This window comes from Salinivibrio sp. SS2 (assembly GCF_001722075.1).
In the GTDB taxonomy this organism is placed as follows: Bacteria; Pseudomonadota; Gammaproteobacteria; order Enterobacterales; family Vibrionaceae; genus Salinivibrio; species Salinivibrio proteolyticus.
The window spans coordinates 1-44,072 of record NZ_MEBP01000128.1 but is presented as its reverse complement, the minus strand read 5'-3'; the positions used below and the strand labels follow the sequence as shown (position 1 = coordinate 44,072).

At 51.4% G+C, this 44,072-nt stretch carries 48 protein-coding genes; 22 read left to right on the top strand and 26 right to left on the bottom strand.

What is annotated here, in order from left to right:
• Nucleotides 1–188 precede the first annotated feature (188 nt).
• Nucleotides 189–830: an orotate phosphoribosyltransferase gene (pyrE, locus tag BGK46_RS15840; RefSeq protein ID WP_069590903.1), complete on the top strand. Its 642-nt coding sequence runs from the start codon at nt 189–191 to the stop codon at nt 828–830.
• Nucleotides 831–873: 43 nt separating this feature from the next.
• Here pyrE and slmA read toward each other — a convergent pair whose 3' ends face one another.
• Nucleotides 874–1,464 carry a nucleoid occlusion factor SlmA gene (gene slmA, locus BGK46_RS15835; RefSeq protein WP_069590901.1) on the bottom strand — a complete coding sequence of 197 codons (591 nt, stop codon included), beginning with the start codon at nt 1,462–1,464 and terminating at the stop codon, nt 874–876.
• Between the two features lie 180 nt (nt 1,465–1,644).
• Complete coding sequence (gene coaBC, locus BGK46_RS15830; protein WP_069590911.1) at nt 1,645–2,889, bottom strand: bifunctional phosphopantothenoylcysteine decarboxylase/phosphopantothenate--cysteine ligase CoaBC; 1,245 nt, start codon at nt 2,887–2,889, stop codon at nt 1,645–1,647.
• Between the two features lie 267 nt (nt 2,890–3,156).
• Here coaBC and radC point away from each other — a divergent pair, with 267 nt between their 5' ends.
• From radC to mutM, 5 genes are all read left to right on the top strand, one after another.
• Nucleotides 3,157–3,840 carry a RadC family protein gene (gene radC / locus BGK46_RS15825; RefSeq protein WP_069590899.1) on the top strand — a complete coding sequence of 228 codons (684 nt, stop codon included), beginning with the start codon at nt 3,157–3,159 and terminating at the stop codon, nt 3,838–3,840.
• Between the two features lie 186 nt (nt 3,841–4,026).
• Nucleotides 4,027–4,263 carry a 50S ribosomal protein L28 gene (rpmB, locus tag BGK46_RS15820; RefSeq protein ID WP_069590897.1) on the top strand — a complete coding sequence of 79 codons (237 nt, stop codon included), beginning with the start codon at nt 4,027–4,029 and terminating at the stop codon, nt 4,261–4,263.
• A gap of 13 nt (nt 4,264–4,276) precedes the next feature.
• Entirely contained in the window at nt 4,277–4,444 is a 168-nt protein-coding gene (gene rpmG / locus BGK46_RS15815) for a 50S ribosomal protein L33 (protein WP_069590895.1), read from the top strand.
• Nucleotides 4,445–4,598: 154 nt separating this feature from the next.
• A complete protein-coding gene (locus BGK46_RS15810; RefSeq protein WP_069590893.1) occupies nt 4,599–5,078 on the top strand; it encodes a hypothetical protein in 480 nt (159 codons plus the stop codon).
• Between the two features lie 15 nt (nt 5,079–5,093).
• Nucleotides 5,094–5,906 (top strand): bifunctional DNA-formamidopyrimidine glycosylase/DNA-(apurinic or apyrimidinic site) lyase, encoded by an 813-nt coding sequence (gene mutM, locus BGK46_RS15805; protein WP_069590891.1) that lies wholly within the window; start codon nt 5,094–5,096, stop codon nt 5,904–5,906.
• Here the strand turns inward: mutM and coaD are convergent.
• Complete coding sequence (coaD, locus tag BGK46_RS15800) at nt 5,901–6,407, bottom strand: pantetheine-phosphate adenylyltransferase (RefSeq protein ID WP_069590889.1); 507 nt, start codon at nt 6,405–6,407, stop codon at nt 5,901–5,903. The genes mutM and coaD overlap by 6 nt on opposite strands.
• Nucleotides 6,408–6,560: 153 nt before the next feature.
• Between coaD and BGK46_RS15795 the strand changes: the two genes are divergently transcribed.
• Nucleotides 6,561–7,271, top strand: coding sequence for a 3-deoxy-D-manno-octulosonic acid kinase (locus tag BGK46_RS15795; protein WP_069590907.1), 711 nt, complete (start codon nt 6,561–6,563; stop codon nt 7,269–7,271).
• A 3-nt stretch (nt 7,272–7,274) separates the two neighbouring features.
• Here BGK46_RS15795 and waaA read toward each other — a convergent pair whose 3' ends face one another.
• Complete coding sequence (gene waaA / locus BGK46_RS15790; RefSeq protein WP_069590888.1) at nt 7,275–8,528, bottom strand: lipid IV(A) 3-deoxy-D-manno-octulosonic acid transferase; 1,254 nt, start codon at nt 8,526–8,528, stop codon at nt 7,275–7,277.
• A 76-nt stretch (nt 8,529–8,604) separates the two neighbouring features.
• Between waaA and BGK46_RS15785 the strand changes: the two genes are divergently transcribed.
• Entirely contained in the window at nt 8,605–9,450 is an 846-nt protein-coding gene (locus BGK46_RS15785; RefSeq protein ID WP_069590886.1) for a glycosyltransferase, read from the top strand.
• On the opposite strand, the gene BGK46_RS15780 is transcribed toward BGK46_RS15785, so the two are convergent.
• From BGK46_RS15780 to rfaD, 5 genes are read right to left on the bottom strand one after another with little or no spacing between them, the layout of a single operon-like run.
• Nucleotides 9,445–10,488 carry a glycosyltransferase family 4 protein gene (locus BGK46_RS15780; protein ID WP_069590885.1) on the bottom strand — a complete coding sequence of 348 codons (1,044 nt, stop codon included), beginning with the start codon at nt 10,486–10,488 and terminating at the stop codon, nt 9,445–9,447. The two genes, BGK46_RS15785 and BGK46_RS15780, sit on opposite strands and share 6 nt — an antisense overlap.
• A gap of 2 nt (nt 10,489–10,490) precedes the next feature.
• On the bottom strand, nt 10,491–11,270 hold the full coding sequence (locus BGK46_RS15775) for a glycosyltransferase family 2 protein (RefSeq protein WP_069590883.1): 780 nt from the start codon (nt 11,268–11,270) through the stop codon (nt 10,491–10,493).
• Nucleotides 11,267–12,304 carry a lipopolysaccharide heptosyltransferase II gene (gene waaF / locus BGK46_RS15770; RefSeq protein ID WP_139130802.1) on the bottom strand — a complete coding sequence of 346 codons (1,038 nt, stop codon included), beginning with the start codon at nt 12,302–12,304 and terminating at the stop codon, nt 11,267–11,269. Before waaF ends, BGK46_RS15775 begins: the two co-directional genes overlap by 4 nt.
• Nucleotides 12,304–13,284 (bottom strand): lipid A biosynthesis (KDO)2-(lauroyl)-lipid IVA acyltransferase, encoded by a 981-nt coding sequence (locus BGK46_RS15765; protein WP_069590880.1) that lies wholly within the window; start codon nt 13,282–13,284, stop codon nt 12,304–12,306. Before BGK46_RS15765 ends, waaF begins: the two co-directional genes overlap by 1 nt.
• 44 nt (nt 13,285–13,328) lie before the next feature.
• On the bottom strand, nt 13,329–14,273 hold the full coding sequence (gene rfaD, locus BGK46_RS15760; protein WP_069590878.1) for an ADP-glyceromanno-heptose 6-epimerase: 945 nt from the start codon (nt 14,271–14,273) through the stop codon (nt 13,329–13,331).
• A gap of 100 nt (nt 14,274–14,373) precedes the next feature.
• Between rfaD and BGK46_RS15755 the strand changes: the two genes are divergently transcribed.
• From BGK46_RS15755 to tdh, 3 genes are all read left to right on the top strand, one after another.
• Complete coding sequence (locus BGK46_RS15755) at nt 14,374–15,042, top strand: TetR/AcrR family transcriptional regulator (protein ID WP_069590877.1); 669 nt, start codon at nt 14,374–14,376, stop codon at nt 15,040–15,042.
• 190 nt (nt 15,043–15,232) lie between these two features.
• A complete protein-coding gene (locus BGK46_RS15750) occupies nt 15,233–16,429 on the top strand; it encodes a glycine C-acetyltransferase (protein ID WP_069590876.1) in 1,197 nt (398 codons plus the stop codon).
• Nucleotides 16,430–16,448: 19 nt separating this feature from the next.
• Nucleotides 16,449–17,477, top strand: coding sequence for an L-threonine 3-dehydrogenase (gene tdh / locus BGK46_RS15745; protein WP_101494759.1), 1,029 nt, complete (start codon nt 16,449–16,451; stop codon nt 17,475–17,477).
• A gap of 66 nt (nt 17,478–17,543) precedes the next feature.
• On the opposite strand, the gene BGK46_RS15740 is transcribed toward tdh, so the two are convergent.
• Entirely contained in the window at nt 17,544–18,653 is a 1,110-nt protein-coding gene (locus tag BGK46_RS15740; protein ID WP_254659701.1) for a peptidoglycan DD-metalloendopeptidase family protein, read from the bottom strand.
• Between the two features lie 31 nt (nt 18,654–18,684).
• Complete coding sequence (gene gpmM / locus BGK46_RS15735; protein WP_069590871.1) at nt 18,685–20,223, bottom strand: 2,3-bisphosphoglycerate-independent phosphoglycerate mutase; 1,539 nt, start codon at nt 20,221–20,223, stop codon at nt 18,685–18,687.
• A gap of 462 nt (nt 20,224–20,685) precedes the next feature.
• Between gpmM and BGK46_RS15730 the strand changes: the two genes are divergently transcribed.
• The 4 genes from BGK46_RS15730 (at nt 20,686) to cysE (ending at nt 23,706) form a co-directional block, all read left to right on the top strand.
• Nucleotides 20,686–21,147 carry a rhodanese-like domain-containing protein gene (locus BGK46_RS15730; protein WP_069590870.1) on the top strand — a complete coding sequence of 154 codons (462 nt, stop codon included), beginning with the start codon at nt 20,686–20,688 and terminating at the stop codon, nt 21,145–21,147.
• A gap of 97 nt (nt 21,148–21,244) precedes the next feature.
• Entirely contained in the window at nt 21,245–21,721 is a 477-nt protein-coding gene (secB, locus tag BGK46_RS15725; protein WP_069590868.1) for a protein-export chaperone SecB, read from the top strand.
• A gap of 9 nt (nt 21,722–21,730) precedes the next feature.
• Nucleotides 21,731–22,750 carry an NAD(P)H-dependent glycerol-3-phosphate dehydrogenase gene (gpsA, locus tag BGK46_RS15720; RefSeq protein ID WP_069590866.1) on the top strand — a complete coding sequence of 340 codons (1,020 nt, stop codon included), beginning with the start codon at nt 21,731–21,733 and terminating at the stop codon, nt 22,748–22,750.
• Between the two features lie 122 nt (nt 22,751–22,872).
• Entirely contained in the window at nt 22,873–23,706 is an 834-nt protein-coding gene (cysE, locus tag BGK46_RS15715) for a serine O-acetyltransferase (RefSeq protein ID WP_069590864.1), read from the top strand.
• Nucleotides 23,707–23,764: 58 nt separating this feature from the next.
• Here cysE and pfkA read toward each other — a convergent pair whose 3' ends face one another.
• From pfkA to BGK46_RS15700, 3 genes are all read right to left on the bottom strand, one after another.
• Nucleotides 23,765–24,727 (bottom strand): 6-phosphofructokinase, encoded by a 963-nt coding sequence (gene pfkA, locus BGK46_RS15710; protein WP_069590862.1) that lies wholly within the window; start codon nt 24,725–24,727, stop codon nt 23,765–23,767.
• A 154-nt stretch (nt 24,728–24,881) separates the two neighbouring features.
• On the bottom strand, nt 24,882–25,808 hold the full coding sequence (gene fieF, locus BGK46_RS15705; RefSeq protein WP_069590861.1) for a CDF family cation-efflux transporter FieF: 927 nt from the start codon (nt 25,806–25,808) through the stop codon (nt 24,882–24,884).
• A gap of 76 nt (nt 25,809–25,884) precedes the next feature.
• Nucleotides 25,885–26,322 (bottom strand): Spy/CpxP family protein refolding chaperone, encoded by a 438-nt coding sequence (locus BGK46_RS15700; protein WP_069590859.1) that lies wholly within the window; start codon nt 26,320–26,322, stop codon nt 25,885–25,887.
• A 155-nt stretch (nt 26,323–26,477) separates the two neighbouring features.
• Here BGK46_RS15700 and BGK46_RS15695 point away from each other — a divergent pair, with 155 nt between their 5' ends.
• From BGK46_RS15695 to BGK46_RS15685, 3 genes are all read left to right on the top strand, one after another.
• Nucleotides 26,478–27,173 carry a response regulator gene (locus tag BGK46_RS15695; RefSeq protein WP_069590857.1) on the top strand — a complete coding sequence of 232 codons (696 nt, stop codon included), beginning with the start codon at nt 26,478–26,480 and terminating at the stop codon, nt 27,171–27,173.
• A complete protein-coding gene (gene cpxA, locus BGK46_RS15690; RefSeq protein WP_069590855.1) occupies nt 27,161–28,561 on the top strand; it encodes an envelope stress sensor histidine kinase CpxA in 1,401 nt (466 codons plus the stop codon). The genes BGK46_RS15695 and cpxA overlap by 13 nt, the downstream gene beginning before the upstream one ends.
• 63 nt (nt 28,562–28,624) lie before the next feature.
• Nucleotides 28,625–29,089 (top strand): tRNA (cytidine(34)-2'-O)-methyltransferase, encoded by a 465-nt coding sequence (locus BGK46_RS15685; protein WP_069590854.1) that lies wholly within the window; start codon nt 28,625–28,627, stop codon nt 29,087–29,089.
• A 50-nt stretch (nt 29,090–29,139) separates the two neighbouring features.
• Here the strand turns inward: BGK46_RS15685 and tpiA are convergent, their stop codons facing one another.
• Entirely contained in the window at nt 29,140–29,907 is a 768-nt protein-coding gene (gene tpiA / locus BGK46_RS15680) for a triose-phosphate isomerase (protein ID WP_069590852.1), read from the bottom strand.
• A 260-nt stretch (nt 29,908–30,167) separates the two neighbouring features.
• Here tpiA and BGK46_RS15675 point away from each other — a divergent pair, with 260 nt between their 5' ends.
• The gene (locus BGK46_RS15675; RefSeq protein WP_069590851.1) at nt 30,168–30,527 is read left to right on the top strand and encodes a 5-carboxymethyl-2-hydroxymuconate Delta-isomerase; all 360 of its coding nucleotides are present in this window, start codon (nt 30,168–30,170) and stop codon (nt 30,525–30,527) included.
• 51 nt (nt 30,528–30,578) lie between these two features.
• Here the strand turns inward: BGK46_RS15675 and BGK46_RS15670 are convergent, their stop codons facing one another.
• The 4 genes from BGK46_RS15670 to glpX all read right to left on the bottom strand — a co-directional run bounded on the left by BGK46_RS15670 (nt 30,579) and on the right by glpX (nt 33,669).
• The gene (locus tag BGK46_RS15670) at nt 30,579–30,920 is read right to left on the bottom strand and encodes a DUF3135 domain-containing protein (RefSeq protein ID WP_069590849.1); all 342 of its coding nucleotides are present in this window, start codon (nt 30,918–30,920) and stop codon (nt 30,579–30,581) included.
• A 238-nt stretch (nt 30,921–31,158) separates the two neighbouring features.
• Nucleotides 31,159–31,902, bottom strand: coding sequence for a ferredoxin--NADP reductase (locus BGK46_RS15665; RefSeq protein ID WP_069590846.1), 744 nt, complete (start codon nt 31,900–31,902; stop codon nt 31,159–31,161).
• Between the two features lie 9 nt (nt 31,903–31,911).
• On the bottom strand, nt 31,912–32,532 hold the full coding sequence (locus tag BGK46_RS15660) for a helix-turn-helix transcriptional regulator (protein WP_069590905.1): 621 nt from the start codon (nt 32,530–32,532) through the stop codon (nt 31,912–31,914).
• Between the two features lie 129 nt (nt 32,533–32,661).
• Complete coding sequence (glpX, locus tag BGK46_RS15655) at nt 32,662–33,669, bottom strand: class II fructose-bisphosphatase (RefSeq protein WP_069590843.1); 1,008 nt, start codon at nt 33,667–33,669, stop codon at nt 32,662–32,664.
• Nucleotides 33,670–33,971: 302 nt separating this feature from the next.
• Between glpX and zapB the strand changes: the two genes are divergently transcribed.
• Nucleotides 33,972–34,214 carry a cell division protein ZapB gene (gene zapB / locus BGK46_RS15650; RefSeq protein ID WP_069590841.1) on the top strand — a complete coding sequence of 81 codons (243 nt, stop codon included), beginning with the start codon at nt 33,972–33,974 and terminating at the stop codon, nt 34,212–34,214.
• Nucleotides 34,215–34,265: 51 nt separating this feature from the next.
• Here zapB and rraA read toward each other — a convergent pair whose 3' ends face one another.
• The 7 genes from rraA to priA all read right to left on the bottom strand — a co-directional run bounded on the left by rraA (nt 34,266) and on the right by priA (nt 42,006).
• Nucleotides 34,266–34,784 (bottom strand): ribonuclease E activity regulator RraA, encoded by a 519-nt coding sequence (gene rraA, locus BGK46_RS15645; protein WP_069590839.1) that lies wholly within the window; start codon nt 34,782–34,784, stop codon nt 34,266–34,268.
• A gap of 119 nt (nt 34,785–34,903) precedes the next feature.
• Entirely contained in the window at nt 34,904–35,809 is a 906-nt protein-coding gene (locus tag BGK46_RS15640; RefSeq protein WP_069590837.1) for a 1,4-dihydroxy-2-naphthoate polyprenyltransferase, read from the bottom strand.
• Between the two features lie 153 nt (nt 35,810–35,962).
• A complete protein-coding gene (gene hslU, locus BGK46_RS15635; RefSeq protein ID WP_069590835.1) occupies nt 35,963–37,294 on the bottom strand; it encodes an HslU--HslV peptidase ATPase subunit in 1,332 nt (443 codons plus the stop codon).
• Between the two features lie 11 nt (nt 37,295–37,305).
• The gene (gene hslV / locus BGK46_RS15630; protein ID WP_069590834.1) at nt 37,306–37,833 is read right to left on the bottom strand and encodes an ATP-dependent protease subunit HslV; all 528 of its coding nucleotides are present in this window, start codon (nt 37,831–37,833) and stop codon (nt 37,306–37,308) included.
• A 167-nt stretch (nt 37,834–38,000) separates the two neighbouring features.
• Entirely contained in the window at nt 38,001–38,552 is a 552-nt protein-coding gene (locus BGK46_RS15625) for an SPOR domain-containing protein (protein WP_069590832.1), read from the bottom strand.
• A 71-nt stretch (nt 38,553–38,623) separates the two neighbouring features.
• Nucleotides 38,624–39,661: a DNA-binding transcriptional regulator CytR gene (cytR, locus tag BGK46_RS15620; RefSeq protein WP_256388328.1), complete on the bottom strand. Its 1,038-nt coding sequence runs from the start codon at nt 39,659–39,661 to the stop codon at nt 38,624–38,626.
• A 146-nt stretch (nt 39,662–39,807) separates the two neighbouring features.
• Entirely contained in the window at nt 39,808–42,006 is a 2,199-nt protein-coding gene (gene priA / locus BGK46_RS15615; protein WP_069590828.1) for a primosomal protein N', read from the bottom strand.
• A gap of 218 nt (nt 42,007–42,224) precedes the next feature.
• On the opposite strand from priA, the gene rpmE reads away from it, so the two are divergent.
• On the top strand, nt 42,225–42,440 hold the full coding sequence (gene rpmE, locus BGK46_RS15610) for a 50S ribosomal protein L31 (RefSeq protein WP_069590826.1): 216 nt from the start codon (nt 42,225–42,227) through the stop codon (nt 42,438–42,440).
• A 252-nt stretch (nt 42,441–42,692) separates the two neighbouring features.
• The gene (locus BGK46_RS15605) at nt 42,693–43,946 is read left to right on the top strand and encodes a malic enzyme-like NAD(P)-binding protein (protein ID WP_069590824.1); all 1,254 of its coding nucleotides are present in this window, start codon (nt 42,693–42,695) and stop codon (nt 43,944–43,946) included.
• Nucleotides 43,947–44,072 lie beyond the last annotated feature (126 nt).

Genomic DNA, 44,072 nt, shown 5'->3' with positions numbered 1-44,072 from the left:
TAAGGACAGGGCATGTGTTTAGTATTTATGCTGTATAGTGGAATAAGTGTCATGGCCGTATACGAGGTCCGTATGTACGGTTCTGTGAGAGGGATGAGGCGGCAACGCCTCACCCTACTCGATGCCCTGAGAACAGGATGGAGCCCGTGACATAACCGTCACAACCGTTTTAATAGTGAGAGGATGGAATGAAAGCCTACCAGCGCCAGTTTATTGAGTTTGCCCTTGAAAAGCAGGTTTTAAAGTTTGGTGAATTCACCCTGAAATCCGGCCGTAAGAGCCCGTATTTCTTTAATGCAGGTTTGTTTAATACCGGACGTGATTTAGCAAAATTGGGTCGTTTTTATGCCGCTGCATTAATGGATGCTGGGATTGATTACGATGTGCTATTTGGCCCTGCGTACAAGGGGATCCCGATTGCAACCACCACCGCGGTCGCGCTTGCCGATCATCATGATGTGGATACGCCTTACTGTTTTAACCGCAAAGAGGCAAAAGATCATGGCGAGGGCGGCCAGTTAGTGGGCAGTGCGCTCGAAGGTCGCGTGATGTTGGTGGATGATGTGATCACCGCTGGTACTGCTATTCGTGAATCTATGGCGCTGATCCAGGCGCAAGGTGCGCAACTTGCCGGTGTTTTGGTGGCGATTGACCGCCAAGAACGGGGCCAAGGAGAGCTGTCTGCGATTCAAGAAGTGGAGCGTGATTTTGCCTGCCGCGTTGTCTCTATCATTAGTTTAAGCGACTTAGTGACCTATCTAGAGCAAAGCGAGGCTGATCCGGCACAGCTGGCAGCGGTCAAAACCTATCAAGCAGAGTATGGTATTTAACCTTGACTGGGCGCGCCACGGCGCGCCTGATTGCTTGCATGGCTTATTGCAGCTGACTGGTGAGCAATTGCCAGTACTGTTCAAAGTTGGCGGTAGGCAGTTGTTTGAAAGATGAGCGCACATAACGGCACAAACTGCCTTCAACTTGGCCAATTAGTTGGCTCGCAAGCACCGCTTCATCGAGCGGAAAGCCTTTCCCTTCTCGTAAACGTCTTTCCCGAAGTACTTGCTTGAGCTGTGCTTCAACACGCTCAAACAATTGGTTGATGCGACCTTGTAAGCGGTCTTGCTCGAACATCAACGCATGGCCTGTCATGATACGCGTCAGCCCTGGGTTGCGCTCACCAAATCCAAGCAGCAACTGCAGAATGAGCTTAAGACGCACTAAGGTGTCTTTCTCTTCATCAATAATCAGGTTGATGCGGGACAGTAATGAGTCCTCAATAAACTCAATTAAGCCCTCAAACATGCGTGCTTTGCTGGGAAAGTGGCGATAGAGTGCGGCCTCGGAGACGCCAACTTGGGCGGCCAATTTGGCGGTCGTGATGCGCTGGCTGCCTTGCGTGGATTCCAGCATTTGCGCGAGCGCTTGGAGGATCTCTTCGCGGCGATTATTTTTTTTCGGGGCTGCCATTCATGCGATTCCTTTGTCTTTTATTCTCACGTTGGCGGGCGGTAAAGGAAGCATCAGGACGAGGTGCCACCAAGCGTGTTAGTCATGCTCTTTATCTTAGCGGTGAGGTGCCTGTATTAAAAGCAAAAAGCGTGGCCTTGGCGCACGCTTTTACACTTGATGTAACGGCGTTTTTTTACGTTACGCTTTGGTATCCGCCGCGTGATAACGGCTGGCGATATGTGTCATCACAGTGCGTGCCAAGGATGCTTTCTCTGTTAACGGTAGTGCGAGATCACCGTTCGGCCAGAAAAGGTGTAAGGCGTTGTGATCGCTATTAAATCCTTGGTCTGAAAGCGAGACATCGTTAGCACAAATCATGTCGAGCCCTTTACGTGCAAGCTTATCGCGTGCATAGGTCTCGATATCCTGTGTTTCTGCCGCAAAGCCAACGGTAAAAGGCCTTGTATCCGACAGCGCAGCTACCGAGGCGATAATGTCAGGGTTTTTCACCATGGTGACTGTCATGGCATCTTTATCGGCTTGTTTTTTCAGCTTTTGCTCGGCAACGGTTTGGGGACGATAATCCGCTACGGCCGCACAGCCGATAAAAATGTCTTGTGAGGCAATGCTGGCATGGACGGCTTCATACATTTGTTGTGCACTGGTCACATCAACACGGTGCACGCCGGTGGGCGTTGGCAGTGCGACTGGCCCACTGACTAGGGTGACCGTGGCACCCAGTGCTCGGGCGGCTTCTGCGAGCGCATAGCCCATTTTTCCCGAACTATGGTTGGAAAGATAGCGCACCGGGTCGAGTGCTTCTCGGGTTGGCCCGGCGGTGATCATGATGTGCTTGCCAACTAGAGGTGTAGGGCCGGCCCAGTGCTCACATTCTGCCACTAACGCCATCGGCTCTAGCATGCGCCCCGGGCCGACATCGCCACAGGCTTGTGCACCACTGTCGGGCCCCCAAATCAGGCAACCGCGCGCGCCCAAGGCGGCGATATTGGCTTGCGTGACAGCTGCACGATACATCTGTTGATTCATTGCAGGTGCAATCGCAATCGGCGCATCGGTGGCGAGACACACCGTGGTGAGCAGATCATTGCCCATGCCAGCATGGACGCGTGCAATTAAGTCGGCGGTCGCGGGGGCGAGCAAGACTAAATCTGCCCACTTGGCTAATTCAATGTGGCCCATCGACGCTTCAGCGGCGGGGTCAAGTAAGCTATCTGATACCGGATGACCGGAAACGGCTTGCATGGTCAGCGGGGTGATGAATTCTTTTGCTGCGCGAGTCATCACCACCTTGACCGTCGCCCCACGTTCAATAAGACGTCGAGTGAGGTCGGCACATTTATACGCGGCAATGCCGCCGCCCATACCGAGCAGTATACGTTTTCCTGCCAGCGTCTGGGCTGGCTGTTGTGAAGAACTGGCCATAATGCGTGATATCGTTGTCAGTGAATGGCGCAACCATACCATAATCCTTAGCGTAAAAAGCTTGTTCAAGCGCATGAATCCTCGCACGGTGTGAGCCAGGTGGGCTGTGATATGGGCTGATGTCTGCTGAAAAGCACACGCAACGGGGAATAAAAATAGGCTACTGAAACGCAACCTTGCCATGATGCGCTTGTATCAAGGCGGCGTCCTCTCCCTACTATCGGCTTTGTCGTAGCCGACGACTGGCTCAGCAAAGGGAGAACGATCATGAGCTTAAAAACCATGCCGCAAGATTGCCGCCCACGAGAGCGTTTGCTGAGTAGAGGGGCACAGAGCTTGTCTGATGCCGAGTTACTGGCGATTTTTTTGCGAACTGGGGTGACGGGGATGAGTGCGGTCGAGCTGGCCGACTACCTGTTAAATGACTTTGGCTCGTTGCGTGCGCTGATGGGTGCTGACCAAGCTGCGTTTTGTCAGCATAAAGGGCTAGGAAGCGCGAAATATGCCCAGCTTCAGGCGGTATTGGAGCTTAGCCGCCGTTATTTAAAAGAAACGTTAAGTAAAACCGATGCTCTGACTAGCCCTGATCATACCCGCCGTTATTTGTCGACGTTGCTTCGAGACCGGCCCCGCGAAGCGTTTTATGTGTTATTTCTCGACAATCAACACCGTGTCATTACCGATGAGCAACTTTTTGAGGGCACTCACAATGCGGCGAGTGTATATCCGCGTGAAATTGTGCGCCGTGCACTCGAATTACATGCGTCGGCGCTCATATTGGCCCACAATCACCCTTCGGGTGTGGCAGAGCCGAGTCAGGCCGACCGCCAAATCACCGAAAGAATTGTTCAAGCGTTGGGATTAGTCGACATTCGTGTGCTTGATCATCTGGTGGTTGGGGACGGAGAAGTGGTATCCTTCGCCGAACGAGGTTGGTTGTTATCCCTTTGAGGATCGCCTTTGGCGAAAAAAAACGATCAAAAAGAGCGCAAAAGGATCTGCTCGGGACTTGAGCAATGTGAATTCAGTTAGTATAATGCGCCACCTTTGATAGCCTTGACCTTGAGCCTGACCTTGAATTTGCAGGACTGGCGGACAAGGTTGATATCGAGCTGAAACGATTTTGGAGAGACTTTCATGTCACGAGTATGCCAAGTAACTGGCAAGCGTCCTGTAGTTGGTAACAACCGCTCTCACGCTAATAACGCCACCAAGCGTCGTTTTCTGCCGAACCTGCAAACTCATCGTTTCTGGGTAGAAAGCGAAAAACGCTTCGTTAAACTGCGTCTATCTACTAAAGGTATGCGCATCATCGACAAAAAAGGTATCGATTCTGTACTAGCAGAAATGCGTGCCCGCGGTGAGAAAGTATAAGAGGACTTAGAGAATGGCTAAAGGCATTCGCGAGAAGATTCGTCTAGTATCCTCTGCTGGTACTGGTCACTTCTACACCACAGATAAGAACAAACGTAACATGCCAAGCAAGTTCGAGATCAAAAAATTTGATCCCGTAGTTCGCAAGCACGTTATGTATAAAGAAGCCAAAATCAAGTAATTGGTTGAAAGTTTCGAGAAAGACCCAGCCTAGGCTGGGTTTTTTTATATCTATTTTCCCTCGCTGGACCATCCGGTCGCTTAGCTATCAACGCCAGCCTCATTTGTGTATATACTGCTGATTAACAAAGTCGGGTATCCAGTGGCGGTGTCTCATGAAGCTAAAACGAAAAACGTGGAACAACATCCTCATTTTTTCCGTGGTGATTTTTTTCGGTTTGATGCTATTACCTGACTACCTGCGCCACCAACGTCACGCTCGAGAGATGCCTGACGGTGTGATTGCCTTGGTGACGTCACGCAGTGAGGTGCTCGCGCTGCGCTTCTCTCACTTAACCTTGACGCGTACGCTTGATGGTTGGCAAACCGATAAGCCGTTATTGATTAGCCCCACGGAGCTCGCTCAACGTTGGCTGGGACTGAAAGGAACACAAGTGAATGACGCCACTTTACAATCTCTGCGGCCGCAACTGACCGCGCCGCGGACGCTTGAGCTACTGCGTAGTCCTGATCAAGAACCTATCCGTATTACCTATTATCAGCAGCCGCAATTTTGGTTAATGCAAAATGAGCAAGGCCAATGGCTGGCGGTGTCTGTTGATAGCCGTTACCTTTTTCCGTTGACTAAGTCGTAAGTAAAAGTCCTTATCATGCCTGAATTACCTGAAGTTGAAGTCAGTCGCATGGGGATCACTCCCTATGTTGAAGGTCAGACCGTCACCCAAATTATTGTTCGTCAACCACAGCTGCGCTGGCTGGTGCCTGATGAATTGCAATTGCTCCAAGGCCAAGTGATTCGCCGGATAACACGTCGTGCCAAATATTTGTTGCTCGAGTGCGATCTGGGGACGGCGCTTGTGCATCTTGGGATGTCGGGCAGTTTACGGGTATTACCCGCCAGCTTAGCCCCAGAAAAGCATGACCATGTGGATGTCATCCTCAGCAACAATATGATGATCCGTTATCACGACCCAAGACGATTTGGCGCTTGGCTGTGGCAAGCGCAGGATACAATGCATCAAGTGCTGAGCAAGCTTGGCCCCGAGCCATTAAGTGACGCTTTTAACGCTGATTATTTACTGGCGCGTGCGAAGGGTAAAAAACTGGTGATGAAATCCTTCATTATGGATAACGCGGTGGTCGTTGGCGTGGGGAACATCTATGCCAATGAATCTCTTTTTTGTGCGGGGATCCACCCCAAACGCCCAGCAGGGAGCCTGACGCACTCAGAAGCAGCATGCCTTGTCGATGAGATAAAAACCGTACTTGCGGCGGCGATTGCCCAAGGGGGCACAACCTTAAAAGACTTTACCAATGCAGATGGCAAAGCAGGCTATTTTGCTCAGGAGCTTCGGGTTTACGGCAAAGCCGGCGAACCTTGTCCGCAATGCGAGACGGTATTAGAGCGTGTGGTGATTGGGCAGCGGGCAACGGTATTCTGCCCGCATTGCCAGCCACTATGATGGCGTGTTGACGTGAAGCTTATTGCAAAGCGCGGTTAAGACATCAGGGTGCACAAACTCACTGGTGTCGCCGCCGTGCAGTGCCACTTCTTTGACCAAGGTTGATGAGATAAATGAGTGCTCTTCGGATGGAGTGAGAAATACGCTTTCAAGCTCAGGCATCAAACGACGATTCATGTTGGCCAGTTGGAACTCGTACTCGAAATCAGAGACAGCACGTAGACCACGTACCAAAATATTGGCTTGGTATTGCTTGGCAAAATTCACCAGTAGCCCAGAAAAACCGACCACAGAGACATTGGGCAAATGACTGGTCACCGCTTGAGTTAAGGCGACGCGTTCGTCCAGATCAAACAGGGGCTTTTTACTGGGGCTTGCGGCAATGCCTACGATGACCTCATCGAACATGCTTGCAGCGCGTTCAACCAAATCAAGATGGCCATTGGTGATGGGGTCAAACGTGCCCGGGTAAATCACACGGGTCAGTTGTTTCTTGGTCACAGGGTTGTCCTTTTGATGTGTTATCTGGGCAGAGGTTATCAAATCATGCGTCGAGACGCATTGTTCTTCATTGTGGCGCGTCTGTGAATCTGAAAATAGGCGCGTTACACTGATAGGCGCTGCAGCGACCGCAAGATAGGAAAAACAGTGAGTATAGAAGTAGAACAGAGCGACAACGAATGTATTTGGTTTGACCCTGAATTAGTGGAAGGGGATCCACGCCACTATTTCGATATTCACTATTGGCATCAGCAAGCAGCGGTGACGGGTTCAGCAAAAGGACGCGGCACGACCTTTTTTGTGCGTGGCCCTAAGATGGAGATGGCATTGCGCCATTATTATCGGGGCGGTTTGTTCGGTAAGTTGGTAAAAGATCAATACTGGTTCACCGGTTGGGAGACAACCCGTTGCGGGGCGGAGCTGACGTTACTTGCCTACTTGCGGGCGAAAAAGTTGCCAGTGCCTCGACCGGTTGCGGCGCGCGCGGTCAAATCTGGGCGCACGTATCGGGCAGATATTCTGGTTGAAAAAGTGCCAGGCGCGCGTGATCTTGTAGCTATCCTCTGTGAGCATGCACTATTGGCTCATGACTATCGAGCTATCGGACGACTCGTGCGACGGCTTCACGATGCCGGAGTTTGTCACACTGACCTCAATATTCACAACATTCTTCGCGATAAGAAAGGCAAGTTGTGGTTAATTGATTTCGACAAATGTCAGCAGCGTGACGGTGAACAGTGGAAAGAAGACAACTTAGCGCGTTTGCATCGATCGTTTAAAAAAGAGAAGGAAAAGCGTCAAATCCACTGGCAGCCCGAAGATTGGGCCGCCGTGCTAAAAGGCTATAACAAGATTCGCAAATAGGGGTTAGCGATTTAACCAAGGCGCCAGTGCTTGCAAGGTACGTTCGACTGCCCCTCGGTTTTGCTCAACAACCTGCAATCCCGCTTGTCCTGCTTGCGCGCCCAAGGGTGGGGACGAGAAAAAGGCACCGATCTTCGCGGCAATATCTCGGCTATCGTTACACACTTGCAAGGCGCCCGCTTCAATCAAGGTGTCACCAATCACTTGGAAATTGTAGTAGCTGGGTCCCGTTAACTGCGGCTTTGCGAGCGCGGCAGGCTCGAGCAAGTTATGCCCACCGACTTTAGGGCCGAGAAAGCTACCCGCCATGACAACCACGTTCGCAGCAGCCAGATATGTCATCATTTCTCCCATGGTATCCCCTAAATAGACTTGCGAGGAAAGGGCGATTGGCGCGTCACTTGTACGGCGCTGGACACTGAGTCCGTGGGTGTGGATCTGCGCCTCTACGCCATCAAACCGCTCCGGATGACGGGGAACCAAGATTAACAAGGCATCGGGATAATCACGGAGCAAAGCGGCATGGGCGTCGAGCATGATGGCATCTTCTCCCTCATGCGTACTGGCGGCAACCCAGCATGGACGAGCACCAATGTTATCAATCAGTGATTGGCCCAGATGAGGATCCGTAGCTTTAATATCAAATTTGACGGAGCCGACCGTCGCGAGCTTATTGTCGGCAACACCCAATTCGGCAAAACGGGCCTTATCGCTGTCGTGCTGACATAAAATCACATCGATATTTTGGCTCATGGTACGAAATAGCGGTGCGATCCGTTTATAGCCGCGGCACGCTTTCTCGGACAAGCGCGCATTGATGACCACGATAGGCACACCGGCTTGATGGACATTAGCGAGAGTGTTTGGCCACAGCTCGGTTTCCATAATCACACACAGGCGGGGATTGACTGCGCGCAAAAAACCACGGACAGCGACGTTAAAATCGACTGGCATATAGCGATGGATAATGCCTTCTATCTTTTCTGCCTGTTCGGCGCCGGTTGGGGTCGTGGTGGTGACGAGCAGAGGAATGGATGGATAGGCCTTCTGCAACGCGGCAATCACGGGTTTCGCGGCGAGCACTTCGCCCACAGAAACCGCGTGCAGCCAAATCGGCTGCCCCTCAACAGCCGGCGTACGACCAAAGTGCTCACGCCATCGCGCACCGACGGCCGGTTTCCCAGGACGCTTTCGGTACAGGCCCACTAATAACAACGGGGCAACAAGAGTCAGGATAAAGGTGTATAGCCAGCGCACGAATCAGTCCCAAACTTTATACATAATTGTTATACTACTAAACAAATTATGACTTTCCAAACGATTGCAAAATATTATGGATTATAAAAAAGCAACAATCATTATTTCTTTTTACAATAATAAAAAGGCATTAAGTATGATTTTTCAATCACTCAAAGAAGAATCAAACTATAATTTTGATGTGATTGTTGCCGATGATGGATCATCCGATGATATCACTTCATGGTTAAAAGACTATATTAAATTGCTTCCTTTTCGCGTGTTTCATGTTTGGCATGAAGATAAAGGATTTAGAAAAAATCGAATTTTGAATAAATCGATTGCTGCGTCTAAAACTGATTATTTAATCTTTATCGATGGCGATTGTGTACCTCAATATGGTTTTGTACAAGATCATCTGTATGCTGCAGAAAAAGGGAAGGTTGTCTGTGGACGTCGTGTCGAACTATCTGAAAAATATACCAAAAAGTTATATTCTTCGCCAAAGAAATCAACGTTTAGTCATGTTCACTTTATTCCAATGATGTTCCGTTATTTGTGGTTTAATCTGTTAGGTTATGATACAGACGTTACCGGTAAACACATTGAAAACGGTATTCATATAAAATTTCTCAGAAATCTAATGTTAAAAAGGCGTTTAGAAAAGTCGATTATCGGTTGTAATTTTTCTTTGTTTAAAAACGATTTCAAAAAAATCAACGGATTTGATATGAATTATGAAGCGCCTGCAGTGGGTGAAGACACAGATATTGAGTTTCGTTTGAATGGCGTTGGTATAAAAACAAAAGCATTAAAATTTGGTGCAGCATTACTGCACCTTTATCATCAAGAGCTTAAAAGACCGTCTATAAACAAGGATATCTTTCAAGAAACCGTGAGAAATAAAGCATTCTGGGCAAACAACGGTTTAGATAAGCTATAGTTTTTCATGGATGACGTGCTGGTAAATATCTTGATACTTTTTTGCACATATTGAGATATCAAATTTTTTGGCTGTATTTAATGCTTCTCGGGCCATACATTCTAACACCTCAGGTGTTTGAGATAGTGTTTCAATATAGTGAGCAAGTGATGCAGCATCACCAGACGGGATCAGATAGCCATTAGTCTCGTGATTAATAATATCAGGGATCCCGCCTGCCTTCGTACCAATTGCCGGCAAGCCTGTGGCCATCGCTTCGAGAATCACAGAGCCTAGCCCTTCACTATACGACGGATGGACCAGCAAATCGGCGGCCGCGAACCAGTTCCCCATTGCGCTTTGTTTACCCATAAAGCTAATGTTGTCAAGGCCTTGTGCTTGTTTTTCGAGCTCAGCGCGCGCTTTACCGTCGCCTAGTAAGCAGATGTGAACCTGAGGAGCATGCTTCTCGAGCACCTTGGCGGCGCCAATTGTGACATCAAAGCCTTTATGGGCGTACATATTCGCGGCTTGAATGACCAAAAACTTATTAGCAAACTGCGCCTTAATCGCGTCGACGTCCGCGTCTGAAACCGGATAATGAACCGGAGAGCTAGGAATGGTTGCTACATTCGCTTGAGGGTGGCGCCGAGTTATCTGGCGGACAATCTCCGAACTGAGCCCGACCAACGTGCTTGCACGTGTATAGGCAAGTTGAGATAGCCATTTACGCTTTAGGGGGTTATCAATGCGTCGCGTGACGATATAGGGTACGCCATGTATCAAGCGCTGGAGCAGCGCCCAATAAATGGCTCGGCCTTCATGAACATGTACCACATCGCAGTCAGCGGTGATTGAGCGCTGATGCGAGCGAGTATAATGCTTACAAAGCACTAATTGGCACTGTTCAAGCGCGCGAATTTCATCAGCAAACGGGCTTTTGGGGTTAGCGACCACAGTGAGTCGATAACCCATTGCGAGCTGTTGTTTGATCAGTGTGAGTGTTTGTCGCTCACCGCCGCTAAACCCAGATGCAAGATTGACATGGCAAATGTGCATGATCAAGATTGCCTCTTAACATAGTCTCTCAACCACAAGTCGGCATAGCGTGTGAAGACGACATTAGCACTGAGAAGTGCGAGGACAAGCCCATGTCGACCATCTAAAAAGCCTTTTTTTAATATATACATTTTTATGAATCGAAATAGTGCATGGCTAATAGCTTTTAATACACTCGACGACTTTTTACCTTCCCTCTGATCACTCCAAAGCTTTATGTACTGGTTAGTCTTCGCGGTGTACTCATGAAGATAATGAAATGTATTATGCTTTAATACACCACCTAAATAGACTTTTTGATGTGTACTGGGTACTAAAACATGTTCATGGACTAGCGAATCAGAATACTGAGCCTCAGATGTTTTATAGAGACGACAGATCCAATCAGGGTGCCAACCAGAGTGTTTTATTTCCTTACCAAATGCACGGGATAGTCGGTTCACATAATAAACTGTGTTCGTCTGTTGGCTATTAATGGCACTTAAGATGCTTTCTTTTAATTCAGGTGTGACTTGTTCATCAGCATCTAGCCACAAGACAAAATCACTTTCCACATATGCTTGTGCGCGCTGTCGCTGCTTACCAAAACCTTGCCAATCTGATTCAATATAGACTTTGTCCGTATATTGTTTGGCAATATCGAGCGTCTGATCGGTGCTACCAGAATCAAGAATGATGATCTCATCGACCCAGCCATCTACGGACTGTAGACACGGCTCGAGATTGTGTGCCTCGTTTTTTACAATCAGTGCGACGGCAAGAGTATTAGTTGTTTTGGTCATGATGGCTTCCCTGTCCTTGCCACTAGATCAATTACCTGACGTGGGTCCAAATCGTTTAAACATTTTAAATGCCCTAACGGACATTCGCGTTTAAAGCATGGGCGACAGTCGATATCGGTGTGAATAATATCGACTTTATGGGTTAATGGGGGCGTATATTCCGGGGATGTGGAGCCATATACCGCAATGACATGACAATTTACCGCGGCAGCGATATGCATCAGACCCGAGTCGTTGCTGACCACGGTTTGGCAGGCGCCGAGTAAGTCAACGGCTTCAATCAGGCTGGTTTTCCCCGCTAATACATACATGTCATCTTGCTGGCCAGACAGTGCGGCAATGTTTTCACAGGTTTCAACGTCTTTTGCCGAGCCGAACAGCCATACTTGGTAGCCTTGTGCAATCAGCGCTTGTGCGACCGCGGCATAGTGGCGTTCGGGCCACTTTTTCGCTGGGCCAAATTCGGCCCCTGGGCATAAACCAAGCACGGGCTTATCTTGATTCAGCCCCAGTTTTTTGACCACGGCCGCTTGTGCGTCAGGGTCAATGGATAACTCAGGCTTTGGCAGGCCTTCAAGACCGCCGAGTGAGGCTGAGCTTTGCATCTCAGCACGAGGGTGAGCCAATGCGACATAGCGCTCAACCATGTACTGAAAGGCTTTCTTGTTGGGGCGTAAGTCATTCAGCAAGCCATACCGCATTTCACCTTTCCAGCCTGTGCGCACTGGAATATTGGCAAACCAAGGGATCAGTGCCGATTTGGCCGAATTAGGCAACACATAGGCGTGATCATAGTGGTGCTTTGCGAGTGCTTTACCTAATTGGCGACGTTTACCGAGCGCAAATTCGCCATGGCCGAGCGGCATCTCAATGCTGCGATTGATCTCTGGCATGCGTGCCAAAATTGGGGCACACCACGCTGGTGCCATCACATCAATCTTGGCGTTAGGGTGCTGTTGCTTAATAGTTTTATACAGTGATTGTGACATCACCATATCGCCTACCCAAGAGGGACCAATGACCAGTATGTTCATCATGCTGCCGCCTTCTTTTTTGCTTCTTGATAAATGTTGCGGCCATCTTCTCGGGTCCGGAGAAGCTGAAGAATCCACATATATTGGTCTAGCTGTCCTTCTAGCATTGTCTCGATTTGCGCATTCATAGCGCGTGCATCTGTCTGACTTTCGCCGGTCGGAAAGTCGTTGAATGCGGGATAAACGGTGATGTTAAATCGCCCTGTTTGGGCATTAAAGCCGGACAATACCGGGACAATATGGGAACGGGTCACTTTGCTTAGCTTGCCCAAACTTGGCAAGGTGGCTTTGGTGGTGGCAAAAAACGGCACGAATTCGCTGCTTTCATCACGCATATCTTCATCGGGCAAGTAGTAACCTAGAAATCCGCGTTTAACGGCGCGAATAAAGGGTTTAATTCCGGCCTCACGTTCGTAGCAGTTCCCGCCGTATTGCACGCGTTGGCGATGCATCAGCCAATCCAGCAGGCGATTCTTTTGTCGTTTAGAAAAGGCCGCCACTGGTAGCCCTTGAGAAGCAAACAGAATGGCTGCGGCATCAATGGCCCATGTGTGGGGGACAAATAGGATCACCGCTTCGCCATTATCCGTGTGGCGAGTGATATGCTCTATGCCCGCGACGTCACAGTGGTGTTGAAACCAATGGCGGCTTCGCAAGGTGATCAGCGGAAAGCTAAGCAAAAAGGCCCCAGCCGTGGTCAAGGTTTCTACCAAAATCGCCTGACGAGCCTCGGCGGATTTGTCAGGAAAGCAGGCTTCGAGGTTAAGCCATGCATTCAAAATGGTACCTTTTTTCTTTGCTACCAGTTTGTTGGCGACCCAGCGAGAAAAGCGATACTTCGCCTTAGCCGGAGTGAGTAAACAAACGGGAAGGGCAACCAAAAGCATCAGCCATGTGCCCCAGTATTTGGGCGCCAGATAGGCACGCGAAAATTCTGGGTTGTAGGCATGCGCGTCGTAATCGTGTCGCTGTTTTGTCATTGCTCTTTCTCACGCCCCAGCCTCACTGGGGCGAACTATTGTTATTAGCGATTAATTTCGGCCAAGTACGTGGCAACACCTTCAGCAACGGTTTTAAATGTTGCGGTGTAGCCTGCCTCTCGAACCTTGGTGAGATCGGCTTGCGTGTAGGCTTGGTAACGGCCTTTCAGGTGGGCAGGAAATGGAATTTCTTCGATTTCGCCTTTGCCGTGAAATGCGATCACTGCATTGGCAACGGCGCTGAATGGCTCAGCACGGCCGGTACCACAGTTAAAAATCCCAGAGATTTGCTGCTGCCAGAACCAGATATTCATTGCGCAAACATCGCCGACATAGACAAAATCACGCTTGAAGGTATCACTGCCTTCAAAAAGCTTGGGATTTTCACCGTTTAAAATTTGTTGGTTAAGGTGGTAGGCCACTGAGGCCATACTGCCTTTATGCTGCTCGCGCGGGCCATACACATTAAAGTAGCGAAAGCCGGTGATGGGTGGCAGTGTTTCACCATGAGCTGCCGCATCGTCCCATACGCGACGGACATAGTTATCGAATTGCTGCTTCGAATAGCCATAGACATTGAGTGCCCCTTCATAGTCGGGCGCTTCAATAAAATCGCTATCACGGCCGCCGTAAGTGGCTGCTGATGAGGCGTATAAGAACGGAATATCACGCTCAATACAATAATGGAGTAGCTCTTTGGAGTACTCATAGTTATTGAGCATCATGTACTTACCATCCCACTCTGTGGTGGAAGAGCAGGCGCCTTGGTGAAAAACCGCCTCAATAGGACCAAAGTCATCACCCGCCATAATTTGGGTGAGGAAATCGTCTTTATCCATGTAGTCGGCGATATCGAGATCAACGAGGTTAGCGAACTTGGTGCCGTCTTTTAGGTTATCGACCACCACAATATCGCGATAGCCTTGCTGGTTGAGTGCTTTTACTAAGTTGCTGCCGATCATGCCGGCGCCACCTGTCACAATTATCATATCATTACCTAAATTTTTGCCTGACGACAGACGCCGTCGCCTTCGCTGTTGTCTGTGATAGTATGGTTTAGCATCAACCGGGCAGAGGACAGAACCATACATGAAAACCCGCGATCGAATTATCCATGCTGCACTGGCTTTGTTCAATCAACACGGCGAGCCAAATATTACCACAAACCATATTGCGGCTGACCTCGGTATCAGTCCGGGCAACCTTTACTATCACTTTCGCAATAAAGAGGCGATTATACACAGTATATTCGACCAATACGCGCAAGATCTCGCCTTGGCGTTTGATCCTCATCAGCCACGCGACGATACCCAAGCCCTGTTGCAGCATTATTTAGATGCGACGTTTAGCCTGATGTGGCGGTATCGGTTTTTTTACGCCAACCTGCCCGACATTCTGCGCCGAGATGAAGCTTTGCAACAAAAGTACTTGGCCGCCCAGCAACAGCTGCAAGTCAATTTAATGACCATACTTCAACACTATAGCCAAGCAGGCTGGCTTGCGTTGGATGAAAGTGCCCTTAGTGCCGTTGGCGAAACCCTGAAGTTGGTGGCGTCGAGCTGGATTTTTTACCAAAGCGCCCAGGCTCCCCAAACGCAAATTCACGCGGGGGTGATTTATAAAGGGGTTCTGCAAATGCTAGAGCTTCTCAGGCCCTTAACCACCGCACAAGGACAAGCCGCCATTGGTGTATTAATAGACCACTATCGCAAGCAATTAGTTCGCCAAGATAAGCATGCTTTAGACACGCTGAACTGAGTAGTTCGACGGTTTGCCTGCTTAGCTGCGCGATATTCAAACAAGATGACAGCGATTACACGATATGAATCACTGTCTGACATCCCTTATTGGCACCTGGGTATTTAACGTGCCATGATAGCCGCCATCATTCGCTGCCACTGTTAGGCAGCGACCTTCCTAAAGTAATCATCACAGCATGGAGATTGCGATGACGGCTGCCTTCTATCAGCAAATTCGTCACCAGCTTGAGCAAGTAAAAGCTGATGGCTTGTACAAAAGTGAACGTCTTATTACCTCGCCACAAGCGGCCAGTGTTGCCGTCAATCATGAGCAGCAGGTACTGAACTTTTGCGCCAATAACTACTTAGGACTGGCGAACCATCCTGAGTTGGTCAAGGCCGCCAAGGCAGGGATGGATGAGCACGGTTTTGGTATGGCGTCGGTACGGTTTATTTGTGGGACGCAAGATGCACACAAAACCTTGGAAGCCAAGTTATCTGACTTTCTCGGGATGGAAGATACCATCCTGTATTCCTCATGCTTTGATGCTAACGCGGGCTTGTTCGAAACCATTCTCGGCCCTGACGATGCCATTATTTCTGATGCGCTAAACCATGCGTCAATTATCGATGGCGTACGCTTGTGTAAAGCGAAGCGATTCCGTTATGCCAACAACGATATGGACGAGCTGGAAGCCCAGCTTAAAGCCGCGAAAGCCGCCGGTGTGGCGAATATCTTGATTGTGACTGATGGTGTCTTCTCGATGGACGGCGTGGTGGCGAACTTACCAGCTGTGTGCGATCTGGCAGAGCAATATGGCGCGCTAGTCATGGTGGATGATTCCCATGCGGTTGGCTTTATGGGCGAGCATGGCCGAGGGACGCACGAATACCATCAAGTGATGGATCGTGTCGACATCATCACCGGCACCTTGGGTAAAGCGATGGGCGGCGCGTCAGGGGGCTATACGTCAGGCAAAAAAGAGGTGATTGATTGGCTACGTCAGCGTTCGCGCCCTTACCTCTTCTCCAACTCGCTGGCCCCCGCGATTGTGTCTGCCTCTATCCGTGTACTGGATATGCTGGCCGAAAGTGACCACTTGCGTGAGCAGCTTTGGGACAACAGCAAGCACTTCCGTGCACGCATGACGGAAGCTGGCTTTACGCTAGCTGGGGCCGATCACGCCATTATTCCTGTGATGCTTGGCGATGCCAAAGTGGCCAGTGAGTTTGCTGAGCGCATGATGGAAGAGGGCGTCTATGTGGTGGGCTTCTCCTACCCTGTGGTACCGAAAGGTCAAGCTCGTATCCGCACCCAGATGTCAGCCGCGCATACACGTGAGCAATTGGACCGAGCTATTGATGCCTTCATTAAAGTAGGCAAAGAGATGCAACTGATTGGGTAATGTCATGACACAAACAACCATGAAAGCTTTGGCGAAACTCAAAGCGGAGCCCGGCATTTGGATGACGGAGACCGAGCTTCCCGAGCTGGGTCACAACGATCTACTAATCAAGATTCGAAAAACGGCTATCTGTGGCACCGACGTGCACATTTACAAATGGGATGAGTGGTCGCAAAAGACCATTCCGGTACCTATGGTGGTTGGCCACGAATATGTCGGTGAAGTGGTCGGCATTGGTCAGGAGGTACGCGGCTTCTCATTGGGTGACCGCGTATCGGGTGAAGGGCATATCACTTGTGGACACTGCCGAAACTGTCGCGGCGGTCGTACTCACCTATGTCGCAACACTGTTGGTGTAGGCGTTAACCGCGAAGGTGCCTTCGCGGAGTATCTGGTGATCCCCGCGTTTAACGCGTTCAAAATCCCAGATGAGATCTCCGATGACCTAGCCTCGATTTTCGACCCATTCGGTAATGCCGTGCATACGGCGCTGTCCTTTGATTTGGTGGGCGAAGACGTGTTGATCACCGGCGCGGGGCCGATTGGCATCATGGCCGCTGCGGTGGCGCGTCATGTTGGGGCACGTCATGTGGTGATCACCGATGTGAATGAATATCGCCTTGAGCTTGCCCGCAAAATGGGTGTCACGCGCGCGGTCAATGTGGCTGAGTCCTCTCTGGAGTCGGTAATGGCAGAGCTTGGCATGACGGAAGGCTTTGATGTTGGCCTCGAAATGTCTGGGGTGCCGGCGGCGTTTAATAGCATGCTGGCGGCCATGAACCACGGTGGCAAGATTGCGCTCCTTGGCATCCCACCGAGTGATATGGGCATTGACTGGAATCAGGTGATCTTTAAAGGGCTCGTGATCAAAGGTATCTACGGCCGCGAGATGTTCGAAACCTGGTACAAGATGGCATCGTTAATTCAATCTGGCTTGGATTTAACCCCGATCATCACCCATCACTACAGCGTGGATGACTTCCAACAAGGCTTTGATGTGATGTGTTCAGGACAATCTGGCAAGGTGATCCTCGATTGGCAGCGCTAACGCCTCTGGTTTAGCGGCGCTGAAGCGCGCAAAACATCCGCACGCCCACCTATTTGGTGGGCGTTTTTAATCCAGCCAAGGGAGTGGATTGGTGGTGTTGCCTTTGCGGCGAATTTCGAAATACAGGGAAGGGGTGGATTGGCCACCGCTGTCGCCGACCAAGGCGATAGGCTCACCGGCGGTCACGGTATCGCCCACATCTTTTAGCAGGGCTTGGTTATAACCATACAAGGTCATGTCACCTTTACCGTGGTCTACGGCAATCAATAGGCCATAGCCACGCAACCAGCTCGATAGCACCACTTTACCCGCATGCGCCGCTTTCACTTCGGTGCCGCGCTTGGCGCCAATCACCACACCGTTCCAACTGACTTGGCCGGACTGACGTTCGCCAAAACGGTGTAACAACGTGCCTTTGACGGGCCAAGTGAGCTTGCCTTTGGCATTCGCAATCCCTGCCATCTTCACGGTGGCGCGTCGTGCCGCCGCGGCGATTTCTTCTTGTAAACGTTGTTTGTTCGCGTTGAGTTCCGCAAGGTAGGCACTGTCACTGGCAATTTGTGCGCGAATTTTTTTCGCCGTTTGACTTTGTGCGGCTTGCTCGCTTTCCAAATCCCGCTTTTTCTCTTGCAGTTCGGCGACCAAAGCAGACTGCTTATCGCGTTGTTGTTTCAGCTGGTGCGCGGTTAACTGATATTCGGTACGTGTGGCGGCGAGGGATTCAATCGCAGCTTGACGAGATTGTGCCAAGGTTTCGGCATAGCGTGTGAGTCGGTCTAATTGTGCAATGTCGTCGCCACTGAGTAGGCGCTGGAGCTGATCGTGTTGGCCTTGACGGTATTGTGCGTCCAGTAAGTCGGCCAGTAAGGCTTGCTGGCCAATCATCTCTTGTTGGAGACGGGCCTGTTTTTTAGTGAGCGTCTCAATCTCGGCCTCTGTATCACCAAGAGCGCTCTGTGCAGAGCGAATTCGTTTCGATAGCGTTTCAATCCGCGTGGCTTGCGCTTTTAAATCCCGTTGCAGGTGATTCAGTTTTTTGTTGTGTGCGGCCAATTGCGATTGTTGGCGAGCGATTTCATCACTGACGCCTTCCAATTGGGAATTGGCGCTCGTTGAAAAAGTGAGCAGGCACAGAAAAACGCCAGTGCACAAGGCACTGGCGCGGAGGGCTGTCAAAAAGCGTGTTCGTTTCTCCCGCATGAGGAGATTATTTCAGATCGAACAACGGCTTGCCAGTCATCTCTTCTGGGATCTCCATACCGGTCAAGGCCAGCATGGTTGGGGCCAGATCAGACAGCTTGCCGCCTTCTTTCAACGTGATGTCTTTGCTGCCCACATACATCAGTGGCACTGGCAAATTGGTGTGCGCGGTGTAAGCGCCACCAGTGTTTGGATCCACCATCATCTCGGCGTTACCGTGGTCGGCGGTAATCAGCATCTGACCGTCCACTTCTTTAATCGCTTCCAGCACGCGACCAATGCAATGGTCTACCGCTTCACATGCCTTCACCGCGGCATCGTACACGCCAGTGTGGCCGACCATGTCGCCGTTCGGGTAGTTACAGATGATCATATCGAACTTGCCAGATTTGATCGCCGCAACAAGCTTGTCGGTCAACTCTTCTGAGCTCATTTCAGGCTGCAGATCGTAGGTTGCCACTTTTGGTGAGGCAACCAACGCACGTTCTTCGCCTTCAAACACGGTCTCGATACCACCGTTAAAGAAGAAAGTCACGTGAGCGTACTTCTCAGTTTCAGAGATGCGCAGCTGGGTTTTACCGTTTTTCGAGAGCCACTCACCCAAGGTGTTAGACAAGCTCTCCGGTGGGAAAGCGACCGTGGTATCGATGTCGGCTGCATATTCTGTCAGCATCACAAAGTCAGACAGCTCAGCGTATTTTTTACGCGTAAAGCCATCGAAATCCGGCATAAAGGCGCGGGTCATTTGACGCGCACGGTCGGCACGGAAGTTCATGAAGATGACTGCATCACCGTCGTTGATAGTCGCTTTATTGTCACCGTCGCGATAAATTTCGGTCGGCGCGACAAACTCATCGTTTTCTTCACGGGCGTACGCAGCCTCTAGGCCCTCAACCGCGCTGGTGGCAGTGAACTCGCCATGAGCTTGGGTAAGCAAGTCATAAGCGCGCTCAACACGGTCCCAGTTGTTGTCTCGGTCCATCGCGTAGTAACGGCCCACCAAAGATGCAATGCGGCCTTTACCGAGTTTGGCAAACAGGGTATCAAAACGCTCAAGTGATGCTTTGGCGCTACGTGGTGGCGTATCACGCCCGTCGAGGAAGCAGTGCAGGTAGATTTGGTCGGCACCGCGTTCAGCGGCAAGCTCAACCATAGCCGCAATATGGTCTTCATGACTGTGTACACCGCCTGGTGACATCAGACCCATAATGTGAACCGCTTTACCTTTGTCTACCGCTTTATCAACGGCAGCAGTCAGCGCTGGCGTTTGGTTAAACTCACCATCTGCAATGGCTTTGGTGATCCGAGTCAAGTCTTGGTAAACCACGCGGCCAGCACCAATGTTCACGTGTCCCACTTCTGAGTTACCCATTTGCCCGTCCGGCAGGCCCACATCGAAACCTGATGCAGAGATCAAGGTGCTGTTAGCGGCCATCAGGCTATCGAGTACCGGGGTGTTGGCGTTGGTGATCGCATTATCGCTTTGCGGATCGCGATAACCCCAACCATCGAGAATCACCAGTGCGAGTGGTTTTTTTGCAGACATATTACGTCCTCTCAATTCAAGCTAAAGACTGACATTGGCTGCCATAAGACAACCACTGAGGCTTGATGCCGACCCGAGCTGAGCAGCAGCATGACTCAATGGTCATTGAATGAGCGTAATTTTACTACATTTTACGCCGCGATATGTAGGCTAAGATCAATTATCCCTGCTGACAAGTTGACCGTTAGGCTTGCCAATGCCCCTTGAGTCCCCTCATTATGGCGAAGATCCAGCCGGCTTGCGAATGGCTTTGCTCGATTTCTGCTATTGGTGAAACCTTCTTTCTTTTCAAGTTATTGAGCGGGTGGGGAAAACCGTGCTAGTCATCTGGCAAGTGAGCGAGCGCGCGGATTTACGCGGACAGGCTGTAAAACCATGGCGAGCAAGTTATACTCGACACCATTTTTCACCCCTTGATGGATTCTCGCGACGCGAGTCAGCAAGCAGTATAGAGCAAAGATTATGCAGGAATATATCGATTTCGTCTCCAACAACATGCTCCTCACTTTGGCATGGGTAGGTTTAGCCGCAGCACTGCTAATGTCCTTAATTAAGCAGAAAACCGCGGCATACAAAGTGGTTGCGCCGAACCAAGCGGCGATTATTACCAACCGTGAAAACGGTGTGTTTGTCGATATCCGTAGTCGTGATGAGTACCGTGCTGGCCACATCACTGGTGCGATCAACCTCTTGCCGAGTGAAATCAAATCGAACTCACTGGGTGAGCTTGAAAAACACAAAAATGCCCCCATCATTGTGGTATGTAAAACAGGTCAAACGGCGGCAGAAAGCGCAAACCAGCTAGTCAAAGCTGGGTTTGACACTGTGTATGTACTTAAAGATGGTCTCACCTCTTGGAATGATGCCAATATGCCACTGGTTCGCGCCAAAAGCAGCAAGGGCAAAACCAAGAAGAAAAAGTGATCATCAACTCAAATATCGAGCGGTCGCATGACGCGGCGGCTCGCTTTTTTTAATGTGCTGGGCACATTGAGCCAATTTAAAGTAAGGATTAACCATCATGGCTGAAGCAGAAACCAATCAACAAGCCGAGCAAAATTTCGCTATCCAACGTGTGTTTTTGAAAGATGTGTCTTTCGAAGCGCCAAACTCTCCGGAAGTGTTCCAACAAGATTGGGCGCCAGACGTTAACTTGGATCTCGACACGCAAAGCCGTGAGCTAGGCGAAGGCATTTATGAAGTGGTTCTGCGCCTCACGGTGACAGTGAAAAACCAAGACAGCAATGCCTTCCTTTGTGAAGTGCAGCAAGGCGGTATTTTCTCGGTGACTGGCATGGAAGCGCCACAATTGGCACACTGCTTGGGCGCATTCTGCCCGAATATTCTTTTCCCGTATGCCCGTGAAACCATTTCAAGCTTGGTCGTCAAAGGCACCTTCCCGCAATTGAACCTTGCTCCTGTTAACTTTGATGCGCTGTTCATGAACTATCTGCAACAGCAAGCTGACGAGCAAAAAACCGAAGACGCGCAAGCGTAAGGATTGGCCATGACCACGTTGGCACCGACACAAGACGCTGCAATCACCGTACTAGGCGCAGGCTCTTACGGCACAGCACTGGCGATTTCACTCGCCAGAAACGGTGCCAATGTCGTGTTGTGGGGCCATGATCCCCTGCATATCGCGCAGCTTGAAACGGATCGTGCCAATCAGGCGTTTTTGCCTGACATCGCGTTTCCGGACTCATTGATCTTGTGTGCTGACTTAGCGGTGGCAGTGAATGCCAGCCGCGATCTACTTGTTGTGGTACCCAGCCACGTCTTTGGTGATGTGCTGGGTAAGGTGAAGCCTTACCTACGCGCTGATTCTCGCGTGTGTTGGGCAACTAAAGGGCTTGAGCCAGAAACCGGACGCCTTTTACAAGAGGTGGCTCGGGAACAACTGGGCGATAATATCCCGCTTGCGGTCTTGTCGGGTCCCACCTTCGCCAAAGAGCTGGCGGCGGGCTTGCCTACCGCGATTTCGGTGGCCTCTCCGGATGCAACATTTGTGAGTGACTTACAAGATACCATTCACTGTCAGCACAGCTTTCGCGTTTATGGCAACCACGACTTCATCGGCATGCAGCTTGGCGGTGCGGTGAAGAATGTGATTGCGATTGGCGCTGGTATCTCCGATGGGATTGGCTTTGGCGCCAATGCGCGCACCGCACTGATCACCCGAGGGCTTGCTGAAATGACACGCTTGGGGGAGGCGCTGGGTGCGTCACGCGATACCTTTATGGGTATGGCTGGGCTCGGTGATTTGGTGCTCACCTGTACCGACAACCAATCTCGAAATCGTCGCTTTGGCTTAGCGCTCGGGCAGGACGAGGGCGTTCAAGACGCGCAAGATAAGATTGGTCAAGTGGTTGAAGGCTACCGCAACACCAAAGAAGTATGGGCGCTAGCGCAACGTGCAGGTGTGGAAATGCCGATTGTCGAGCAAATCTATCAAGTCCTTTACCAAGGTAAAGCGGCCCAGCAAGCGGCAAAAGACTTGCTCGCACGAGAGAAAAAGTCGGAATAATCGCCCAGCGAGTGCAAACTAAAACGCGCGGGGTGAGAACCGCGCGTTTTTTTTATACACTGGCAGTGGCACTGGACGTGTATACGTCCTGGTTGTAGGTCATTTTTGTAAGGACGAAGGCAGTGAATAAGGCCAGAAAAGAATGCCAGCAACACCGCGTATGGCAAGCGGTGAAAAAGGAAGCGCGCGAGCATGCTGAACGCGAGCCGATGTTGGCGAGTTTTTACCATGCCACCATTATCAAGCACGACAACCTTGCCAGTGCGTTAAGTTATATTTTGGCGAACAAGCTATCGACCCCGTCGATGCCGTCGATGGCGGTGCGAGAGGTCATCGAAGAAGTCTATGCCAATGATGCTTGCGTGACGGAGTCAGCCGCCTGCGATATTTGTGCCACGGTAGAGCGTGATCCCGCGGTGGAGCTATATTCAACGCCACTTTTATACCTAAAAGGTTTTCATGCGTTGCAAGGCTTTCGCGTCGCGAATTGGTTATGGCGTCAGGGTCGTAAGGAGCTCGCCACCTATCTTCAAAACCAAATCTCGGTGACATGCCAAGTCGATGTGCACCCTGCAGCCTGTATCGGGCGTGGCATTATGTTTGACCATGCCACCGGCATTGTGATCGGCGAAACCGCGGTGATTGAAGACGATGTCTCTATCCTACAAGACGTGACCTTGGGCGGTACTGGTAAAGAAGGTGGCGATCGCCATCCAAAAGTCCGCACAGGGGTGATGATTGGCGCAGGGGCGAAGATTTTAGGCAATATCGATATTGGCGAAGGCGCGAAAATCGGCTCCTGCTCTGTGGTGCTCAACCCCGTTCCGCCCCATACCACCGTGGCCGGTGTGCCGGCGAAAATTGTGGGCCGACCCAGCTCGCATATGCCGTCTTTGGATATGGACCAAGAATTCAACGGCTCGCATAAAACCTTTATCTCTGGTGATGGGATCTAATCTAGCCGATAAAAAAACGGAGCCACTGGCTCCGTTTTTGTTCGCATATTGAACGAGATTAAAACAGCTTTTCTGCTACTTCGTACAAATCTTGGCGGAATGGACGCTTCATGTTTTCAATAGCGTCGATGATGTCGTGATGCACCATTTTATCGTTCTGAATACCCACACAACGGCCACCTTCACCTTGCTGGAGAAGATCGACGGCATATGCACCCATGCGGGATGCCAAAATACGGTCAAAAGCACCCGGTTGGCCGCCACGCTGGATGTGGCCCAAGATGGTTGCACGGGTCTCGCGGCCGGTTTCGGTCTCGATAAACTTCGCCAGTTCGTTTACGTCGGTCATCAATTCTGTGATAGCGACAATGGCGTGTTTCTTACCCTTGTAGATCCCTTCTTTGATTTTCGACAGCAGTTTGTCTTTATCCAAGCCAGTCTCTGGGGTAATGATGTATTCGCAGCCACCCGCAACGGATGCCATCAAGGTGAGATCACCACAATGGCGGCCCATCACTTCGACAATCGAGATACGTTGGTGAGAGGATGAGGTATCGCGCAGACGGTCAATCGCATCGATAACGGTGTTCAAGGCGGTCATGTAACCGATGGTGTAGTCAGTACCGGCTACATCGTTGTCAATGGTGCCGGGTAGGCCGATACAAGGATAGCCCATTTCAGTAAGCTTCTTGGCGCCCATGAATGAGCCGTCGCCACCAATTACCACCAGTGCATCAATACCGTGCATCTTGAGGTTTTGGATCGCTTGTTCACGTACTTTCTCGTCCGCGAACTCCGGGAAGCGGGCTGAGCCTAAAAACGTACCGCCGCGGTTAATTACGTCGGAAACACTGGTGCGGTTAAGACGCTCAATGCGGTTTTGGTGTAAACCGAGAAAGCCATCATAGATGCCGTAAACTTCGAGTCCTTCGGTGAGTGCGCTACGCACCACTCCACGAATCGCTGCATTCATGCCCGGCGCATCGCCGCCACTGGTCAAAACACCAATTTTTCTAACCATGGTTACCCTCTGACTTTTGGTCAATTAGTTCGCGCCGATTGCGGTAATGGCAACCTATTTGCCCCAGTGAACCCGCAACGACTGTTGCTTAGACTGTAATTTTCCTACTTCTGTAATAGTATTACAATTACTGTCGCTAAAAAGTTGATACATGTCAGCCCTGTGGGCTTTTGTTCACCGCCGATGACGAGAATTGTACGCGCTCTTTGTTCACCACGGATACGGGATCTTGGTGGATCATGATATCCGCACCGGGAAATGCAATGAGTAATCGGTCTTCCACTTCATCGGCAATCGTATGTGCATCTACTAAGGGTAGCTCGTCATCCAGCTCAATGTGCAGTTGGATAAACGTTGTCATCCCAGCTTGGCGTGTACGCAGTTGGTGGATCCCCCGCACTCCTGCAACAGAGCTTGAAAGCACAGCGATGCGTTCCTGATCATCAAGCGGAATTTGCCGGTCGAGTAAGGACTGGACTGCCTCATAAGCCATTTTGATTGCTTGCCACAAAATAAAGCCACTGATCCCAATCGCGAACCAGGCGTCGGCTTGTGTCCACCCATACCAACTGAGGACCAGTGCAACAATGATCGCCACATTCATCAGCAAATCTGACTGATAGTGCAGCGCATCGGCACGAATCGCGGGGCTCGCGGTTTTACGGATCACCCACTTTTGAAATAGCACCAACCCCAAAGTCACGAGCGTGGCCCCCACACTCACGGCTACCCCGAGTTCAGGGGCTGCAATGGGTACAGGCTTGAACAAACGTTCAAGCCCACTGAGCAGCAAAAACGAGGCCGAACCGACAATAAAGGTTGATTGAGCTAAGGCGGCTAATGACTCAGCCTTACCATGGCCAAAGCTGTGTTCATTGTCAGCCGGTTGCACGGCATAACGCACCACGACTAAGTTGGTTAATGAGGCAAGCAAGTCGAGTAGCGAGTCCACGAAGGAGGCGAGCACACTGACCGAGCCGGTCAGCCACCAAGCAATCAGCTTGGCGATCAGCAATAGGGTGGCGACGCAGGTTGCGGCCCAAGCAGCGGCCTCAACCCAGAAGGCATACTTTTTTGTCATACCAAGGGCAGCAGGTTAATCAAGTCTGCCCTCAGTATATATCTCATTCACGGCAAACGTATGACACGGCGCAGGTTTAACGTGAACAATCGCCTTTTTTACCGTGATGACGACGCTGCCCTTTGCCTTGTTTATCATGCTTTTTATGCATGGCGTCAAAGAACGCAGTTTGCTGCTCTGGGGTGAGCACCTGCATCATCGCGTGTTGATGACGTGCATGGGCCACGCGGCGTTCAATATTCGGCTGTGGCTGAGCCGACAATAAATCGCGCACCGCTTGCTCATCAAAGGTGTCTTGGGTCAGTAAGGTTTTCATCTTGGCTTGAACGTCGCCGCGTGCCTGCTGACGTTGAGTGCGGTACTCATCACGCAGAGCTTGGAGTTGATTTTGTTGAGCCTCGGTTAAATCCAGATCTCGCCACATCCTGCGGTCCAGGCCATCGCTAAAGTGAGGAGCGGCGAGGGTGGGCAGGGCAATGGCGGCTATTGCCAGGCCGATAGTGAAACGTTTCATTATTTTTCTCCAGTGGTGAGTGGTTACCTGTTTAGCTTACGGGCTGGGATGTAAAGTCACGTTATTCGGTGTAAAGATGGGTAAAGTCACTCACCCGCGGGCGTAGCTATGATAGAAATACGGCTAATTGATAATGGGCAGAGAGTCTGATTGCCATGCAAGAGGTTTTGATCATCGATGATGATACCGCACTGACGGATTTACTCAGTGAGCTGCTCTCACTGGAGGGATTTTCGGTGCGTTGTGCGGATAATGGCCAAGCTGGCCTTGAGATGGCGAGTGCCTCGCCCCCTGACATTATTTTACTTGATGTGATGATGCCGGTTTTGAACGGCATGGAAACCTTGCGTCAGCTGCGCGCCACATCCAACGTCGCGATATTGATGCTCACGGCGCGGGGAGAAGAAGTAGACCGAGTGATGGGGCTCGAGCTGGGGGCGGATGACTATTTGGCCAAACCCTTTAGCGATCGCGAACTGCTGGCGCGGATGCGGGCCATTTTGCGCCGAACGCAGGTCGTAAGCGCAGAGTCGGCACCGCCTGAAGATGAGCCGGTACTGGCCCATCATGATGTGCGAGTGTACCCGCGTCGATTAGAGACGTTGTGCCAAGATAAACCCGTGGCGTTGACCGGTATGGAAACCGAAATGTTGGCCTGTTTGCTTCATCACCCCGGTGAAGTGGTAAGTAAAGCCTTATTGAGTGAGCAGGTGCTAGGAAAGCGACTAATGCCCTTTGACCGTGCAGTCGATGTGCATATTTCCAATTTGCGTAAGAAGCTGCCAGAGCGCCTTGATGGCAAACCTAGGATTAAAACTCTAAGAGGTAAGGGCTATCTATGGGTCGACTAGGTCTCTGGCGTCGCCAGCTCGCCGAGCGCTGGTCTCGGGTGCCCTTTCTCGGAAGCTTATATGGACGGGTTTTTATCATTTTCTGGCTGACGCTGCTGGCGGTGCTGGCGGCGGTTATTTGGGCACAGCGAGAGGATCCGCGTAGCTTGCATGCCATTCCCTCGCCGGAAAAAGCTCGTATCCAAGCCCAACTGGAACAATTGGTAGCGATCGCACAACAGCGTGATATTCCAATTGCGGTGATGGTTGCACGTCAGAATCAACATCGCGGTCATCGTCGCACGCCCTATAAGTTGTATTGGGTGCCTGATAGCGCGACATTCGGATCTTTGCCACGCGAATTACGCCATTTTATATCGCAAACCACCGACACTGATGCGCCGATGCAGCGCCTTTATCACCGCAATATGTTAGCCGGCCCGTTCCCCGTCACTACCGCGCGTGAAGCCGGAACCTTTTATCATGCTCGGCGTTGGCAACCCAAGCTGCCGTTTGTGCTTAAAATTTTGGAAAAACCACAGCACTTATTAGTGGTGACCATGTTGGTCAGTACGCCTTTGTTGCTTTGGTTGGCATATACCTTGACGCGTCCCGCACGGCGGTTTCAAACGGCGAGTCAGCGGGTCGCAAAGGGGCAGTTGGTGATTGATCCTACCCTTGAGCAAGGCCCCAAAGAGTTTCGCGACGCAGGTCGAGGCTTTAACCAAATGGTGACCGCGCTCAATCAGATGGTGACTGGGCAGCAACAACTGGTGTCGGATATTTCCCATGAGTTGCGCTCACCCTTGACCCGATTACAAATGGCACGCGCCTTGGCCGCGCGTGAATTGGGCGATAGCGAAGTATTAGCGCGGATTGAACGGGAAGCGAGCCAATTGGAAGCCTTGATCAGCGAGCTACTCACCTTGTCACGATTGCAATCGCAAGGACACCTTGAACGCGAATCCATCAGTGCTCAAGCACTCTGGCAATCGGTTGTTGACGATGCCCAATTTGAAGCGGGGCAGCAGGGTAAGCAGATCGAGGCGACTCCCTTTCCTGATGTCGCATTAACCGTCAATGTGCGCTTAGCCCGCAGTGCGCTCGACAATGTGCTGCGTAATGCGATTCGCTACGCCAATAAACATGTCTGCCTATCGGTTATGAGCGAGCAAGCGGGGTTACATATTGAGATTCAGGACGATGGCCCCGGCGTCCCTGAGACAATGCTGACTGATATTTTCCGCCCCTTTTATCGCGTGTCTGCCGCGCGAGACCGTCAATCGGGCGGGACTGGGCTGGGGCTGGCGATTACTGCACAAGCCGTACAGCAACATGGTGGCCAAGTCAGTGCCGCGAACCATCCACAAGGTGGACTCGTGGTGCGCTTGCAATGGCCGAGTGGTTAATATTGCGCAATCTACTAGCGGTTGCGACAATACCTGCCTTGCTTACTTTGGTAATGAACTCTCATGTTTGATATAGCGCTTTACGAGCCTGAAATTGCCCCCAATACGGGGAATATCATTCGTCTTTGTGCCAACTGTGGTGCGAACTTGCATTTGATTGAGCCGCTTGGCTTTGATCTGGAAGAAAAGAAAGTCCGTCGTGCGGGACTGGATTATCACGATCTTGCTCGAGTGACACGTCATAAAGACTATGCGGCGTTTGCAAGCGCGATGGCGGGTCGTCGGATCTTTGCGTGTACCACCAAAGCCACCCAGTTTCACACTGAGGCGACGTTTGCGGATGGTGATGTGTTGTTGTTTGGGCCAGAAACGCGCGGCTTGCCTGATGCGTTGATCCAAGCATTGCCAGACGCGCAGCGGTTGCGCATTCCCATGCAGCCAGAGGCACGTAGCCTAAACCTGTCTAATGCCGTGGCCATTATTGGCTATGAAGCGTGGCGGCAATTAGGGTTTGCCGGCGCACAATAAAAAACGTCCCCAGGTTGGGGACGTTTTGTTAGACGTTTAGCGTCAGTCGCTTACGCTTTTTTCGCGTCAGCCGCTGCTTTAGCGATAGCGGCAAAGCCCGCTGCGTCAAGCGCGGCACCGCCAACTAGCGCGCCGTCGATATCCGGCATCGCGAATAGCTCTGCAGCATTTCCTGCTTTTACTGAGCCGCCGTACTGAATCACAACCTTGCTTGCGACGTCTTCGCTGTAAGACGCAATGTGCTTACGAATGGCCGCGTGGATTTCTTGAGCCTGTTCTGCCGTCGCAGCTTTACCAGTACCGATCGCCCAAATAGGTTCATAGGCAATGATCGCACCGTTCAGCGCTTCAACACCTTGTGATTGGATCACTGCGTCAAGCTGACGTGCACAGACAGCAAGGGTTTCGCCCGCTTCGTTTTGTGCTTCGGACTCACCGATACAAAGTACTGGCGTGAGGCCATTTTCTTTCAAGAAAGCGAATTTCTGCGCGACAAATTCGTCAGATTCTTGGTGATATTCACGACGCTCTGAGTGGCCGATAATAATATGGGTGGCACCAAAGTCTTTCAGCATCTCTGCAGAGATATCACCGGTGAATGCGCCGCTGTTGTGTGTGTCGACGTTTTGCGCACCAAGCTTAATGGCGCTGTCTGCCAGCAGTTGTTCGGCTTGAGCCAAATACATGACCGGTGGCGCAACAGCAACGTCTACACCTTCCACGCCTTTAAGTTCAGCGTTCAGGCCGTTAAGCAGTTCAGTGACCATGGCTTTGCTGCCATTGAGTTTCCAGTTACCCATTACCAATGGACGGCGCATAGGAATTCCTCCGCGGTTTAGTTGATTTGAAGTCAAAAGATGTAAAGAAGGTAGTCTATTGTAGCGCGGCCTTCTCTGTTTAAAATCATAGAATGGCGAGAATGCCTTCGTTTTTACGCGTTTTATTGGCAAAAGTGAACCGCTAAGTAGTAAATTTTCATCATTTTGTGGCACGTCTGGCCAGTGAACTGTGATGGTCTCGCTAGAGTGGTGGTGAAAAATCCGGCACCATAGCCTTTCTCAATGACAAGGAGTGTGTGATGCCGCATTTAATCATGGAATACACAGAATCGGTTTCTGAACGAGTGAACATCGATCAGGTGGTGGAGGCCTTACATCAAGCCGCCATCGCCAGTGAGGTGTTTGAGCCGGCGGCGCTAAAGTCGCGAGCCGTGCCCTGCGGCGTATGGCGGGTTGGAGAACAAGCAGACCGTGGCGATTTTATTCATGTCGAATTTCGCTTGCTCGATGGGCGAACGGTGGCGCAAAAGCAAGCCATTAGCCAAGCGCTGGTTGACGTGTTATCCCGTCATGCTAGTCACGTGAGCAGTTTAACGGTTGAAATTCGTGATATGGAAACCAAAAGCTACAGCAAGCGGGTCGCGTCGGCTGTGGTTTAACCGATGGTAAGGCGGTAACGGGTGGACGTTCCACCCGAGCCGATTTGGGCGTTATTCGCTTGCGCGTGCGCTTTGGCGTGCGGCTTGGCCGACGCGAAAGTCCATGATTTCAGCGTTGTGGCTACGTAGCGATTCGGGTGATTCAAAGGCGGTGGCAAAGCGTGAGTATTGCTTTGACAGCGCTTGAAATAACATCACGTTTACGTGCAGTGGGTTTTTGCCATGTTCTATCACGCGGTTGATGTGGCTTAGCATGGCGTGGAGCTGTGGTTGCGTGGCATGTGAGGCATTGGCAATCACTTCTTCACTCATCTTGAGGCGCAAAGCTTCTAAAGCTTTTGGATCGGACTGAGCCAAAGCGGCCAGTTCATCAAAAGAAGGTAGCGTCTTCATAAGTTACTCCTTTGTACGCCGTCGGTCAGATGACCGCATTACCAAGGCGTATGAATAACTATGAGTCGGGGGCGTGGGGGGATCAAATTCAGGGTGTCTGAGTCACTTGGCGCTCTGAATGGGAAAGCAGACTGTGGCACAAACAATCCCCTGAAAAATGACCGCTTTTTAGTGCTTATTTTTAACCATAAAAATACAACGGGTTACCGTATGCACCCCAGCAAAGGGGCGCAACGACTTACCAATAGTGCTCGGTAGTAATGTTACCGGGCTTACGGCGTAGGTTTTTGCTTAATCCTTTGCCTTCCAAAATGCTCTTCACTTCTTTGACCATCGCCGGGTTCCCGCACAGCATCACTTGACTATGGTCGGGCTGAAGAGGTAGCCCAACCACACGTTCGAGCAAGCCATCTTCCAACGCATGGGTGATCCGTCCAGAAAGGGCGCCCGCGGTGGGCTCGCGACTCACGAACGGTTGCACGACTAACTGATCGGGGTATTTTTCTTGCAGTGCGTTGATGCGTGCTTGATAGGTCAGATCCGCCGCGAATCTTACCGCATGCACCAAGATAACCTTTCTAAACCGTGACCAAACATCCCCTTGCTCCATAATCGACAGATAAGGACCAATGGCGGTACCGGTGGCGAGCATCCACAAATGTTGGCCTTGCGGCACTTCATCCAAGGTGAAGTAGCCCGCGGGATCTTTGGTGATCATCACGGTTTCACCCGGCTCTAGCGCATGCAGTCGCGGCGACATGAGTCCATCGGCGACACGTGTGGCATAGACTTCGTGATACTTACTTTGAGGAGGGTTAACAAACGAGTAGGCGCGTTGAATGAGTTTACCGTCGATCTCCATCCCCAGTTTTGTAAACTGGCCGGCGGTAAAGGGTTCAATAGGGGCGGATAACACCAGGCTGAAGAGATCCTTCGTCCAATGTTGGTTCTCCACAACTTCAGCCTTGATCCAAGTGGCCATATTACCTCCTCACGTCTTTTCTCCGATTCGATATGTACAGCGACGTTGCCCGGACACGATGTGCTCTTCGCGCTCGATACGGTAAGCATTACCTAAAAGGCGTTGAAATAATTGTATTTCTGAACGGCAAAGCGCCGGACACGTTTTGGCTGCGTGGCAGATAGGGCAGTGATGTTCAATCAATATGTAGTCGGCGCCATCCTGTTGGAGCTCGGCCATATACCCCTCGCTCTCTCTAAGATACGCCAAGGTTTGCAATTTAGCCTCTAAATTATCGCAATCTTTTAGTGCATCTTGATATTGCGCAAGGGTTCGCGCTTCTCGTTGCGCGATCACTTTTTCGACGCCCTGCTCGCCAAACACGTCTTGGACGGAGTCAATCAAGGTGATCGACAGATCGTTATGACTGTCTGCAAAACGGCTATGACCACTGGCGGTGAGCGACCAGTGGCGGGTGGGGCGACCCACTTTGGCGCGCACATCTTCGAAATCAACCAGCCCGTCTCGCTCAAGGCTCTGTAAGTGTTGGCGCACGCCCATCGTGGTCATCCCCAGCGATTGCGCGAGGGTTTTTGCGCTGACACTGCCTTCTCGTTTAAGGGTATCGAGAATGCGATCGGTAGACTTGATGGTAGTGATAGTGATTACCCCAATACGCTGCCCAGCAGCACACAACTAAATAAAGCAAAGTGTTTATAAAAGGGTAATCGAAATCAATCCACTTGACCAGTCAGGGCAGCACATTGGCTGCCCGCTGAGTTATAAGATGTGATGCTTGATGGCGTCGTCTTTACGGCTTAAATAGTGGGTCGAGCGGATGCGGCGTATGGTACGACATTGACCGCGTACCACCAGGGTTTCTGTGGTGGCCAGATCGCCTTGACGACTAATGCCATCTAGCAAGTCCCCTTTGGTGATCCCAGTGGCGGCAAAGACAACGTTATCGCTGCTTGCCATGTCGGACAACGTCAGTACTTGGTGGGCTTGGATCCCCATTTCTTGGCAACGGGCTAATTCTTGCTCACCAAAAGCGCGGTTCTCTGGGGTATCGTTTTTGACTTCGTGGCGAGGGAGCAAACGTCCTTGCATGTCGCCGCCTAGGGCGCGAATAACGGCGGCTGACACCACACCTTCCGGCGCACCGCCAATGCCGACCATCACATCTACTTCGCTTTCAGGCATGCAGGTAAGAATTGAGGCGGCCACGTCGCCATCGGGAAAGGCGAAAACTCGGATCCCGCGTTGCTGCATAGTGGCGATGATCGCGTCATGACGAGGCTTTGCCAAGGTGGCGACGACCAGCGTATCTAGGGTTTTGCCTAGGGCGATGGCGATATTTTCTAAGTTCTCGAGCAGGGGCTTGTGCAGGTCAATGGCACCTTTGGCGCCCGGTCCCACTACCAGTTTCTCCATGTACATATCCGGCGCTTTTAAAAAGCTACCTTTCTCGCCGGCGGCCAGTACCGCCAGGGCATTCGCTTGCCCCATGGCCGTCATGCGTGTGCCTTCAATCGGATCGACGGCAATATCGACCGCGTCGCCGCCCAAGCCGACTTGTTCACCGATATAGAGCATCGGCGCGTCGTCTATTTCGCCCTCGCCAATCACAATTTCACCATCAATCTCGGTGAGGTTCAGTAAGGTACGCATCACGGCAACGGCTGCACCATCCGCTGCATTTTTATCGCCACGGCCCAGCCATTTATAACCGGCAAGGGCGGCGCCTTCGGTGACACGAGAGAAAGCCAGTGCGAGATCGCGTTTCATGAGTACTCCAAGATAAAAGCCACAAAAACTGGTCAGCCCAGTGAGCGCGCGCCAGTTTACCAGAAATAGAAAACGTTTGCGTACGCCTGTGAGCAGAGGATATGTGGAAATACACGTCAGGCGGATCAGGAATAACACCAAATATGCTGGATTTTTGTGCACTTGTGCGTTGGCAAGGCGCGAGAACAGTGGCAGTCTAGCGTGCGCTCGGTACAATAACAGCGGGGTGCACAATCACGTTGCACGGGTTGCTGCTGATGTCAGTAGTAACGGGATCAATCGTCAGAAATAAGGTGGCCTTGATGTCATTGGAAGTATTAGAACAACTCGAAGCAAAAGTACAAATGGCGGTGGATACCATTTCGCTGCTGCAAATGGAAATCGAAGAGCTGAAAGAAAAGAATGACGCGCTAGAGCGTGATGCAGCCTCGGTGAAAGAAAGCCGTGAAAGCCTCGAGCAAGAAAACGCCAAACTGCGTGAAGAGCAAGAAGCGTGGCAAAACCGTATTCGTAGCTTGCTGGGCAAGATTGAGAACGTCGAATAAACAAAAACAGAGCCGATTGGCTCTGTTTTTCTATCTGGGTGAGGCGACGTATTAGTCGTCGTCTTCCTCGTCATCAACGTCGACGCTATCCATGGTGAGCGCGTCGGGTGAGAGGATCACGCCGGTTGTATCTGCATAGACATGATCGTCCGGGAGGAAAGTCACACCGCCAAAGTTGACGGGAACGTCGGTTTCCCCTGTGCCTTGTTCATCCGCGCCGACCGGAATCGATGCCAGTGCTTGAATACCGATATCAATCTCATCAATGGTGTCAACATCACGGACGCAGCCATACACAATCATACCTGCCCAATCGTTATCAGCAGCAAGCTGTGCAATTTCGCCATCAATCAACGCACGGCGCAGTGAGCCACCGCCATCAATCAACATGATCCGTTGCTGACCGTCTTGTTCAGCAAGCTCGCGGATAAGGCCATTATCCTCAAAGCATTTAACGGTTGTAATCTGGCCACCAAACGCACTGCGGCCCCCGTAAGAGCTAAACATTGGCTCCACGACATCCACTTGTTCAAGATACATGTCGCATAGTTCCGAGGTATTGTATTCCATAGTCTAACTTCTTGTTGAGGCAGAAAAAGGCTGACAACATGCGGTTGCCAACAAGGCTAGTCCAAGTATAACGGGCCGATAAGGCTTTGCAATGCAAAAGGGGACAATCTGTGCCCTGATTACACTAACAGCATACCGGTCATAAAAAGGCCATTGGTGACCAATGCACAACGTACCATGTTTCCCATCATAGGACGCAATGCGGTGGCGCTTGCGGCTTGATACACTTCACGGCCATGGCGAATCAATAAGGGAACGCCGGCGAGAAACAACCATCCCAGCCAAGCTTGGAAGGTGAGCGCGGCAAACAGCGAATAGCAAACCACGGCACTGGCAAGCAAAATTACATGATACTGGCGACCGCGATGTGGGCCTAACCGTACCACAAGCGTATGTTTGCCACAGGCGCGATCGTTATCAATGTCGCGTAGGTTATTGATGTTGAGCACTCCCACTGCGAGTAAGCCGCATGCGGTGGCGGGGAGGATAACTAGCGAGTCAATGTGTCCAACTTGTAAATAGTAAGTCCCAGCGACACCCAGCCAACCGAAAAACATCAACACGGAGAGATCCCCCAGCCCACGATAGCCATAGGGTTTATTGCCCACGGTGTAGGTAATGGCCGCCACAATGGCCATGACACCGAGTAGCAGAAAACTGACGATATCAGTGGGTTGTTGGCAGGCAATGGCAATTAAACTGCCACCACTAATGAGCGTTAGTAGCACGTTGAGGATGAGCGCACGCCGCATGGTAGCGATACTCACGTGCCCTGACTGAATAGCGCGCATCGGGCCTAGGCGCGCGGCGTTATCTGTCCCTTTCACCGCATCGCCATAATCATTGGCGAGGTTAGACAAGATCTGCAGTAATAACGCGGTGACCAAGGCCATGGCGCTAATCGACCAAGAAAGACGCCCTTGTGAGGCGGCGACCGCGCTGCCACATAAAATAGAGGTAATGGCAAGGGGCAAGGTCTTGGGCCGAGCGGCATCAAGCCAAATAGCCAAAGTGGATTGAGTCATACAGACACTCTCGACGAACAGACAATATCGCCATTATCGCTTAAGCGTGTAAGTGGGCAACGGGCAGGGTGGGGAAATTCGACTTCCGTTTGCGTCAGCGCAAACTTTTATGCAAAAAAGGGCAGCGTTTGCTGCCCTTGATATCGGCATAGATTAGAGAATAAAGCGGCTGAGATCTTCGTCATCCACCAGCTCTTCAAGGTGGCTACGCACGTACTCGGCATCCACTGTCACACTTTGACCGGCGCGCTCGCTGGCTTCGTACGAGACGTCTTCCATCAAACGCTCCATCAGTGTATGCAGACGACGAGCACCGATGTTTTCGGTTTTCTCGTTCACGCGCCAAGCGGCAGAAGCGAGCTCATCGATACCACTTTCTTCAAACGCCAGATCAATCTCTTCGGTTTTCAGCAAGGCGGTATATTGCTGGGTGAGCGAGGCGTTTGGTTCAGTGAGGATACGCTTAAAGTCATGGGTTGATAGGGCTTCAAGCTCAACACGGATTGGCAGACGGCCTTGCAGCTCTGGGATCAGATCAGACGGACGTGACACTTGGAATGCGCCTGAGGCGATAAACAGGATATGATCAGTTTTGATCATGCCGTGTTTGGTTGAGACCGTACTGCCTTCCACTAACGGCAGTAGATCACGTTGCACCCCTTCGCGCGATACGTCACCGCCGCTGGTGTTACCGGATTTACAAATTTTATCGATTTCATCAATAAAGACGATGCCATTGTTTTCCACCGCATGAATGGCTTGCTCTTTGATGTCATCATGATTGACCAGCTTGGCTGCTTCCTCTTCGGTCAACACCTTCATCGCGTCTTTGATTTTCATCTTACGCTTTTTGGTGGTGTTGCCTGCCAAGTTTTGGAACATGCCTTGTAGCTGGTTGGTCATTTCTTCCATGCCGGGAGGCGACATAATCTCAACGCCCATTTGTGGAGCGGCAACGTCGACTTCTACTTCTTTATCGTCGAGTTTGCCTTCACGCAGCTTTTTGCGGAAGTTTTGACGGGTTGAAGAGTCTTCCTGACTGGCTTCATTTTGCCCCCAAGCGTCACGGGCTGGTGGCAGCAAGATATCGAGGATGCGCTCTTCCGCTTGCTCTTCAGCATGGAATTTCACTTTCTCCATCGCTTGCTGTTGGGTCATGTTCATCGCCACATCCGCGAGATCGCGAATAATGGTTTCCACTTCTTTACCCACATAACCGACTTCGGTGAACTTGGTCGCTTCGACTTTTATGAAAGGCGCATTGGCAAGGCGCGCCAGACGGCGAGCAATCTCGGTTTTACCCACACCCGTCGGGCCAATCATAAGGATGTTTTTCGGCGTGACTTCCGCACGCAGATCTTCTGGCAGCTGCATACGGCGCCAGCGGTTACGCAGTGCGATCGCCACCGCACGTTTGGCTTTATCTTGGCCGATAATATGGCGGTCAAGCTCATGCACAATTTCGCGTGGAGTCATTTCAGACATGACAAATCCTGTTATTTACTCTCGAGTTCTTCGATGGTGTGATGCTGGTTGGTGAACACACAAATGTCACCAGCGATCGCGAGGGCTTTTTCGGCAATTTCTCGGGCGCCTAGTTCTGTATTTTCGAGCATGGCGACAGCGGCGGCTTGCGCAAAGTTGCCACCCGAGCCAATCGCAATGAGATCACGCTCAGGCTCGACCACGTCGCCGTTACCAGTGATGATCAGTGACGCGGTTTCATCCGCCACCGCCAACAAGGCTTCGAGCCGGCGTAGGGCGCGATCGGTACGCCACTCTTTGGCGAGTTCAACCGCCGCTTTGGTGAGATGGCCTTGATGCAATTCGAGCTTGCGTTCAAAGCGCTCAAATAGGGTGAAGGCATCCGCCGTACCGCCAGCAAAACCAGCTAATACTTGGCCGTTATATAAACGGCGAACTTTGCGTGCATTGCCTTTCATGACAGTGTTACCAAGGGAGACTTGGCCATCGCCAGCAATGACCACTTTACCTTCGCGGCGAACGGAGACGATTGTAGTCACGGGAACCTCTTTGTTTGTTTCTGGTGCACCAGATGGGTGATTACCTTAAGAGTTTGGGCCGCGGACGAGGGTTTTCAAGGGGAGTGGTAATATTTCCTCGCGCTGTCTTGCCACCGATGCCTTACCGGTCCGACTAAAAAACGGACCGGTAGAGCAGGACAAACGGATTATTCCCAATACCAGATGGCGCAGGGTTCGATACCCGCACGACGTAGCATGTTGCGATCTCGCTCAGCTTGGCGTTTACGTGGGTAAGGGCCGAGCACCACACGGTACCAAGCGCCTTTTTCGCCTTGGCTGACTTTGATTTGGCTTTCAAGGCCTTGAAACGCAATCATCGCTTTACGCTCACTGGCTTGTTCGCGGCTGCGGTACGCGCCACATTGCATCAGGTAAGGACGGGTTGATTGAGGAATTTCTTTCGCTTCAACCTCCACCTTTTTGCTTTCCAGCTCTTCGATGTAGCTCCATTTTTCTTTGGGCTTTTCAGGCAAGGTGCTTTTCGGCTGAGGCTTTGCCGGCGCAGTGGGTTGCTGAGGTTGCGTTGGCGCCGGCGTATCGGTTTGGCTCAAAAGGTATAAACCATAGCCAAACGCGCCCACGAGCGCGATCGCAAGCAGTGCCCATTTTAGCGGGAAACCTTTACGAGCCGGTGGTTGGCGACGGGAATTTTTTTTGCGTGGCGCTTTGCCACGTTTGACGTAATCACGAGTTGCCACAGCAAATAATCAAATCAAGAAGCCAGTAAAGCGCTCATGTTACTGGCTTCAACCCGTGCTGACTAGTCTTACTATCGAGACGGGGGCGCGACACTCTCACGGATCACCAATTTGGCATCCAATAAGCGAGAGCCAGCGTTCACATCTCGTCCGCGTAAGATACTGAGTAACATCAGCATTGCTTGACGACCAATGTCATAGCGAGGCTGTGATACCGTGGTAAGCGGTGGATCGCAGTACTCAGCGAATTGAATGTCATCAAAGCCGACAATAGAAATATCTTGCGGCACACGCATGCCTAAGCGTTTTGCCTGCTGCATGGCACCCACTGCCATCACATCACAATGACAGAATACGGCGGTGGGGGGCTCAGGCAGGGATAACAGGCTTGTCATGGCCCGAGCTCCAGACGCAAAACTGAAATCCCCAGTCACACTGTAGGCGGGGTTAACCGTGATCCCAGCTCGGCGCAGTGCTTGCTGGTAGCCTTGGGTGCGGAACTGTGTCAGTGCCGTATGGGTTGCGCCGGTAATGTTGGCAATACGGGTATGCCCCACTTGGGTAAGGTAGTTGACTGCCTCGAACGCCGCGGTGAGGTTGTCGATATGCACGGTAGGCAACTCAAGCTCTGGCGCATATTCACAGGCCATCACCAAAGGGGGAAGATTCTTTTGCTCTGGCTTGCTGACATCAAATGGGACATCCGTGCCCAAGAGCAGCATGCCGTCGGCTTGCTTGGTAAAGACTAAATTCACAAAGGAGTTTTCACGGTTTTGCTGCTGGGCGCTGTCGCCAAGCAAGACCAAGTAGCCGTGTTCCATCGCCGCTTCTTCGATACCGCGAATGATCTCACTAAAGTAGGGATCGCAGATATCCGGAATGATCGCGACAATGGTCTTAGACTCATTGCGGCGAAGATTGCGCGCGAGTGAATTGGGGGAGTAGCCAGCTTCAACCACGGCCTGTTCGACCTTCTTACGCGTGGATGCAGACACCTTTTCAGGGTTCATCAGTGCGCGTGAGACCGTGGCAGTAGATACACCGGCAATGTGGGCAACGTCCTTCATTGTCGCCATAATGACAGTCCTCTTGTTGTCTGGGTTAGTCAGATCAGTAAGTTATTCACTCCTCTGACCTGTCTAGGATGCGTCAATTTGCGAAGGTATTCTACCTAGGCTTGGCCCATATAAATACGAACAAGCTAACACTTATTGCAAAGAAACCGTGATCTACGTCGCTTTAATGCAAGGGGATGTTAAGAAAGGTCTTGCGGCTCAACATCTAATGACCATCTAACTTTGCGTGACAAGGGCAATTGTTGGATGACGGGCAAGGCAACGGTGAGCCATTGTTGCATCACTTTTCGTGACGGTGCCTGGATCAGCAGTTGCCAGCGATAACGCCCTGCGCGTCGCGCCATCGGCGCAGGCATCGGCCCCATAATGTGTACCTCATCATGTTGAATGGGTGAGGCGGCCAAGGTTTGTCGGACTTGCTGTAAAAATTGCTGCACGCTGTTGTCCTCATGCCCTTCGGCACGAAACAGGCTTAAGAAGGTATAAGGGGGCAGCCACGCTTGGCGACGTTCTGCCAATGCAGAGTCAGCAAACGCCTGATAACCCTTGTGGATCAGCGCTTGAATGAGACTGTGCTCAGGGTGGTGGGTTTGTAAAATCACCGTACCGGGTTTGCTGGCGCGGCCAGCTCGCCCGGCGACTTGTACCATCAACTGCGCGAGACGCTCTGGGGCACGGAAGTCATTACTGAACAAGGCACCATCCACATCGACAAGCGCCACTAAGGTGACATTGGGAAAGTGATGACCTTTCGCAAGCATTTGGGTGCCGAGTAGGATTTGATACTCACCTTTTTCGATGCCGGCGAGATAGCTCTCTAGGCTGCCTTTGCGTCGGGTATTGTCGCGATCGATACGGACCGTGTTGTAGTCGGGAAACAGTTCGCCCAGCTGGGCTTCGAGTTGCTCGGTCCCCACGCCCACACTGATCAGCTGTGTCGAACCACAATCCCCACATTGGGGCGGCACGCGTTTTTGATGCCCGCAATGGTGGCAGCGTAACTCTTGGTGCTGTTGGTGGAGGGTGTAGTAGGCATCACAGCGTTGACAACTGGCGAGCCAGCCACATTCGTGACACATCATTGCAGGCGCATAACCACGGCGGTTTAAAAACAACATCACCTGATTTCCCTGCTGAAGATGCTGACGCATTTCGGCAATTAAGGGCGCCGATAAGCCCGCCTCAAGATGGTGGCCTTTGATGTCGAGCACCCCTTGGCGGGCGGTGACTGCATTACCCGGACGTTGGGTTAAGCGTAAGTATTGGTATTTTCCCGTTTGTGCATTGTGTAGCGTTTCCAACGACGGTGTTGCCGAACCGAGCACTACAGGTATCTTTTCCTCATGACCGCGCATTACCGCCAGATCGCGTGCATGGTAGCGAAAGCTGTCTTGCTGCTTATATGAGGGATCGTGCTCCTCATCAATAATGATGATGCCAAGGTTCGCCATCGGGGTGAAAAGTGCTGAGCGTGTTCCAATCACAATTGCAGCTTGATTGTCGCGAGCCGCCAGCCACGCGCTGAGTCGCTCCGTATCATTGAGCCCCGAATGCATCACGGTAACCGGGACGTTAAAGCGGCGTTCGAATCGGCGGATGGTCTGTGGGGTGAGGCCAATTTCGGGCACCAATATTAACGCCTGCTCGCCACGCGCTAAAACCGGCTCTAAGACGTTTAAATACACTTCGGTTTTGCCCGAGCCGGTAATACCTTCTAAAAGCACACAGGCAAAGCCATCGCTGGCGTTGATGGTGGCAACGGCCATGGCTTGTTCATGGTTCAGTGAGGGCTTGTCTTCACTGATGGCAAAATGCCGTGCCCAAGCTTTGCCTTCAAGCGGTGGGGTGTAAGGCGCGATCCAGCCTTTGTCCACCAAGGTATTAATCACAGCGGGGGTAATGTCTTGCTCCACGAGGTCGGCATGCGGGGTAGGGCCGTGAGTGAGCAGGGTTAACACACGCGCTTGCTTTGGCGCGCGGGTAAGCCCGGTCACCGGTTGATTCTGTCCGGCTTCGGTCAATTGCCACCATTTTTGCTGCTTGAGCGCTGCGGGTCGACCTTTGCGCAGTAGCGTCGGCATCACGGCGCCCATCGCATCGCCAAGTGGATGATGATAAAAGCGACTTGCCCATTGCAACAGGTGATAGACGGCAGGAGTCCAAAGTGGCGCGTCATCCAATACCTCAGTGATCGCCTTGACCTGATGGGCGGCAACACTAGGAGTGGTGGTGATGGCAGTGACAATGCCGACCTTATGCTGGCGACCAAAAGGCACCTTCACACGTGCTCCCACCACAGGGACGTGTTCGGTAATCCGGTAATCAAAAGTTTTCGCCAGCGGGACCGGTAAGGCCACTTGTGCAAACTGTTCCATCACAACATCTTATCGGCTAACAAGACGCTCAGTGTAACGGCTTGACCCAGGTAGGCAAAGCCTTGTTGTTGGATACAAGGTGATGGGCGACTGAACAAAAAAGTTGCGAAATCGAGGTCGCTTGATTAGAATTGCGCGCCTTAGAAAATGTTTGTTAACGACGTGTGGTGCCCGGCTTAGGATCGGGAGAGCGACACGGCCTTCACTATGAGGTTATCCCTATGAAAGCTGGTATCCATCCAGAGTACAAAGCTGTCACTGCTAAGTGTTCTTGCGGTAACGAATTCGCGTTCAACACCACTCTTGGTAAAGACATCAACCTAGACGTGTGTGACAAATGTCACCCATTCTACACTGGTAAGCAACGTATCGTTGACACCGGTGGTCGTGTTGACCGCTTTAAGAAGCGTTTCGGTGCCCTTAGCAGCAAAAAATAAGCCGCTAACAGCCGAATGCGAAAAAGGGGTGCGAAAGCGCCCCTTTTTTGATCCCGTCGTCACCTTTTTAACGTCTAGAGGTCGGAGGTTAACGTTCGGGGCCGTTTTAGACTGGTGGACCTTTAGCCACTGCGTTAACATCGTTTATCTTGCTCGAATCTACCCTGTGGTTTGAGTATAGCGTTGCTGATATCAGCAGCCTTCCCAGCTGATATTGGTGCATCCCTTCACGATAATAACTAGGAACACTACATGTCGGACGATAAACGCCAGCAAGCGCTGGATTATCATGCATACCCTACTCCCGGAAAAATCTCTGTTGAATTGAGCAAGCCTGCTGACTCGGCGGCGGATCTGGCGTTGGCATACAGCCCAGGCGTTGCAGAGCCGGTCCGTGAAATCGCTCAAAACCCAGACGCTGTGTATCAATACACCGCAAAGGGCAACATGGTTGCGGTGATCTCAAACGGTACCGCCATTTTGGGATTGGGTAACTTAGGGCCAATGGCCTCAAAGCCCGTCATGGAAGGTAAAGCTTTATTGTTCAAGCGTTTTGCTGGCTTGGACTCGATCGACATTGAAGTCAAACACCGTACTATCGATGAATTCGTGGATACCGTTGCGAACATCGCGGATACCTTTGGGGGCATTAACCTTGAAGACATCAAAGCGCCGGATTGCTTTGAAATTGAAAAACAGCTGATTGAACGTTGTGAAGTGCCTGTTTTTCACGATGATCAGCACGGTACCGCGATTGTTACCGCGGCGGGTATGCTGAATGCCCTTGAGCTGCAAGGCAAAGATATTCGTGAAGCCACCATTGTGTGCCTTGGTGCTGGTGCAGCGGCTGTTGCCTGCATGGAGCTATTGATCAAATGTGGCGCGCAACGCGAAAAAATCTACATGCTGGATCGCAAAGGCGTGATCCACACCCGTCGTGACGACATCAATAAGTACAAGCAATTGTTTGCCAACAATACCGACAAACGTACTCTCGAAGATGTGATTGAGGGCGCTGATTTGTTTGTGGGTGTGTCAGGGCCAGACTTGCTCTCGCCGGAGGCACTAAAACTGATGGCCGATAAGCCGGTTGTTTTTGCCTGCTCGAACCCAGACCCTGAAATTAATCCAGAGGTCGCGCATCAAGTCCGTGATGATTTGATCATGGGAACAGGGCGCTCGGATTATCCAAACCAAGTCAACAACGTACTCTGCTTCCCGTTTATTTTCCGTGGCGCGTTGGATGTGCGTGCCAGTGAAATTAATGATGCAATGAAACTGGCGGCCGTTGAGGCGATCCGTGGTTTGGCGAAAGAGCCTGTCCCACAATCGGTATTGGACGCGGCAGGTGTTGATGCGCTGCATTTTGGCCCGGATTACATTATTCCTAAGCCAATGGATGCACGCTTATTGCCACGCGTGGCTCGCGCGGTGGCACTTGCAGCGGTTGAAACTGGCGTCGCCCGTATCGAGATGCCAGACAACTATATGCTCGACAAGGCGTAACATGCTCGACAAGGCATAATGCGTGAGCGTTAGGAAAAACGTGCTCTCATAAAACCTGAAAAGGTTGTGCCGAGCACCGATGATGACAAAAAACCCGCCAATCGGCGTAATGCATGTGAATTAAGC

What these genes read in the sequence shown, in the direction of transcription:
- pyrE (WP_069590903.1), top strand. Translation starts at nt 189, where the DNA reads ATGAAAGCCTACCAGCGCCAGTTTATTGAGTTTGCCCTTGAAAAGCAG.
- slmA (WP_069590901.1), bottom strand. Translation starts at nt 1,464, where the DNA reads ATGGCAGCCCCGAAAAAAAATAATCGCCGCGAAGAGATCCTCCAAGCG.
- coaBC (WP_069590911.1), bottom strand. Translation starts at nt 2,889, where the DNA reads ATGGCCAGTTCTTCACAACAGCCAGCCCAGACGCTGGCAGGAAAACGT.
- radC (WP_069590899.1), top strand. Translation starts at nt 3,157, where the DNA reads ATGAGCTTAAAAACCATGCCGCAAGATTGCCGCCCACGAGAGCGTTTG.
- rpmB (WP_069590897.1), top strand. Translation starts at nt 4,027, where the DNA reads ATGTCACGAGTATGCCAAGTAACTGGCAAGCGTCCTGTAGTTGGTAAC.
- rpmG (WP_069590895.1), top strand. Translation starts at nt 4,277, where the DNA reads ATGGCTAAAGGCATTCGCGAGAAGATTCGTCTAGTATCCTCTGCTGGT.
- BGK46_RS15810 (WP_069590893.1), top strand. Translation starts at nt 4,599, where the DNA reads ATGAAGCTAAAACGAAAAACGTGGAACAACATCCTCATTTTTTCCGTG.
- mutM (WP_069590891.1), top strand. Translation starts at nt 5,094, where the DNA reads ATGCCTGAATTACCTGAAGTTGAAGTCAGTCGCATGGGGATCACTCCC.
- BGK46_RS15785 (WP_069590886.1), top strand. Translation starts at nt 8,605, where the DNA reads ATGGATTATAAAAAAGCAACAATCATTATTTCTTTTTACAATAATAAA.
- BGK46_RS15780 (WP_069590885.1), bottom strand. Translation starts at nt 10,488, where the DNA reads ATGCACATTTGCCATGTCAATCTTGCATCTGGGTTTAGCGGCGGTGAG.
- BGK46_RS15775 (WP_069590883.1), bottom strand. Translation starts at nt 11,270, where the DNA reads ATGACCAAAACAACTAATACTCTTGCCGTCGCACTGATTGTAAAAAAC.
- waaF (WP_139130802.1), bottom strand. Translation starts at nt 12,304, where the DNA reads ATGAACATACTGGTCATTGGTCCCTCTTGGGTAGGCGATATGGTGATG.
- BGK46_RS15765 (WP_069590880.1), bottom strand. Translation starts at nt 13,284, where the DNA reads ATGACAAAACAGCGACACGATTACGACGCGCATGCCTACAACCCAGAA.
- rfaD (WP_069590878.1), bottom strand. Translation starts at nt 14,273, where the DNA reads ATGATAATTGTGACAGGTGGCGCCGGCATGATCGGCAGCAACTTAGTA.
- BGK46_RS15755 (WP_069590877.1), top strand. Translation starts at nt 14,374, where the DNA reads ATGAAAACCCGCGATCGAATTATCCATGCTGCACTGGCTTTGTTCAAT.
- BGK46_RS15750 (WP_069590876.1), top strand. Translation starts at nt 15,233, where the DNA reads ATGACGGCTGCCTTCTATCAGCAAATTCGTCACCAGCTTGAGCAAGTA.
- tdh (WP_101494759.1), top strand. Translation starts at nt 16,449, where the DNA reads ATGAAAGCTTTGGCGAAACTCAAAGCGGAGCCCGGCATTTGGATGACG.
- gpmM (WP_069590871.1), bottom strand. Translation starts at nt 20,223, where the DNA reads ATGTCTGCAAAAAAACCACTCGCACTGGTGATTCTCGATGGTTGGGGT.
- BGK46_RS15730 (WP_069590870.1), top strand. Translation starts at nt 20,686, where the DNA reads ATGCAGGAATATATCGATTTCGTCTCCAACAACATGCTCCTCACTTTG.
- secB (WP_069590868.1), top strand. Translation starts at nt 21,245, where the DNA reads ATGGCTGAAGCAGAAACCAATCAACAAGCCGAGCAAAATTTCGCTATC.
- gpsA (WP_069590866.1), top strand. Translation starts at nt 21,731, where the DNA reads ATGACCACGTTGGCACCGACACAAGACGCTGCAATCACCGTACTAGGC.
- pfkA (WP_069590862.1), bottom strand. Translation starts at nt 24,727, where the DNA reads ATGGTTAGAAAAATTGGTGTTTTGACCAGTGGCGGCGATGCGCCGGGC.
- fieF (WP_069590861.1), bottom strand. Translation starts at nt 25,808, where the DNA reads ATGACAAAAAAGTATGCCTTCTGGGTTGAGGCCGCTGCTTGGGCCGCA.
- BGK46_RS15700 (WP_069590859.1), bottom strand. Translation starts at nt 26,322, where the DNA reads ATGAAACGTTTCACTATCGGCCTGGCAATAGCCGCCATTGCCCTGCCC.
- BGK46_RS15695 (WP_069590857.1), top strand. Translation starts at nt 26,478, where the DNA reads ATGCAAGAGGTTTTGATCATCGATGATGATACCGCACTGACGGATTTA.
- cpxA (WP_069590855.1), top strand. Translation starts at nt 27,161, where the DNA reads ATGGGTCGACTAGGTCTCTGGCGTCGCCAGCTCGCCGAGCGCTGGTCT.
- BGK46_RS15685 (WP_069590854.1), top strand. Translation starts at nt 28,625, where the DNA reads ATGTTTGATATAGCGCTTTACGAGCCTGAAATTGCCCCCAATACGGGG.
- tpiA (WP_069590852.1), bottom strand. Translation starts at nt 29,907, where the DNA reads ATGCGCCGTCCATTGGTAATGGGTAACTGGAAACTCAATGGCAGCAAA.
- BGK46_RS15675 (WP_069590851.1), top strand. Translation starts at nt 30,168, where the DNA reads ATGCCGCATTTAATCATGGAATACACAGAATCGGTTTCTGAACGAGTG.
- BGK46_RS15670 (WP_069590849.1), bottom strand. Translation starts at nt 30,920, where the DNA reads ATGAAGACGCTACCTTCTTTTGATGAACTGGCCGCTTTGGCTCAGTCC.
- BGK46_RS15665 (WP_069590846.1), bottom strand. Translation starts at nt 31,902, where the DNA reads ATGGCCACTTGGATCAAGGCTGAAGTTGTGGAGAACCAACATTGGACG.
- glpX (WP_069590843.1), bottom strand. Translation starts at nt 33,669, where the DNA reads ATGAAACGCGATCTCGCACTGGCTTTCTCTCGTGTCACCGAAGGCGCC.
- zapB (WP_069590841.1), top strand. Translation starts at nt 33,972, where the DNA reads ATGTCATTGGAAGTATTAGAACAACTCGAAGCAAAAGTACAAATGGCG.
- rraA (WP_069590839.1), bottom strand. Translation starts at nt 34,784, where the DNA reads ATGGAATACAATACCTCGGAACTATGCGACATGTATCTTGAACAAGTG.
- BGK46_RS15640 (WP_069590837.1), bottom strand. Translation starts at nt 35,809, where the DNA reads ATGACTCAATCCACTTTGGCTATTTGGCTTGATGCCGCTCGGCCCAAG.
- hslU (WP_069590835.1), bottom strand. Translation starts at nt 37,294, where the DNA reads ATGTCTGAAATGACTCCACGCGAAATTGTGCATGAGCTTGACCGCCAT.
- rpmE (WP_069590826.1), top strand. Translation starts at nt 42,225, where the DNA reads ATGAAAGCTGGTATCCATCCAGAGTACAAAGCTGTCACTGCTAAGTGT.
- BGK46_RS15605 (WP_069590824.1), top strand. Translation starts at nt 42,693, where the DNA reads ATGTCGGACGATAAACGCCAGCAAGCGCTGGATTATCATGCATACCCT.